Annotated in this window: 35 protein-coding genes (1 of these 35 only partly in view); 19 read left to right on the top strand and 16 right to left on the bottom strand. The window is 73.1% G+C overall.

The genetic code is table 11. From position 1 onward, the window contains the following. On the bottom strand, nucleotides 1-9,931 hold a 9,931-nt coding region (locus ACIBCA_RS29985; RefSeq protein WP_396286154.1), incomplete at its 3' end, for an SDR family NAD(P)-dependent oxidoreductase. 28 nt (nucleotides 9,932-9,959) lie between these two features. Beyond that, nucleotides 9,960-16,385 (bottom strand): SDR family NAD(P)-dependent oxidoreductase, encoded by a 6,426-nt coding sequence (locus ACIBCA_RS29980; protein ID WP_396286153.1) that lies wholly within the window; start codon nucleotides 16,383-16,385, stop codon nucleotides 9,960-9,962. Between the two features lie 228 nt (nucleotides 16,386-16,613). Between ACIBCA_RS29980 and ACIBCA_RS29975 the strand changes: the two genes are divergently transcribed. Continuing rightward, the gene (locus ACIBCA_RS29975; protein ID WP_396286152.1) at nucleotides 16,614-17,384 is read left to right on the top strand and encodes a thioesterase II family protein; all 771 of its coding nucleotides are present in this window, start codon (nucleotides 16,614-16,616) and stop codon (nucleotides 17,382-17,384) included. Between the two features lie 140 nt (nucleotides 17,385-17,524). Here the strand turns inward: ACIBCA_RS29975 and ACIBCA_RS29970 are convergent, their stop codons facing one another. From ACIBCA_RS29970 to ACIBCA_RS29960, 3 genes are all read right to left on the bottom strand, one after another. Continuing rightward, complete coding sequence (locus tag ACIBCA_RS29970; RefSeq protein ID WP_396286151.1) at nucleotides 17,525-17,740, bottom strand: DUF5988 family protein; 216 nt, start codon at nucleotides 17,738-17,740, stop codon at nucleotides 17,525-17,527. Nucleotides 17,741-17,881: 141 nt separating this feature from the next. After that, nucleotides 17,882-19,048 (bottom strand): cytochrome P450, encoded by a 1,167-nt coding sequence (locus ACIBCA_RS29965; protein ID WP_396286150.1) that lies wholly within the window; start codon nucleotides 19,046-19,048, stop codon nucleotides 17,882-17,884. A gap of 90 nt (nucleotides 19,049-19,138) precedes the next feature. Next, nucleotides 19,139-19,279: a hypothetical protein gene (locus ACIBCA_RS29960; protein ID WP_396286149.1), complete on the bottom strand. Its 141-nt coding sequence runs from the start codon at nucleotides 19,277-19,279 to the stop codon at nucleotides 19,139-19,141. Nucleotides 19,280-19,315: 36 nt separating this feature from the next. Here ACIBCA_RS29960 and ACIBCA_RS29955 point away from each other — a divergent pair, with 36 nt between their 5' ends. Beyond that, entirely contained in the window at nucleotides 19,316-19,510 is a 195-nt protein-coding gene (locus ACIBCA_RS29955) for a hypothetical protein (protein WP_396286148.1), read from the top strand. 14 nt (nucleotides 19,511-19,524) lie between these two features. Here ACIBCA_RS29955 and ACIBCA_RS29950 read toward each other — a convergent pair whose 3' ends face one another. Then, nucleotides 19,525-21,081 carry an FAD-dependent monooxygenase gene (locus tag ACIBCA_RS29950; protein ID WP_396286147.1) on the bottom strand — a complete coding sequence of 519 codons (1,557 nt, stop codon included), beginning with the start codon at nucleotides 21,079-21,081 and terminating at the stop codon, nucleotides 19,525-19,527. 121 nt (nucleotides 21,082-21,202) lie between these two features. On the opposite strand from ACIBCA_RS29950, the gene ACIBCA_RS29945 reads away from it, so the two are divergent. Then, a complete protein-coding gene (locus ACIBCA_RS29945; RefSeq protein WP_396286146.1) occupies nucleotides 21,203-21,805 on the top strand; it encodes a TetR/AcrR family transcriptional regulator in 603 nt (200 codons plus the stop codon). A 34-nt stretch (nucleotides 21,806-21,839) separates the two neighbouring features. Here the strand turns inward: ACIBCA_RS29945 and ACIBCA_RS29940 are convergent, their stop codons facing one another. Together ACIBCA_RS29940 and ACIBCA_RS29935 are read right to left on the bottom strand one after the other, a co-directional pair. Continuing rightward, a complete protein-coding gene (locus tag ACIBCA_RS29940) occupies nucleotides 21,840-22,121 on the bottom strand; it encodes a metal-sensitive transcriptional regulator (protein ID WP_396286145.1) in 282 nt (93 codons plus the stop codon). A gap of 142 nt (nucleotides 22,122-22,263) precedes the next feature. Further along, complete coding sequence (locus ACIBCA_RS29935) at nucleotides 22,264-22,581, bottom strand: heavy-metal-associated domain-containing protein (protein WP_396286144.1); 318 nt, start codon at nucleotides 22,579-22,581, stop codon at nucleotides 22,264-22,266. Between the two features lie 198 nt (nucleotides 22,582-22,779). On the opposite strand from ACIBCA_RS29935, the gene ACIBCA_RS29930 reads away from it, so the two are divergent. Next, entirely contained in the window at nucleotides 22,780-23,238 is a 459-nt protein-coding gene (locus ACIBCA_RS29930; protein ID WP_396286143.1) for a hypothetical protein, read from the top strand. 91 nt (nucleotides 23,239-23,329) lie between these two features. After that, on the top strand, nucleotides 23,330-24,007 hold the full coding sequence (locus ACIBCA_RS29925; RefSeq protein WP_396286142.1) for an AAA family ATPase: 678 nt from the start codon (nucleotides 23,330-23,332) through the stop codon (nucleotides 24,005-24,007). Between the two features lie 95 nt (nucleotides 24,008-24,102). Here the strand turns inward: ACIBCA_RS29925 and ACIBCA_RS29920 are convergent, their stop codons facing one another. Continuing rightward, entirely contained in the window at nucleotides 24,103-24,444 is a 342-nt protein-coding gene (locus ACIBCA_RS29920) for a winged helix-turn-helix transcriptional regulator (RefSeq protein ID WP_396286166.1), read from the bottom strand. 67 nt (nucleotides 24,445-24,511) lie between these two features. Here ACIBCA_RS29920 and ACIBCA_RS29915 point away from each other — a divergent pair, with 67 nt between their 5' ends. Then, nucleotides 24,512-25,072 carry a carboxymuconolactone decarboxylase family protein gene (locus tag ACIBCA_RS29915; RefSeq protein WP_396286141.1) on the top strand — a complete coding sequence of 187 codons (561 nt, stop codon included), beginning with the start codon at nucleotides 24,512-24,514 and terminating at the stop codon, nucleotides 25,070-25,072. Nucleotides 25,073-25,156: 84 nt separating this feature from the next. Here the strand turns inward: ACIBCA_RS29915 and ACIBCA_RS29910 are convergent, their stop codons facing one another. Beyond that, nucleotides 25,157-26,101 (bottom strand): DUF4331 family protein, encoded by a 945-nt coding sequence (locus ACIBCA_RS29910; RefSeq protein WP_396286140.1) that lies wholly within the window; start codon nucleotides 26,099-26,101, stop codon nucleotides 25,157-25,159. A 107-nt stretch (nucleotides 26,102-26,208) separates the two neighbouring features. After that, nucleotides 26,209-27,288, bottom strand: a complete 1,080-nt coding sequence (locus ACIBCA_RS29905; protein WP_396286139.1) for a peptidoglycan-binding protein — start codon at nucleotides 27,286-27,288, stop codon at nucleotides 26,209-26,211. 258 nt (nucleotides 27,289-27,546) lie between these two features. Here ACIBCA_RS29905 and ACIBCA_RS29900 point away from each other — a divergent pair, with 258 nt between their 5' ends. Then, complete coding sequence (locus tag ACIBCA_RS29900; protein WP_396286138.1) at nucleotides 27,547-28,146, top strand: DinB family protein; 600 nt, start codon at nucleotides 27,547-27,549, stop codon at nucleotides 28,144-28,146. A 75-nt stretch (nucleotides 28,147-28,221) separates the two neighbouring features. On the opposite strand, the gene ACIBCA_RS29895 is transcribed toward ACIBCA_RS29900, so the two are convergent. After that, nucleotides 28,222-29,190 carry a hypothetical protein gene (locus ACIBCA_RS29895; protein WP_396286137.1) on the bottom strand — a complete coding sequence of 323 codons (969 nt, stop codon included), beginning with the start codon at nucleotides 29,188-29,190 and terminating at the stop codon, nucleotides 28,222-28,224. A gap of 65 nt (nucleotides 29,191-29,255) precedes the next feature. Then, nucleotides 29,256-29,537 carry a metal-sensitive transcriptional regulator gene (locus tag ACIBCA_RS29890; RefSeq protein WP_396286136.1) on the bottom strand — a complete coding sequence of 94 codons (282 nt, stop codon included), beginning with the start codon at nucleotides 29,535-29,537 and terminating at the stop codon, nucleotides 29,256-29,258. Nucleotides 29,538-29,788: 251 nt separating this feature from the next. On the opposite strand from ACIBCA_RS29890, the gene ACIBCA_RS29885 reads away from it, so the two are divergent. Next, a complete protein-coding gene (locus tag ACIBCA_RS29885) occupies nucleotides 29,789-32,038 on the top strand; it encodes a heavy metal translocating P-type ATPase (protein WP_396286135.1) in 2,250 nt (749 codons plus the stop codon). 57 nt (nucleotides 32,039-32,095) lie between these two features. Here ACIBCA_RS29885 and ACIBCA_RS29880 read toward each other — a convergent pair whose 3' ends face one another. Further along, nucleotides 32,096-32,614, bottom strand: a complete 519-nt coding sequence (locus ACIBCA_RS29880) for an ArsR/SmtB family transcription factor (RefSeq protein WP_396286134.1) — start codon at nucleotides 32,612-32,614, stop codon at nucleotides 32,096-32,098. 57 nt (nucleotides 32,615-32,671) lie between these two features. Here ACIBCA_RS29880 and ACIBCA_RS29875 point away from each other — a divergent pair, with 57 nt between their 5' ends. Next, on the top strand, nucleotides 32,672-33,592 hold the full coding sequence (locus ACIBCA_RS29875; protein ID WP_396286133.1) for a S41 family peptidase: 921 nt from the start codon (nucleotides 32,672-32,674) through the stop codon (nucleotides 33,590-33,592). A gap of 113 nt (nucleotides 33,593-33,705) precedes the next feature. On the opposite strand, the gene ACIBCA_RS29870 is transcribed toward ACIBCA_RS29875, so the two are convergent. Continuing rightward, the gene (locus ACIBCA_RS29870; RefSeq protein WP_396286132.1) at nucleotides 33,706-35,517 is read right to left on the bottom strand and encodes a hypothetical protein; all 1,812 of its coding nucleotides are present in this window, start codon (nucleotides 35,515-35,517) and stop codon (nucleotides 33,706-33,708) included. 212 nt (nucleotides 35,518-35,729) lie between these two features. Between ACIBCA_RS29870 and ACIBCA_RS29865 the strand changes: the two genes are divergently transcribed. The 7 genes from ACIBCA_RS29865 (at nucleotide 35,730) to ACIBCA_RS29835 (ending at nucleotide 46,177) form a co-directional block, all read left to right on the top strand. After that, nucleotides 35,730-39,911: a hypothetical protein gene (locus ACIBCA_RS29865; RefSeq protein ID WP_396286131.1), complete on the top strand. Its 4,182-nt coding sequence runs from the start codon at nucleotides 35,730-35,732 to the stop codon at nucleotides 39,909-39,911. 101 nt (nucleotides 39,912-40,012) lie between these two features. Further along, a complete protein-coding gene (locus tag ACIBCA_RS29860; RefSeq protein WP_396286130.1) occupies nucleotides 40,013-40,438 on the top strand; it encodes a hypothetical protein in 426 nt (141 codons plus the stop codon). Next, nucleotides 40,435-41,151 carry a nucleotide exchange factor GrpE gene (locus ACIBCA_RS29855; RefSeq protein ID WP_396286129.1) on the top strand — a complete coding sequence of 239 codons (717 nt, stop codon included), beginning with the start codon at nucleotides 40,435-40,437 and terminating at the stop codon, nucleotides 41,149-41,151. The genes ACIBCA_RS29860 and ACIBCA_RS29855 overlap by 4 nt, the downstream gene beginning before the upstream one ends. Before the next feature lie 30 nt (nucleotides 41,152-41,181). Next, nucleotides 41,182-43,755 (top strand): Hsp70 family protein, encoded by a 2,574-nt coding sequence (locus ACIBCA_RS29850; protein WP_396286128.1) that lies wholly within the window; start codon nucleotides 41,182-41,184, stop codon nucleotides 43,753-43,755. Then, entirely contained in the window at nucleotides 43,752-44,042 is a 291-nt protein-coding gene (locus ACIBCA_RS29845) for a hypothetical protein (RefSeq protein ID WP_396286127.1), read from the top strand. The genes ACIBCA_RS29850 and ACIBCA_RS29845 overlap by 4 nt, the downstream gene beginning before the upstream one ends. Before the next feature lie 135 nt (nucleotides 44,043-44,177). Then, nucleotides 44,178-44,414 carry a chaplin gene (locus ACIBCA_RS29840; RefSeq protein WP_396286126.1) on the top strand — a complete coding sequence of 79 codons (237 nt, stop codon included), beginning with the start codon at nucleotides 44,178-44,180 and terminating at the stop codon, nucleotides 44,412-44,414. Between the two features lie 149 nt (nucleotides 44,415-44,563). Beyond that, a complete protein-coding gene (locus ACIBCA_RS29835; protein ID WP_396286125.1) occupies nucleotides 44,564-46,177 on the top strand; it encodes an AMP-binding protein in 1,614 nt (537 codons plus the stop codon). A 63-nt stretch (nucleotides 46,178-46,240) separates the two neighbouring features. Here the strand turns inward: ACIBCA_RS29835 and ACIBCA_RS29830 are convergent, their stop codons facing one another. Next, complete coding sequence (locus ACIBCA_RS29830; protein WP_396286124.1) at nucleotides 46,241-46,645, bottom strand: YccF domain-containing protein; 405 nt, start codon at nucleotides 46,643-46,645, stop codon at nucleotides 46,241-46,243. A gap of 199 nt (nucleotides 46,646-46,844) precedes the next feature. Here ACIBCA_RS29830 and ACIBCA_RS29825 point away from each other — a divergent pair, with 199 nt between their 5' ends. The 3 genes from ACIBCA_RS29825 to ACIBCA_RS29815 all read left to right on the top strand — a co-directional run. Further along, nucleotides 46,845-47,885, top strand: a complete 1,041-nt coding sequence (locus ACIBCA_RS29825) for a VanZ family protein (protein WP_396286123.1) — start codon at nucleotides 46,845-46,847, stop codon at nucleotides 47,883-47,885. Nucleotides 47,886-48,003: 118 nt separating this feature from the next. Then, a complete protein-coding gene (locus ACIBCA_RS29820; RefSeq protein WP_396286122.1) occupies nucleotides 48,004-48,504 on the top strand; it encodes a hypothetical protein in 501 nt (166 codons plus the stop codon). A gap of 92 nt (nucleotides 48,505-48,596) precedes the next feature. Further along, on the top strand, nucleotides 48,597-49,230 hold the 5' portion of the coding sequence (locus ACIBCA_RS29815) for a multicopper oxidase family protein (RefSeq protein WP_396286121.1). Its footprint extends 956 nt past the window's final position; only the first 634 of its 1,590 coding nucleotides appear in the window; it begins with the start codon at nucleotides 48,597-48,599; its stop codon lies beyond the right edge, outside the window.

Here is a 49,230-nt window from a genome sequence, read left to right as displayed (position 1 = left end):
TGGTGGGGAGGGTGAGGGTGACGGTGTCGGGGAGGGGGTCTTGGGTGAGGAGGGTGTCGAGGGTGGGGTGGTCGGGGTCGAGGGCCCAAGTGGTGTGGGTGGGCTGGTGGTTGGTGTCGGGAGTGGCGGTGGGCCAGGTGAGGTGGAAGACGGACGAGACGGCCCGAGGCTGTACGGGCTGCGTACTCAGGGCACCCGTGAACAGCCGGAGCGCGATCTCCTCGACGGACAGCACGGGCTGACCGGCCGGGTCGTACGCGGTGAGCCGGTAGGCCCGCGCATCGGTGGGCGTGAGCCGGACGCGCAGGGTGTCGGCATCGGTCGCGTACAGGCGCACACCGCTCCAGGAGAAGGGCAGCGCGATCCCCTCGTCGTCGGCTCCGTTGCGCTGGGTGCCCAGTACGAGCGAGTGCATCGCCGAATCCAGCAGGGCGGGGTGGACGGTGTGGCCGGTGGTGGTGGTGTCGGGGTCGAGGGTGACCTCGGCGTAGAGGGTGCCGTCGGCGTTCCAGGCGCGGGTGAGGTTCTGGAAGGCGGGGCCGTAGTCGTAGCCGTGGTCGGCGAGTTGCTCGTACGCATCGCTGAGGTCGATGGCGGTGGCGTTCGTGGGGGGCCACTGGGTGAGGTCGGGCTCGGGGGTGGCCTCGGTGGTGTCGGTGGTGAGGGTGCCGGTGGCGTGGAGGGTCCAGGGCTGGTCGGGGTCGTCGCTCTGGGGGCGTGCGTGGATGTCGATGCGGTGGTCGGGGTGGACGGTCAGTTGGAGGTGGGCGGGGCGGTCGAGGGTGAGGGGTGCGTGGAGGGTGAGTTCTTCGACGGTGGTGTGGCCGGTGGCCTGGGCGGCGTGGAGGGCCAGGTCGAGGAAGGCGGTGCCGGGGAGGAGGGGGTTGTGGTGGACGGCGTGGTCGGTGAGCCAGGGGTGGTGGTGGGTGCTGAGGTTGGTGGTGGCGAGCCAGGTGCCGTCGGGGAGTTGGGTGGTGGTGGCGAGGAGGGGGTGGGTGGCGCCGTGCAGTCCGAGGCCGGTGGCGTCGGTGGGCGCGGTGCTGGTGGTGAGCCAGTAGTGCTGGTGCTGGAAGGCGTACGTGGGCAGGTCCGGGTCGGTGCCAGGTTGGTGGTGCCAGGTGATGGGGTGGCCGTGGGTGTGGGCGGTGGCGAGGGCGGTGGCGAACTGGGTCCATCCTCCGTGGTGACGGCGCAGGGTGCCGATCGCGGTGCCGATGTCCTGGCCGGTGTCGTGCAGGGTGTGGTTGATGCTCGGGGTGAGGACGGGGTGGGGGCTGGCTTCGATGTAGAGGTGGTGTCCCGTGCTGATGAGGTGCGTGAGGGTCGGATGGAAGAGGACGGGGTTGGTGAGGTTGTCGTACCAGTACTCGGCGGTCAGCGTGGTGGTGTCGATCGGTTCGCCGGTGAGGGTGGAGTGGAACGGGATGCTGGCGGTGGCGGGGTTGATGCTCTCCAGCGCGGTGAGGATCTCTTCGCGCAGGGCGGTCATGTGCGGCGTGTGCGAGGCGTAGTCCACGGGGATCGCTTTCGCGTCGACGCCGGTGCTCTGGAGGTGGGCGACGAGGTCGTGGACGGCCTGGGTGTCACCGGCGACGACGGTGGTCGCGGGCCCGTTGAGCGCGGCGACGTGGACACCTTCGTGCTGGGCGAGGAGTTCACGCACCGCGTCGGCGGGCATCGGCAGTGAGGCCATCGTGCCGGTGCCGGCGAGGCGGGTCAGAGCCCGGCTGCGTAGGGCGACGACGCGGGCGGAGTCCTCGAGGGTGAGGGCTCCGGCGATGTGGGCGGCGGCGATCTCGCCCTGGGAGTGGCCGATGACCGCATCGGGCTGGACGCCGTGGTGCTGCCACAAAGTGGCGAGGGAGATCATGACGGCCCACAGCGCGGGCTGGACGACGTCCACGCGATCGAGGCCGGGTGCGTCGTCACGGCCGTGGAGGACGTCGATCAGGTTCCACCCGGTGTGCGGGTGCAGGGCCTCGGCGCACGCGTCGAGCTTCTCCGCGAACGCGGGAGACTGGGCGTAGAGGTCGGTGGCCATGTTCTCCCACTGCGAGCCCTGCCCGGGGAAGACGAACACCGTCTTCGGTTTCCCGCCCGCGACGGCGGTGATCACGCCGGGGTTCGGCCGGTCGTGCGCGAGGTCGTCCAGTGCTTCGGCGAGGTCTTCGGCGCTTTCGGCGACGACGGCGGCCCGGTGCTCGAAGGCGGCCCGCCCGATGGCCAACACCCGCGCCACATCGGCGGGTTCGGCCTGCGGATGCTCACCCAGCCACGCGTGCAGCCGTCCGGCCTGCTCGTGTAGCGCGGCTTCGCTCTTCGCGGACAGCAGCCACGGCCAGGGCCCCGCAGCAGGAGCCACGACCTGCTCGTCAGACTCGGGGGCTTGTTCCAGGATGACGTGCGCGTTGGTGCCGCTGATGCCGAAGGAGGAGACGCCGGCCCGGCGGGGGTGGTCGGTCTCGGGCCATGCCATCGCTTCCGTGAGCAGGCTGACGGCGCCGCTCTCCCAGTCCACGTGCGGGGTGGGTGCGTCCACGTGCAGGGTCTTGGGCAGCACGCCGTGGCGCATGGCCTGCACCATCTTGATCACGCCCGCCACACCGGCCGCGGCCTGCGTGTGCCCGATGTTCGACTTGATCGAGCCGAGGTAGAGCGGCTGCTCGGCCGGCCGGTCCTGCCCGTACGTCGCCAGCAGCGCCTGCGCCTCGATCGGGTCACCCAGCGTCGTGCCCGTGCCGTGCGCCTCCACCACATCGACCTGGTCGGTCGTCAGGTCGGCCGCCGCGAGGGCCTGCCGGATCACCCGTTCCTGCGAGGGGCCGTTCGGCGCGGTGATCCCGTTGCTGGCGCCGTCCTGGTTGACGCCGGTGGCCCGGATCACGGCCAGCACCCGGTGGCCGTTGCGCTGCGCGTCCGAGAGGCGTTCCAGCAGCACCAGGCCGACGCCTTCGGAGAAGCCGGTGCCGTCGGAGGCGGCCGCGAACGCCCGGCAGCGGCCGTCGACGGCCAGGCCGCGCTGGCGGCTGAACTCGGTGTAGGCCGTGGGCGTCGCCATGACCGTGACGCCGCCGGCCAGCGCGAGCGTGCACTCCCCGGTGCGCAGGGACTGGGCGGCCAGGTGCATGGCGACCAGGGAGGAGGAGCAGGCGGTGTCGATCGTCACCGCCGGGCCCTCCAGGCCCAGCGTGTACGAGACCCGGCCCGAGGCCACGCTGTTGCTGATGCCGGTCGACAGGTATCCCTGGAACTCGTCGGGGGTCTGGTTGAGCATGTGAGCCCCGTAGTGGCTCGCCAGCACGCCGGCGTAGATTCCGGTGGCGGTGTTGCGCAGGCTGGTGGGGTCGATGTGCGCGTGCTCGAAGGTCTCCCAGGCGGTTTCGAGCAGCAGGCGCTGCTGCGGGTCGGTGGCGAGGGCCTCGCGCGGGCTGATCCCGAAGAACGCCGGGTCGAAGTCGCCCGCGTCGTGCAGGAATCCGCCGTGGCGCGCGTAGCTGGTTCCCGGGTTCTCCGGGTCCGGGTCGTAGAGACCTTCGAGGTCCCAGCCGCGGTCGGTGGGGAAGCCGGTGATGGCGTCGGTGTCGGTGGCGACGAGGTTCCAGAGGTCGTCGGGGCCGTGGACGTCGCCGGGGTAGCGGCAGGCCATGCCGATGATGGCGATGGGTTCGTCGGTGGTGGCGGTGGTCCGGGGGGTGGTGTCGCGTCGATGTGCCGCGGTGCCCTCGGGGTTGAGTCGGGTGAGGAGGTGGGTGGCGAGGGCGGTGGGGGTGGGGTGGTCGAAGATCAGGGTCGGGGGGAGCCGGAGGCCGGTGGCGGTGGTGAGCCGGTTGCGCAGTTCGACGGCGGTGAGCGAGTCGAAGCCGAGGTTCTTGAACGCGGTGGTGGTGCTGACGGTGGTCGGGCTGCTGTGGCCGAGGATGGCGGCGGCCTGGGCGCGGACGAGGGTCAGCAGGTGTTCGTGCTGCTCGTCGGGGGTGAGGGTGGCGAGGTGGTCGGCGAGGGCGGTGCTGTTGCCGGTGATCGCGTTGCTGCGGGCGGCGGTGCGGGTGGTGCGGGCCCCGGGCAGGTCCCGCAGGAGCGCGGGTCGCTGGGCGGGGTCGGCGGGCGGCGTCAGGGGGGTGAGGAGCAGATGTGGCTGGTCGACGCACAGGGCGGTGTCGAGCAGGGCGAGGGCGTCCTCGGTGGTGAGTGCGGTGATGCCGCCGCGGGCCATGCGGGCGTGCTGGGCGGTGTCGAGGTGGCCGGTCATGGCGCTGGCCTGCTGCCAGAGCCCCCAGGCGAGCGAGGTGGCGGGCAGGCCGAGGGCGCGGCGGTGGTGGGCGAGGGCGTCGAGGAAGGTGTTGGCGGCGGCGTAGTTGGCCTGGCCGGGGTTGCCGAGCGTCGCGGCGGCCGAGGAGAAGAGGACGAAGGCGTCCAACTCGAGGTGGGCGGTGGCCTGGTGGAGGTTCCAGGCGGCGTTGACCTTGGGGGCGAAGACGGTGGTGATGCTGTTGGGCGTGAGGTTCTCGACCAGCCCGTCGTGGAGGACGCCGGCGGCGTGGATGACGGTGGTGAGGGGGTGTTCGGCGGGGATGGCAGCGATGAGAGCGTCGACGGCGGAGCGTTCGGCGGTGTCGCAGGCGGTGATGGTGATCTGGGCGCCGAGTTCGGTGAGTTCGGCCTGGAGGGTGTCGGCGCCGGGGGCGTTCGGTCCGCTGCGGCTGGTCAACAGCAGGTGGCGGACGCCGTGTTCGGTGACCAGGTGCCGGGCGACCAGTGCGCCCAGCGTGCCGGTGCCACCGGTGATCAGCACCGTGCCCTCACCGCCCAGCGGGCGGGGGACTGTCAGGGTGAGCTTGCCGGTGTGGCGGGCCTGGCTCAGGTGGCGGAGGGCCTGCGGGGCCTGGGAGAGCGGCCAGTCGGTGTGCGGGAGCGGTTGCAGCGTCCCCGCCTCGAACAGCGCGACCAGCTCGGTGAACATCTCCTGGATCCGGGCCGGCGCGGCCGTCATCAGGTCGAACGCCTGGTAGCGGACCCCGGGGTGGTCGGCGGCGACCTGTTCGGCGTCGCGGATGTCGGTCTTGCCCATCTCGATGAACCGGCCGCCGGGGCCGAGCAGTCGCAGCGAGGCGTCGGTGAACTCGTTGGCGAGGGAGTTCAGCACGATGTCCAGCCCGCCGTCCCCGGCCAGCGCGCGGAACCGCTCCTCGAACTCCAGGGTCCGGGAGTTGGCGATGTGCGCGTCGTCCAGGCCGAGCGCCCGCAGGGTGTCCCACTTGCCGGGGCTGGCGGTGGCGAAGACCTCGACCCCGAGGTGCAGGGCCAGCCGGACGGCGGCCGTACCGACGCCGCCGGTCGCCGTGTGGATCAACACCTTGTCACCGGACCGGAGTTGGGCGAGCTCGGCCAGCCCGTAGTAGGCGGTCAGGAACGCCACCGGGACGGTCGCGGCGTCGTTGAACGACCAGTCGGCGGGCTTGTGCGCCAGATGGTGCTGATCGGCGACGGTCACCGGTCCGAAGGCGTCCGGGAACAGGCCCATCACCTGGTCGCCGGCGGCGAACCGGCTGACACCGGCTCCGACCTCGACCACCACGCCGGAACCCTCGAGCCCCAGGCCGTTCTGGCCTTCACGCAGGGCGAGGGTGACGAAGACGTCGCGGAAGTTCACCCCCGCACTGCGGACCGCCACGCGCACCTCGTCCGCACCGAGCGGCCGGTCGGCCTCGGGGTGGGCCTGGAGGGCGAGGTGGTCGAAGGTGCCCGTGCCCGTGGTGGTCATCCGCCAACTGGCCGTGTCGGGGGGTGGGATGAGGAGGCCGTTGGGAGTGTTGGTGGTGACGGGTGTGAGTCGGGGGGTGTGGAGAGTGCCTTCGCGCAGGGCGAGTTGGGGTTCGCCGGTGGCCCGGGCGTGGGTCAGGGCGGTGGCGAGCGCGGCGCTGCTGTCGGGGTGGTCGTCGAGGTCCAGGAGGGTGATGCGGTCGGGGTTTTCGGTCTGGGTGGAGCCGATCAGGCCCCAGATCGCGGTGTGGGCGAGGTTGGGGGTGGTGCTGTACGTCGCGTTGGTGGTGATGAGGGCGAGGTGGGTGTGGTCGAGGCGGGGTTCGGCGAGCCAGGTCTGGAGGAGCTGGAGAGTCGTGGTGGTGAGGCGCGCGGTGTCGTCGGGGGTGGGTTGGGTGGTGGGGAGGGTGAGGGTGACGGTGTCGGGGAGGGGGTCTTGGGTGAGGAGGGTGTCGAGGGTGGGGGCGTCGGGGTCGAGGGCCCAAGTGGTGTGGGTGGATTGGTGGTTGGTGTCGGGTGTGGTGGTGGGCCAGGTGAGGTGGAAGAGGGAGTTGGTGGGGTGGCGGTGGGTGGTTAGTGAGGTGGTGGCGAGGGTGCGGAGGGTGAGTTCGTCGGCGGTGAGGACGGGTTGGCCGGTGGGGTCGGTGGCGAGGACGCGATAGGTGTCGGTGCCGGTGGGCGTGAGCTGGACGCGCAGGGTGTTGGCGTCGGTGGCGTGCAGGTGTACGCCGCTCCAGGAGAAGGGGAGGGCGATGCCTTCGCCGGTGTCGGCGCGGTCGGGGCTCAGTGCGAGGGAGTGGAGGGCGGCGTCGAGGAGGGCGGGGTGGAGGGTGTGGCCGGTGGTGGTGGTGTCGGGGTCGAGGGTGACCTCGGCGTAGAGGGAGCTGTCCGCGTGCCAGGCGTGGGTCAGGTTCTGGAAGGCCGGGCCGTAGTGGTAACCGCGAGCGGCGAGTTGCTCGTAGAGGTCGGCCGTCGGCAGAGCGGTGGCCTGCTCGGGACGCCACGGACTGGACGCGGGCTCGGGGGTGGCCTCGGTGGTGTCGGTGGTGAGGGTGCCGGTGGCGTGGAGGGTCCAGGGCTGGTCCGGGTCGTCGCTTTGGGGCCGGGCGTGGATGTCGAGGCGCTGATCGGGATGGACGGTGACCTGGAGGTGGACCGGGCGGTCGAGCGGCAGCGGGGCGTGGAGGGTGAGTTCCTCGACGGTGGTGTGGCCGGTGGCCTGGGCGGCGTGGAGGGCGAGGTCGAGGAAGGCGGTGCCGGGCAGGAGGGGGTTGTGCTGGACGGCGTGGTCGGCGAGCCAGGGGTGGTGGTGGGTGCTGAGGTTGGAGGTGGCGAGCCAACTGCCGTCGGGGAGTTGGGTGGTGGTGGCGAGGAGGGGGTGGGTGGCGGTGTGCAGTCCGAGGCCGGTGGCGTCGGTGGGTGCGGTGCTGGTGGTGAGCCAGTAGTGCTGGTGCTGGAAGGCGTAGGTGGGCAGCTCGGGATGGGTGGACGGGTCGGGGTGGTGCCAGGTGACGTGGTGGCCGTGGGTGTGGGCGGTGGCGAGGGCGGTGGCGAACTGGGTCCATCCTCCGTGGTGACGGCGCAGGGTCCCGATCGCGGTGCCGATGTCCTGGCCGGTGTCGTGCAGGGTGTGGTTGATGCTGGGCGTGAGGACGGGGTGGGGGCTGGCTTCGATGTAGAGGTGGTGTCCCGTGCTGATGAGGTGCGTGAGGGTCGGGTGGAAGAGGACGGGGTTGGTGAGGTTGTCGTACCAGTACTCGGCCGTCAGCGTGGTGGTGTCGACGGGCTCGCCGGTCAGGGTGGAGTGGAACGGGATGGCGGCGGCGCTTGGCGTGATGCCGTCCAGCGCGGCGAGGATCTCCTCGCGCAGCGCGGTCATGTGCGGCGTGTGTGAGGCGTAGTCGACGGGGATCGCTTTCGCGTCGACGCCGGTGCTCTGGAGGTGGGCGACGAGGTCGTGGACGGCCTGGGTGTCACCGGCGACGACGGTGGTCGCGGGCCCGTTGAGCGCGGCGACGTGGACACCTTCGTGCTGGGCGAGGAGTTCACGCACCGCGTCGGCGGGCATCGGCAGTGAGGCCATCGTGCCGGTGCCGGCGAGGCGGGTCAGAGCCCGGCTGCGTAGGGCGACGACGCGGGCGGAGTCCTCGAGGGTGAGGGCTCCGGCGATGTGGGCGGCGGCGATCTCGCCCTGGGAGTGGCCGATGACCGCATCGGGCTGGACGCCGTGGTGCTGCCACAAAGTGGCGAGGGAGATCATGACGGCCCACAGCGCGGGCTGGACGACGTCCACGCGATCGAGGCCGGGTGCGTCGTCACGGCCGTGCAGGACGTCGATCAGGTTCCAGCCGGTGTGCGGGTGCAGAGCCTCGGCGCACGCGTCCAACTTCTCGGCGAACGCGGACGATTGGGCGTAGAGGTCGGTGGCCATGTTCAGCCACTGCGAGCCCTGCCCGGGGAACACGAACACCGTCTTCGGCTTCCCGCCCGCGACGGCGGTGATCACGCCGGGGTTCGGCCGGTCATGCGCGAGGTCCTCCAGCGCACCGGCCAGCTCCTCCCGGCTCTCCGCCACGACGGCAGCCCGGTGCTCGAAGGCGGCCCGCCCGGTGGCCAACACCCGTGCGACGTCCGCAGATTGGGCCTGCGGATGCTCACCCAGCCACGCGTGCAGCCGCCCGGCCTGCTCGCGCAGCGCGGCCTCGCTCTTCGCGGACAACAACCACGGCCAAGGCCCCTGAAGAGGGCTGTCGGACTCGTCGGCGGGGGCGGGTGCCTCGGTTTCCGGGGCCTGCTCCAGGATGACGTGGGCATTGGTGCCGCTGATACCGAAGGAGGAGACACCCGCCCGCCGAGGGTGGTCGGTCTCCGGCCAGGTCACCGCCTCGGTCAGCAGGCTGACAGCACCGGCCGCCCAGTCCACGTGCGGCGTCGGAGCGTCCACGTGCAGGGTCTTGGGCAGCACGCCCTGCCGTATCGCCTGCACCATCTTGATCACGCCCGCCACACCGGCCGCCGCCTGCGTGTGTCCGATGTTCGACTTGATCGAGCCGAGGTAGAGCGGCTGCTCGGCCGGCCGGTCCTGCCCGTACGTCGCCAGCAGCGCCTGCGCCTCGATCGGGTCACCCAGTGTCGTGCCCGTTCCGTGCGCCTCGACGGCGTCGACCTGATCGGGCGTCAGTCGTGCGTTGGCGAGGGCCTGCCGGATGACGCGTTCCTGCGAGGGGCCGTTCGGTGCGGTGAGGCCGTTGCTGGCGCCGTCCTGGTTGACGCCGGTGCCTCGGATCACGGCCAGCACCCGGTGGCCGTTGCGCTGGGCGTCCGAGAGGCGTTCCAGCAGCACCAGGCCGACGCCTTCGGAGAAGCCGGTGCCGTCGGAGGCGGCCGCGAACGCCTTGCAGCGGCCGTCGGCGGCCAGGCCGCGCTGGCGGCTGAACTCGGTGTAGGCGGTGGGTGTGGCCAGCACGGTCACGCCGCCGGCCAGGGCGAGCGTGCACTCGCCGGAGCGCAGGGCCTGGGCGGCGAGGTGCATGGCGACCAGCGAGGAGGAGCAGGCGGTGTCGATCGTGACCGCCGGGCCCTCCAGGCCCAGGGAGTAGGCGACGCGGCCCGAGATCAGCGAGGAGAGGGTGCCGGTGCCGATGTAACCCTCGACGTCCTCGGAGGTGTTGGCGAGGAGGTGCGCGTAGTCGTGGTCGTCGCTGCCCGCGTAGATGCCGGTGGCGGTGTTGCGCAGGCTGGTGGGGTCGATGTGCGCGTGCTCGAAGGTCTCCCAGGCGACTTCGAGCAGCAGGCGCTGCTGCGGGTCGGTGGCGAGGGCCTCGCGCGGGCTGATGTTGAAGAACGCCGGGTCGAAGTCGCCCGCGTCGTGCAGGAATCCGCCGTGGCGCGCGTAGCTGGTCCCCGGGGTCTCCGGGTCCGGGTCGTAGAGGCTCTCCAGGTCCCAGCCGCGGTCGGTCGGGAATTCCGAGATCGCGTCCCGGCCTTCCGCCACTGTTCGCCAGAGGTCCTGCGGCGAGCGTACGTCGCCCGGGTAGCGGCAGGCCATGCCCACGATGGCGATCGGTTCGTGCCGCTCGGACTCGACCTCGCGCAGGCGCTGGCGTGCCTTCCGCAGATCGGTGGTGGCGCGGCGCAGGTAATCCCGAAGCTTCTCTTCATTCGACGACATGATGGTTCAACACCCTCCTTCGATCGGGTCAGGAAATGCCGAGCTCGTTGTCGAGGACGTCGAACAGGTCGTCGTCCGTCGCCAGGCCGAGGTCTTCTTCGGGCGTGCTCTTCGTCGCGTCGCCCTGGAGGTCGTTCCATTTCCACAGCAGCGCTTCGAGGCGTGCGTGGATCGTTGACCGCTGGTCCTCGTCCGCGGTGAACGCGGTCAGGATCGAGTCGAGTTTCTCGATCTCGCGGAGCACGGTCCGGGAGGGGGTGGCGCCCTGCGGGTTGAGTCGGGTGAGGAGGTGGGTGGCGAGGGCGGTGGGGGTGGGGTGGTCGAAGATCAGGGTCGGGGGGAGCCGCAGGCCGCTGGCGGTGGTGAGCCGGTTGCGCAGTTCGACGGCGGTGAGCGAGTCGAAGCCGAGGTTCTTGAACGCGGTGGTGGTGCTGACGGTGGTGGGGTCGCTGTGGCCGAGGACGGCGGCGGCCTGGGCGCGGACGAGGGTCAGCAGGTGTTCGTGCTGCTCGTCGGGGGTGAGGGTGGTGAGGTGGTCCGCGAGGTCCTGACCGCCGCCGGTCGTGGCGGCCGTACGGGCGGCGGTGCGGGTGGTACGGGCTCCGGCGAGGTCGCGCGCCAGCGCGGGGCGCCGGGCGGGGTCGGCCGGCGGGGTGAACGGTGTCGGCAGGAGGTGCACCTGGTCGAGGTGGAGCGCGGTGTCGAGCAGGGCGAGGGCGTCCTCGGTGGCGAGGGGGGTGATGCCGTCGCGGGCCATGCGGGCGTGCTGGGCGGCGTCGAGGTGGCCGGTCATGGCGCTGGCCTGCTGCCAGAGCCCCCAGGCGAGCGAGGTCGCGGGCAGGCCGAGGGTGCGGCGGTGCTGGGCGAGGCCGTCGAGGTAGGCGTTGGCGGCGGCGTAGTTGGCCTGGCCGGGGTTGCCGAAGGTGGCGGCGGCGGAGGAGAAGAGGGCGAAGGCGTCCAACTCTAGGTGGGCGGTGGCCTGGTGGAGGTTCCAGGCGGCGTCGACCTTCGGACGGAACACGGAGGCCACCTGTTCCGGCCGCATCGTCTCGACCAGCCCGTCGTCGAGGACGCCGGCGGCGTGGATGACGGTGGTGAGGGGGTGTTCGGCGGGGACGGCGGCGATGAGGGCGTCGACGGCGGAGCGTTCGGCGGTGTCGCAGGCGGTGATGGTGACCTGGGCGCCGAGTTCGGTGAGTTCGGCCTGGAGGGTGTCGGCGCCGGTGGCGTTGGGTCCGCTGCGGCTGGTCAGGAGGAGGTGGCGGACGCCGTGTTCGGTGACCAGGTGTCGCGCGACGAGGCCGCCGAGGGTGCCGGTGCCACCGGTGATCAGCACCGTGCCCTCGCCGCCCAGCGGGCGGGGGATGGTCAGGGTGAGCTTGCCGGTGTGGCGGGCCTGGCTCAGGTGGCGGAGGGCCTGCGGGGCCTGGGAGAGCGGCCAGTCGGTGTGCGGGAGCGGCTGGAGCGTGCCGTCGGAGAAGAGGGCCGAGAGCTCGGCCAGCACGGTCCGCAGACGGTCGGGGCCCGCGTCGAGGACGTCGTACGCCTGGTAGAACAGGCCAGGGTGGTCGGCGGTGACCTGTTCGGCGTCGCGGATGTCGGTCTTGCCCATCTCGATGAACCGGCCGCCGGGGCCGAGCAGTCGCAGCGAGGCGTCGATGAACTCGTTGGCGAGGGAGTTCAGCACGACGTCCAGCCCGTCGTCCCCGAGGTGGGCGCGGAAGTGGTCCTCGAAGTCGAGCGAACGGGAGTTGGCGATGTGCGCGTCGTCCAGGCCGAGCGCCCGCAGGGTGTCCCACTTGCCGGGGCTGGCGGTGGCGAAGACCTCGACCCCGAGGTGCCGGGCCAGCTGGATCGTCGCCATGCCCACGCCGCCGGTCGCGGTGTGGATCAGCAGCCTCTCACCGGGCCGGATCCGCGCCAGGTCGACCAGCCCGTAGTAGGCGGTCAGGAACGCCACCGGGATCGTCGCGGCGTCGTTGAACGACCAGCCGTCCGGGATCCGGGTCAGCAGCCGGTGGTCCGTGATCGTGGCCGTCCCGATCCCGCCACCGGCGGCCAGACCCATCACCCGGTCGCCGACGGCCAGCCCGGTCACCCCCGGCCCGACCTCGGTCACCACGCCGGCCTGCTCGCCGCCGATCGGCGCCCGCTTCGGCACCATCCCCAGAGTCACCAGCACGTCACGGAAGTTGAGGCCGGCGGCCCGGACCGAGAGCCGTACCTCACCCTCGCCGAGCGGACGGGCCACCTCGGAGTCTGCCTGGATCGAGAGCTCGTCCAGCGTCCCCGCGTCCGAGGCGGCGAGCTTCCAGTCGACTGTGTCGGGGGGTGGGGTGAGGAGGCCGTTGGGGGTGTTGGTGGTGACGGGTGTGAGTCGGGGGGTGTGGAGGGTGCCTTGGCGGAGGGCGAGTTGGGGTTCGCGGGTGGTGATGGCGTGGGTGAGGGCGGTGGTGAGTGCGGCGCTGCTGTCGGGGTGGTCGTCGGTGTCGAGGAGGGTGATGCGGTCGGGGTTTTCGGTCTGGGTGGAGCGGATGAGTCCCCAGATCGCGGTGTGGGGGAGGTTGGGGGTGGTGGTGTGGGTGGCGTTGGTGGTGATGAGGGCGAGGTGGGTGTGGTCGAGGCGGGGTTCGGTGAGCCAGGTCTGGAGGAGTTGGAGGGTGGCGGTGGTGAGGTGTGTGGCGTGGTCGGGGGTGGGTTGGGTGGTGGGGAGGGTGAGGGTGACGGTGTCGGGGAGGGGGTCTTGGGCGAGGAGGGTGTCGAGGGTGGGGTGGTCGGGGTCCAGGGCCCAAGTGGTGTGGGTGGGTTGGTGGTTGGTGTCGGGGGTGGTGGTGGGCCAGGTGAGGTGGAAGAGGGAGTTGGTGGGGTGGCGGTGGGTGGTGGTGAGTGAGGTGGTGGTGAGGGTGCGGAGGGTGAGTTCGTCGGCGGTGAGGACGGGTTGGCCGGTGGGGTCGGTGGCGAGGATGCGGTAGGTGTCGGTGCCGGTGGGGGCGAGGTGGACGTGGAGGGTGTTGGCGTCGGTGGCGTGCAGGTGTACGCCGCTCCAGGAGAAGGGGAGGGCGATGCCTTCGCTGGTGTCGGCGCGGTCGGGGCTCAGAGCGAGGGGGTGGAGGGCGGCGTCGAGGAGGGCGGGGTGGAGGGTGTGGCCGGTGGTGGTGGTGTCGGGGTCGAGGGTGACTTCGGCGTAGAGGGTGCCGTCGGCGTTCCAGGCGCGGGTGAGGTTCTGGAAGGCGGGGCCGTAGTGGTAGCCGTGGTCGGCGAGTTGTTCGTAGGCGCCGGTGAGGTCGATGGCGGTGGCGTTCGTGGGGGGCCACTGGGCGGTGTCGGGCTCAGGGGCGGGCTCGGTGGTGAGGGTTCCGGTGGCGTGGAGGGTCCAGGGCTGGTCGGGGTCGTCGCTCTGCGGCCGGGCGTGGATGTCGATGCGGTGGTCGGGGTGGACGGTGACCTGGAGGTGGGCGGGGCGGTCGAGGGTGAGCGGTGCGTGGAGGGTGAGTTCCTCGACGGCGGTGTGGCCGGTGGCTTGGGCGGCGTGGAGGGCCAGGTCGAGGAAGGCGGTGCCGGGGAGGAGGGGGTTGTGGTGGACGGCGTGGTCGGTGAGCCAGGGGTGGTGGTGGGTGCTGAGGCTGGCGGTGGCGAGCCAACTGCCGTCGGGGAGTTGGGTGGTGGTGGCGAGGAGAGGGTGGGTGGCGCTGTGCAGGCCCAGGCCGGTGGCGTCGGTGGGTGCGGTGCTGGTGGTGAGCCAGTAGCGCCGGTGCTGGAACGCGTACGTGGGCAGGTCCGGGTCGGTGCCAGGTTGGTGGTGCCAAGTCGGGTTCTGGCCGTGGGTGTGGGCGGTGGCGAGGGCGGTGGCGAACTGGGTCCAATCGCCTTGCTGGCGACGCAAGGTGCCGATCGCGGTGCCGATGTCCTGGCCGGTGTCGTGCAGGGTGTGATTGATGCTCGGGGTGAGGACGGGGTGAGGGCTGGCTTCGATGTAGAGGTGGTGTCCCGTGCTGATGAGGTGCGTGAGGGTCGGGTGGAACAGCACCGGGTTGGTGAGGTTGTCGTACCAGTACTCCGCCGTCAGCGAAGTGGTGTCGACGGGCTCGCCGACCAGAGTGGAGTGGAACGGGATGGCGGCGGCGCTGGGCGTGATGCCGTCCAGCGCGGCGAGGATCTCCTCGCGCAGCGCGGTCATGTGCGGCGTGTGTGAGGCGTAGTCGACGGGGATCGTCTTGGCGTCCACGCCCGTGCTCTGGAGGTGGGCGACGAGGTCGTGGACGGGCTGGGTGTCACCGGCGACGACGGTGGTGGCGGGCCCGTTGAGCGCGGCGACGTGGACACCTTCGTGCTGGGCGAGGAGTTCGCGTACGGTGTCGGCGGGCATGGGGATCGAGGCCATGGTGCCGGTGCCGGCGAGGCGGGTCAGGGCGCGGCTGCGTAGGGCGACGACGCGGGCGGAGTCTTCGAGGGTGAGCGCTCCGGCGATGTGGGCGGCGGCGATCTCGCCCTGGGAGTGGCCGATGACGGCGTCGGGCTGGATGCCGTGGTGTTGCCACAGGGTGGCGAGGGAGACCATGACGCCCCACAGCGCGGGCTGGACGACATCAACCCGCTCCAGGCCGGGCGCGTCGTTACGGCCGTGGAGGACGTCGATCAGGTCCCACCCCGTGTGCGGGTGCAGGGCCTCGGCGCACGCATCCAACTTCTGGGCGAACGCGGACGATTGGGCGTAAAGCTCGGTGGCCATGTTCTCCCACTGCGAGCCCTGGCCGGGGAAGACGAACACCGTCTTCGGCTTCCCGCCCGCGACGGCGGTGATCACGCCGGGGTTCGGTCGGTCGTGCGCGAGGTCCTCCAGCGCACCGGCCAGCTCCTCCCGGCTCTCCGCCACGACGGCGGCGCGGTGCTCGAACGCGGCACGCCCGGTGGCCAACACCCGTGCCACGTCGGCGGATTCGGCCTGCGGATGCTCACCCAGCCACGCGTGCAGCCGTCCGGCCTGCTCGCGCAGCGCGGCCTCGCTCTTCGCGGACAGCAGCCACGGCCAGGGCCCCACAGCAGGAGCCACGACCTGCTCGTCGTCAGACTCGGGGGCCTGCTCCAGGATGACGTGCGCGTTGGTGCCGCTGATACCGAAGGAGGACACACCCGCCCGACGCGGGTGGTCGGTCTCCGGCCAGGGGGTGGTCTCCGTGAGCAGGCTGACGGCGCCGGCCTCCCAGTCCACGTGCGGGGTCGGTGCGTCGACGTGCAGGGTCTTGGGCAGCACGCCGTGCCGTATCGCCTGCACCATCTTGATCACGCCCGCCACACCGGCCGCGGCCTGCGTGTGTCCGATGTTCGACTTGATCGAGCCGAGGTAGAGCGGCTGTTCGGCCGGCCGGTCCTGCCCGTACGTCGCCAGCAGTGCCTGCGCCTCGATCGGGTCGCCCAGCGTCGTGCCCGTGCCGTGCGCCTCCACCACGTCGACCTGATCGTTCGTCAGGTCGGCCGCCGCGAGGGCCTGCCGGATCACCCGTTGCTGCGAGGGGCCGTTGGGGGCGGAGAGCTGGCTGGTGGTGCCGTCCTGGTTGACGCCGGTGCCCCGGATGACGGCCAGCACCCGGTGGCCGTTGCGCTGCGCGTCCGAGAGGCGTTCCAGCAGGACGAGCCCCGCGCCCTCGCCCCACCCGGTGCCGTCGGCGGCGGCGGCGAACGCCTTGCAGCGGCCGTCGGCGGCCAGGCCGCGTTGGCGGCTGAACTCGACGAAGGTGCTCGGTGTCGACATCACGGTGACGCCGCCGGCCAGGGCGAGCGTGCACTCCCCGTTGCGCAGGGCCTGGGCGGCGAGGTGCATGGCGACCAGTGAGGAGGAGCAGGCGGTGTCGATCGTCACCGCCGGGCCCTGGAACCCGAACGCGTGCGAGAGGCGGCCGGAGGCCACGCTGCCCGCGCTGCCCTGACCGAGGTAGCCCTCGAGCTCCTCGGGCTTCTTCTGCAGCCGGGAGCCGTAGTCGTTGTACATCACGCCGACGAAGACCCCGGTGCTGCTGCCGTGCTGGTCGTCCATCCGGAGTCCGGCGCGCTCGAACGCCTCCCAGGTGGTTTCCAGCAGCAGGCGCTGCTGCGGGTCGATGGTGACGGCTTCGCGCGGGCTGATGCCGAAGAACTCGGCGTCGAACAGGTCGGCGTCGTGCAGGAATCCGCCCTCGCGGGTGTAACTCCGGCCCGGGGTGTCGGGGTTCGGGTCGTAGAGCTGTTCGGTGTCCCAGTCGCGGTCCTCGGGGAAGCCGGTGACGGCGTCCCGGCCCTCGGTGACCAATTGCCACAGGTCCTCCGGCGAGCGCACCCCACCCGGCAGTCGGCAGGCCGTCCCGATGATCGCGATCGGTTCGTGCCGCTCGGACTCCACTTCGCGCAGGCGCTGGCGGGTCTGGTGGAGGTCCGCTGTCGCGCGCCGCAGATAATTCCGAAGCTTCTCTTCGTTCGACATGCGAATTCCGTCCAATGCGATGAGGATTTCGGTGCCGGTCGGGCAGTTGACAGGCAGGGTCCTCGCGCACTCTAGGGCGGGCCCCTAAGAGGGGGCTTTGATTGTTCTAAAGCGGGTTTTCTGCGGCGGTACGGAATCCGTTCTCCAATGGATTCGGGAAAAGAATTCCACGGGCCTCGGTAATAGTTGTTTTGGCGAGGTTTCAGCGCGGGCTGGGACAGTGTGGGCATGAATCCAGACAGGTGGAACTCGACCAGGGCCAGGCTGTGGCTGCGGAGCTTCGACGTCCAGGGCGGCGGCGTCCCGAGGCTGGTGTGCTTTCCGCACGCGGGGGGAAGCGCGGCCTTCTACGCCCCGCTGGCGGCCGCACTCGGGCCGGGCGTGCCGGTGCTCGCCGTGCAGTACCCGGGGCGGCAGGACCGGCGGCGGGAGCCGGGCATCGACAACGTGCCCGAGCTCGCGGACGCGATCCTCGACGTGCTGGCGGAGGAGCCCGAGGCGCCGGTGGCGCTGTTCGGGCACAGCCTGGGAGCCGTTCTCGCCTTCGAGGTGGCGGTGCGGATGGAGCGGCGGCTGGGCGTCTCGCCGACCACGCTGTTCGTCTCCGGCCGCCGGGCGCCGACCAGGCACCGGGTGGAGTCGGTGCACACCCGGGACGACGCGGGTCTCGTCGCGGAACTCCTCGCGCTGGGCGGCACCCCGGACCACATGTTGCGGGATCCTGACGTGTTGGAGATGATCCTGCCGATGGTGCGCAGCGACTACCGCGCCGTCGAGACCTACCGGGGCCGGCCGGGGGACGTGGTGGGCTGCCCGACGGTGGTCCTCTCCGGCAGTGACGACCCGGCGGGCACCCCGGAGGAGGTCGCCTCCTGGCAGCTCCACTGCCGGGGCCCGTACTCCCAACGGGCCTTCGTCGGCGGGCACTTCTTCCTCCAGGAGCACTGGCCGGCGGTCGCGGGACTGATCCGGTCCGAGCTCGCCGTCGTACGCCGCTGACACGTGCGCACCTGCACACCTGCACACCTGCACATCTGCGCGCCTGCACACCCTCGCGCCTGACATCTCCGTACGCCACCGGCCCGGCCGCACGCCGGGGTGCTCCCGTCCGGGCCGGGTGGTGACGGCGGGTCGCGGGGCTACTCGGCGATGTACGTGCGGTACGCCCAGGTGAAGACGTGCAGCTCGCCCTGCGTGGTCTCGACGGTCTCACCGGAGCGGGAGAAGTGCTCGTAGCGGTTCCCGAAGAGGATCGTGACGCGCGCGTCGAGGTCTTCGACGCGGATGACCCGTGCGGCGTCCACGAGCTCGCTCGGTCCGCCTGTGAGAAGGACGTTGGGCAGGTTCGCGCTCATCTCTCGGCCCTTTCCTCGGGGATCCAGGTGACGAGTTCCCATCGTGGCAGGGCGGTCTTAGGCGGACCTTGGGGGATGCTTGGCGGCTGTTCGGGACTCGGATCCCGTGGTCGGTGCGAGCACGCTCCCCCGCCGGCCTGGCTACCAGGCGGCCGGCAGGCTCGCGGGGCTGCGGGTGGTGGTGCCCAGGCGCCACGGTGTCGGTGCGTCCGGGGCGGTGGTGAGGCGCAGCGCGGGGAGCGCGGCGGCGAGGCGCTGTAGCGATTCGCGCATCTCCAGCCGGACCAGCCAGGCGCCCACGCAGTAGTGCGGCCCGGCGCTGAACGCCAGCGTGGGCGCGGTGAGGGGCAGGGCGAGGTCGGCGTCGAGGCCGTCCGGGTGGACGGCGGGGTCGCGGTTGGCGCTGCCGAGGCTGAGGGCGACGACGGCGCCGCCCGGGACGGTGACGCCGCCGAGGTCGAGGGGTGCGGTGGTGCGGCGGATGGTGTGTTCGTCGTCGCCGAGCGGGATGAAGTGGCAGAGGCGTTCGGTGGTGCGGTCGGCGGTGCCGGGGTCGGCCAGGCGTGGCCAGTGGTCGGCGCGTTCGCCGAGGAGGTAGAGCAGGGCGTTGCCGAGGGCGCCGGTGATGCTCTCGTTGCCGCTGGCGATGAGCCCGCAGACGAGGTGGACGAGCGACTCCTCCGGGATGCCCCCGTCCTCGTCGGCGGCCCGGACGAGCCGGCTGACCAGGTCCTCGCCGGGTTCGCGCCGCCGTCGCCCCATCAACTCGGCGGTGAAGGCGGAGAATTCGGCGATCCCGTCCGGGTCCGGCGCCGAGCCTTCGCCCTGCGCGAGGACGGCGTGCGCCCAGCGTCGCAGCCGCTCCTCCTCCACGAGCCCGTCCAGTCCGGTGAGCCGGTCGGTGACGGCGAAGGGCACCGGCCGGGTGAAGGCGGTGATCAGGTCGGCGGGCGGCCCGGCCGCGACCAGTGCGTCGACGGCCCGCTGGACGGCTTCGGCGACCCACGGCTGCCAGTCCGCGATGGCGCGCGGGGTGAAGGCCCGCTGGAAGGTGGCGCGCAGCCGCCGGTGGGCGGGCCCGTCCTGGTTGAACAGGGAGGCCGGGTTGCCGGAGACCTCGGCGGTGGGGCCGACCGTGCCGATCTGTTCGAGGTCGGCGCGGGTGAGACGCGGGTCGCCGAGGGCCTGTTTGACGTCGTGGTAGCGGGTGACCAGCCACGCGGGGGTGCCGTCCGGCAGGGTGGTCGGCCGGGGTGCCCGGGCGGGGGACACGGGCAGCCGGTGGAGGGGAGGGAGCGTCGCGGACATGGGTCCCTTCGGGTGGCGTTCCGCCGGTCGTCCGTCCACTGTTCCTCAACTGTCATATTGTCAGAGGGAATTGGGCCGACTCGTCCGATATCACCCGATGGTACCCGAACCGCTCGTCCCGGCGGCCCCACTCCCGGCCGGCAGGAACGGCCCCAGTGCGCCGAGTGCGGCCCCGACGCAGGCGTCGCGCAGTTCGGCCAGCTCCTCGGTGATGATCGTCTGGATCACCACGTCCCCGGCCAGCTGGCGATTGGCGGCGAGGACGGCGTGCCGGTTGGCGACGAAGTAGTCGAAGTGGGCGTCCAGGCCCTGGACGAGCTGCTCGGCGAGGCTGTCGCCGACGCCGACGCCGACGCCGACGCCGACGCCGACGCCGACGCCGACGCCGACGCCGACGCCGACGCCGACGCCGACGCGGACGCGGACGCGAACCGGCGGGCGGCCGCCGCCGCCACCCGCTGACCCCGCCCGGCGCGTCAGAGGCCGATGCCCGCCATCACCCCGGCCAGCGCCTCCGGCTGCGCCGCCACGGAGGCCGCCGAGCCGGTCAGCGCCACGTACCCGTCCGGCCGGACGAGGACGACCGCCGGGCCGCCGAGCCCGTACGCGCGCCCGGCGTGTCCGGACGGGTCCCGCAGGCCGGCCTGGCGCAGGCCGGGGCGCTCGGGGAGCCGGAGGTCGGCGTCGAAGGCGAGCAGGGTGGCGTGCGGGCCCCGGAGGAGGTCGAACAGGCGGGTCGGAGTGCCGGAGGCGGTGGTGACGGGCGCGTCAGGGGCGCGGTCGCCGGCGCGGATGCCCGTGCTGTCGTCCAGGTCCAGGCCGATCGGCCCACCCCGGTAGCCGATGGACAGGCCCGTGAAGTCGGCGCCGGAGGCGGTGCGGTTGCCGAACTGCCGGGCGAGGGCCTGGCCGCCGCCCTCGCTGAACAGCGCCCGGTGCTGGGCTGAGGTGGCGGCGAGCACGCCGGCGGCGACGGGCAGGCGCTCGGCCTGGTAGCTGTCGAGCAGCGCGTCGGGGGCGCCGCGGAGCACGGCGGCGAGCTTCCAGCCCAGGTTGGCGGCGTCCTGAACCCCGGTGTTGAGGCCCTGTCCGCCCGCCGCCGAGTGGCAGTGCGCGGCGTCCCCGGCGACGAAGACCCGCCCGGCCCGGTAGCGGTCGACCATCCGTACGGTCGGGCGCCAGACGCTGGACCAGCTCGGCTCGTGCAGCCGGACGCCGGGCAGGCCCGCGCGCTCGGCGAAGAGCCGCTCGAAGGTCGCCAGGTCGGGGGCGGGCGTGCGGCCCTGCTCGTCCGGGTCGACCCAGGCGTGGGCGGCCCAGAGGCCGTCGGCCCGCATGGGCACGAGGATGAAGGCGCCGGCGCCGAGCTTCTCGTCCGTCCAGACGTGCAGGAAGTCGGGGTCGAGGCCCTCCACGCGCAGGGAGGCGAGCAGGAAGCGCTCCTCGTCCCAGGACTCGCCGAGGAAGGTGAAGCCGGCCTGTCGGCGCACGGTGCTGCGGCCGCCGTCGCAGCCGACCAGGTAGCGGGCGCGCAGGGTGCGGCTCTCGCCGCCCTGGCGGACGGTGGCCTTCACGGCCTCCTCCTCCGCCGCCTCCTCCTCCTGGCTGAACTCGACCAGCTCGCAGTCGAGTTCGACCTTCACGCCGAACTCGGCGAGCCGCTCGCGCAGCACCGCCTCGGTGTGGTGCTGGGCGAGCATCAGCGCGTCGGTGTACGGGCGGTCCGGGGTGGGCCGGGTGGCGTCGGGCCTGGTCGCCTCGCCGATGACCCGCGCGCCCCGGTAGGTGCGCACCCGCAGGTCGGTCCGGCCGAGGGCGAGCATCCGCTCGACCACGCCGAGGTCCTCGAAGACCTCCAGGGAACGGGCGTTGATCCCCTTCGCCCGTTCGCCGCGGTCGCGGAACTCCGGCTCGCGCTCGATGATCCGGCACTCCACCCCGGCGCGGGCCAGCACGATCGCGAGCGCGAGGCCGACCGGCCCGGCGCCGACGACCAGGACGTCGGTGGTGTGCACGGGAATGGATGTGCGCATGACAGAGCCCCCTGACTCTCCGGCCGATAGATACGGCGCGTGTCTTGGCCTCGACTGTAGACTCCCGCCATCAAGACACGCAACGTGTCTCCGAGGTCGGGTGAGGACGGGTACGGACTTCATGGCGGACGACGGCGAACGGCCCCCGCGGCGGCACGGCGGCGAACTGGAACGCGCGATCCTCGACGCGGCCTGGGCCGAACTCGTCGACCTCGGCTACGACCGGATCACCATGGACGGCGTCGCCACCCGCGCCCGGACGAGCAAGCCGGTGCTCTACCGCCGCTGGCCGGGCCGCGCCGAACTGGTCCTCGCCGCCATGGCCCGCGACCTCCCGGACTCCGAAGAGCCGCCCGACACCGGCGAGTTGAGAGCGGACCTGCTGGCCTTCCTGCACGCCCTGCTGCACCGCTTCGACGGCCTGCCGGAAGGCGCCGTGCACGGTCTGCTGATCGACCTGCTGCGCGTGCCCGAGCTGCGGGTGCGCTTCCGCGGCGTCATCGGCGGCCAGGGGCCGGTGGACGGTCTGGCGGTGATGATGCGGCGCGCGGCCGAGCGCGGCGAGATCGACCCGGCCCGGCTCACCCCGCGCGTGATCGCGATGCCGCTGAGCCTGGTGCGCGACGAGTTCCTGCTCAGCGCGGTCGTACCGTCGGACGAGACGGTGGCACAGATCCTCGACGAGGTGGTGCTCCCGCTCCTGGGGGCGCCGGGGCGGGGATAGCATACCCCCGAGGGGTAGCGGGGGGCGGCTGGCCCTAGGAGCGGACGAGGCGGGCGATCGCCTGGTTGGCCTCGCGGATCTTGGCGCCGGCCTCCTGGCCGCCCTCGGCGATGGCGTCCCGGACGCAGCATTCGACGTGCTGGTCCAGGAGTCGGAGCGCGAAGGACTGCAGCGCACTGCTGGCGGCGGAGACCTGGGTGAGGACGTCGATGCAGTAGGCGTCCTGCTCCACCATGCGCTGCAGACCGCGGATCTGGCCCTCGATGCGACGCAGGCGCTTGAGGAGGTCGTCCTTGTGGGAGCTGTGGCCGACCATGGCCGTCTCCGGTTCCTGTGCGGTGGGGCGTGGCCTCACTCTACCGGGGGAGGGTATGGCGAAACGGCCGGTCCGGCCGGAGCCGACGGGCGCTCCGGCCGGACCGGCCGTGGTGGGTGGGTGCGTGCGCGTGCGCGGGCGCTCAGGCGCGGCCGACCAGGTCGTAGCCCGCCTCGTCGATCGCCGCGGCGACCTCGGCGTCCGCGAGCGGCGCGGCACTGTCGACCGTCACCCGGCCGGTGGCCAGGTCCACGGCGACCTCGCCGACGCCCGCGATCTTCTTCAGCTCGGCGGTCACCGCGGTGACGCAGTGGCCGCAGGTCATGCCCTGCACCTGGAACACCGCGCGCTCGGCGGCGGCGGTGGCGGCCGGAGCCGCGGCCGTGCCGCAGGAGCCGCCGCCGCAGCAGGAGCCCTCGGTGGCGGCGGGCTCGACGACGGTGATGGTGGTCTCGCTCATGGTGTGCTCCTCTGGCGGTCGGGGTGCGGGGCCTGCCGGGCGGGGTGGCCCCGGCGGCTGCTTCATGATGAACGTACCATACCCCCCTAGGGTATCAACAAGGCCCGGCACGGCTTCGGCCTCTTCTCCCACTTCTGCCTCGAAGTCGCCGGGCGACTGGCCTATGCTCCTCGACCGGACCTTCTGGGGGGAGTGGCCATGCGCGACATCGTGAAGCCCGCGCTCATCGCGGCCAGCGTCTGCGCGGGCCTGGCCGCAGGGGCCTCGCTCGCCGTATCGGCGGTGCGCAGCATCCGCGCCGACGGCCCGAGCGGGATGTACGAGACCCTCGGCCAGTGCGGCGGATACGTGGTGGTGGCGGTGCCCTTCGTCCTCCTCGCCCTGCTGCGGCAGAGATTCCTCGGACCGTCAGGGACGATGTCCCGCCGCCGGTGGCGCCACTTCCGCCTGGTGGCGGCGGTGGTCGTCATCGTGACGGAGGTGCCGATCTTCTGGTTCGTCACCCCGGGAATCGTCGGCCTCGGCGCCCCGCGCGGGGACACCTGGGCCGCTGTGCTCGGCTGCGTGGCAGGCATCCTCATCGTCGTCCCCACCGTGGCGGCCCTGACCTACCTGCTGCTGGACGCCGTCGTCGAGCGGCTGCGCGGCGACCGCTGACCGGCGCGGAGCGGCTGGAGCGGAGCGGACCGCCGAGACCTGGAGCCGAATTCGGGGGCGGCGCGTCGGCCGGACGTGACACGGTGGTCGCATGAACCCACCGGCCGACCGGCCCACCCCACCCCTCGGCGGTCAGGTGATCGTGCTGACGGGGCCACCCGGTGCCGGGAAGAGCACCGTGGCGGCACTGCTGGCCGATCGCCTGACGCCCAGCGTCCACCTGCACGCCGACGACTTCTGGAACTGCATCAAGCAGGGCTCGATCCCGCCCTACCTGCCCGAGGCCCACCAGCAGAACCAGGCGGTCCTCCAGGTCCTGGTCTCGACGGCCTTCGGCTACGCCGCCGCCGGCTACCAGGTCGTCTGCGACGGTGTCGTCGGCCCCTGGTTCATCGACCTGTTCCGTGCCGCGGCCGAGGAACGGGCCCTGCCGCTGAACTACGTCATCCTGCGCCCGGACCGCCGCACCACCCTCGAACGTGCCACCGCCCGCACCGGCGACGCCCTGACCGACCCCGGGCCGATCCAATCGATGTACGACCAGTTCGGCGGTCTCGGCGCCTACGAGGCGAACGTCCTGGACTCCAGCCACCTGACCGCCGAGGCGACCGCCGACCGCATCCTGCACGACCTCACGAGCGGCACCCACCTCCTCCCAGCGTCACCCGCCGATATCCGAGCTGCTGCGGACCCAGCGCTGTACGCGATCACCACCCGCGAGCCTGAGGGCGATCTCGGGCCTGTCCCCATGCCCGGGGTCGGCGAGTGAGCCCGAAGAGGGGACACCGAGCGGCACCGCGCGGCTGAGAATCCCTGCCGTCAGCACCGGTTCAAGGGTGACGATGCTGTGGGGGATTCCGATGGTCACTCGCCGTCGCCCGTCTCCTCTGCCCATCGTCGGCTCCAGTCGGCCAGTGGGCTGAGTGCCTCGATGAGGGCCTGGCCGAGGCGGGTGAGGTGATACGCGTCGTCGTGCAGGGTGAGCAGGCGGGCCTCGGTCAGTTCGTTGAGCCGGGTGCTGAGGACGCTGGAGGACATGCGCTCGCAGCGACGCTGCAGTTCGCGGAAGCCTGCCGGGGCCTGGCTCAGTTCCCACAGGATGCGCAGCGTCCATCGCCGCCCGAGCAGGTCGAGTGCGGCCATGACCGGGCGGCCCGATTCGGAACCTCGTACCGGTACGCCTGGTCGAGGTGTTCTGGTGTCCATGCCCACTCCTTGCGCTTCGGTTTCCAAAGCATCATAGTGGTGCGAAAATCGAAGCAGGAGGTGCAGCATGCCCCGTATCGAGCCGCTGAGCCCGCCGTACCCCGCGTCCGTCTCCCAGTCGCTCCGCCGATGGATGCCTCCCAACGTGCCGTACGAGCCGCTGGCGCTGTTCCGGGTGCTGCAGCGCAACCCGGAACTGGCCTCACGCATGCTCGCTGTGGGCGCCGGCCTGCTGGGGCACGGGCTTCTCCCCGCCGTCGATCGTGAGGTCGTCATCGCCCGGGTGACCGCGCGGGCCGGCTGCGCCTACGAATGGGGTGTCCATGCCGCGACCCTGGCCCGGCAGGCCGGACTCGGCCCGGAGCAGCTTCGGGCCACCACGGAGGCCGACGCCGCAGCCGGCGCCGTGTGGCCGCCGTGCCACGTGGCGCTGCTCGCCGCGGTCGACGAACTGCACGACACCGCGCAGCTCTCGCAGCCCGCCTGGGACGCCTTGCGCGCCCACTACGACGACGCCCAACTCCTGGAGTTCCTCGTGCTGGCCGGCTGGTACCGAACCATCGGCTACCTGGCCAACGGGCTGCTGCTGGAGGAGGAGATCTGGGGCGTCCCGTTCCCGGCACCGTGACCACGCCGGACGGCTGCTGATCGTGCCCGTACCGGTGGTGCGCCGCCCCGGTTCGGCCGGGCGACGCACCTCGGGGTGCGGGGCTCAGACGTGGGGTGGGCCGAGGTAGGGGAAGGTGGGGAGGAGGTCGGTGTGGGGGCCGATGTGGTCGGTGGGGACCTGGCCGTCGGTGAGCATGGAGAGGCGGGCGGAGGTGACGTCGTCGGTGAGGGTGCGGCCGTTGGGGTAGGCGGCGGGCTTGGTGCGGTCGTAGCGGAGGATGTCGGGCAGGACGGTGCGCAGGGCCTGTTCGGCGGACAGCTGGTCGTAGCCGCCGAAGTGTTCGAGGACGGCGGTCCACGGTTCGCGGTAGGTGGCCCAGTCGTCGGCGGGTTCGCCGGCGTTGTAGGCGTCCTTGACCTCCTCGGCGTTGAAGTAGGCGGTGAGGGAGGGGTGGGCGCCCCGGTCGACGGAGGTGAGCTGTCCGTTCCGGCGGAGGCTGACCCGGCCCCAGACGCCGATCTCGGGGTTCGGGCCGAGGTCGGCGTCGGGTACCTCCAGCACGATGGCGAGGACGTTCTTGTCGGCGCCCCAGTCGACGCCCGTCCACTGGAACTTGGCGACGATGCCGTCCAGGTCGGCGAAGAACGGGTCGCTGCGCAGGCCCGCGTAGAAGGTGTCGGAGTCCCCGGTCCCGGCGCCCGGCTGTACGGGAGCGTCCGTGATGATCTGCGGCCCGCCCGGCTCGTGGGAGCGGGCCTCCTCGCCGGTGGCGCGGAGGACGGTGGCGCTCTGGCGGCCGTCCTCGTCGGGGGCGGAGAAGACGAAGCTGTACGCGATGTCGGCCCGCTGGTCGCCGTCGGTGTCGACGTCGATGCGGTAGACGGCGTCGGGGTGGAACGCCTGGCCGGCGGTGGCGAGCGGGTGGACGTCGAGGATCAGGACGGTCCGGCCCCCGCCGGGGGCGGCGAAGGCGAACAGGTCCGTCATGTCGAGGCGGGCGTCGTCGAGGGGTGAGCGGAGGTTGGGTCCGCTGAGGTGGTGGGACATGTCAGCACCATCGGCAGCCGGGCGCCGGGGCATGAGCGTGCCGCGGCGCCCGGCCGGGTCTGCCGGGTCAGGCAGGTTAGTCAGGCCGGTCGGGCCGGTCGGGCCGGTCAGGCCGAGACGTGGTACCAGTAGCCGCCGGTGTGCAGGTCGACGTAGTGGACGTCGCTGCCCGTCTCCTTCGCCTCGTACATCATGTCCGCGCCGGTGCCGGGGTCGGTGCCCGCGTAGAGCACCACGTGGTGGGTGGTGTGCGCGTCCGTTCCGAAGTACTCGACGTCTCCGGGCCGGCGCTGGGACTCCGTGATCGGGGTGAGGTGCCGATCCAGGGTCTGCTGGCTGGTGTCGCCGCCGTTGGCGAGGTCGATGCCGGCGCCGAACCAGAAGGCCGCCCGGACCAGGCCCGAGCAGTCCACGCCGGCGGTGGTGTCGGCCGGGCAGGGCTGGATCGAGCCGGTGTAGCCGTCGCAGGTGCCGAGCGAGGGGCCGGGGCCCTCGCCGCGCATGGAGTGGCCGCCGCCCCACACGTAGGGGACGCCGAGGTAGGACTTCGCCGCGTTCAGGACCCGGGTGGGGTCGACGGGGCCGCTGGGCAGCGGGGCGGGGGTGGCGGTGTAGAGGGCGGTCTTGGTGGCGGTGCCGACGATCCCGTTGATGGTCAGGGCGTGCGACGCCTGGAAGTCGCGTACGGCGGTGTCGGTGGCGGGACCGAACTGTCCGTCCACGGTGAGGTGTCCGGCGTTGAACCTGTTCAGCAGGGTCTGCAGGGTGGAGACGCACGGGCCGGTGGCGCCGGTCCGCAGGTCGCCGCACTGGGTGCGCAGGTCCACGGTGCCGGAGGCCGCGGCTGCCGCGGTGTCGATCGCCGACTTGGTGGCCGGGCCGACGATGCCGTCGACGGCCAGGGAGTGCGAGGACTGGAAGTTGCGCACGGCCGTGCCGGTGGCCGGCCCGAACTGGCCGTCCACGGTGAGCGCCGCGCCCGTCAGGTTGAGCTCCAGCTGGAGCTGGGTGACGCAGCCGTCGGCCTCGCCCTGCTGCAGGTTGGCCGGGCAGGCCGGGGAGGTGAGGGGTATCGGGGTCGGCGCGGCCGTGGCGGCCGTGGCGGTGAACGCGCCGACGGCCGTCAGTGCGGCTGCCAGGGCGAGGCCCAGCGACAACCGGCGTCGGGCGGGGAGCAGGGTGCTCACAGGAAGGTCTCCGGATCCGTGGTGAGGCGTCAGGGCGGGGTGCTTCACCCGCTTGGCGCTTGATCATCTATTCGTCAGAACTGTGCCTCACTCCGGGGCGCCTCCGGTAGGTGTTTGACGTCTCATCAGTCACGGGGGACGCGTCCCACGGCGCTGAGCTGCGCTGTGGGACGCGTCCCCGACCGGATGTGAGACCGGAGCATCGGCAGGACGGGGTGCGGGCACGGGGTGTCCGTCGCTGGTGCGAGACTCGGCCCCATGAAGCCCAATGACCCCAAGGACGACCTGCACCGCTACCTCAAGGGGGCCCGCGAGGCCGTCGTCTGGAAGCTGGACGGCCTGTCCGAGTACGACGTCCGCCGCCCGCTGACGCCGACCGGCACCAACCTCCTCGGCCTCGTCAAGCACCTCGCCAGTGTCGAATTCGAGTACTTCGGCCCGACGTTCGGCCGCCCGCACGGCGAGGACCTCCCCTGGTTCGCGGACGGCGCCGAGCCCAACGCGGACATGTGGGCACCGGCCGACGAGTCGCGCGAGGAGGTTCTCGGCCTCTACCGCCGCGCCTGGGCGCACGCGGACGCGACGATCGAGGCGCTGCCCCTCGACGCGATGGGCAAGGTCGCGTGGTGGGGCGACGGGGACGTGACGCTCCAGCGGATCATGCTGCACATGACGACCGAGACGCACCGGCACGCCGGCCACGCGGACATCGTCCGCGAGCTGATCGACGGCAGGACCGGCCTGCGGGAGGACAACGGCAACATGGCCGGCGGCGACGCGGCCTGGTACCGGGAGTACTGGGACCGGCTGGAGGCGTCCGCCAAGGAGGCCCAGGCCCAGGCCACGGCCACGACCTAAGGCCGTGTCGTTCGGGGAGCGCCGCCCGGCCGTGGTGGGCCGGGCGGCGCGGTGTCGGTGCTGGTGGGTGCGGTGTCAGTGCTGGTGGGCGGCGTGCTCGGTGGCGCCGGGGGCGGGAGCGGGGGTGGTCGCGGCGGGGGCTGCGGCGGTCGGGGTGGGGAGGGTGAAGGCGGCGGTGCGGACGGTGTCGCCGTGCTTGAAGTCGAGGAAGAGGCGGTAGGTGCCCGCGCTGGGGGCGGTGGCGTGGAAGGTGATGGCGGGGCCGGGGGTGGTGCTCTCCGGGTGGACGTGGAGGTAGGCGAGGTCGCCGGCGCGCAGGGCGACGAGGTGGCCGTAGGCGCCGAGGTAGGGCTGGAGGTCGGTGACCGGGTGGCCGTCCCTGCTGACGCTGAGGGTGAGTGCGCCGCCGGCGCCGGGGGTGAGGTCGCCCTCCAGGGTGACGGTGTAGCCGTCGACGGTGACGCTGCGGCCGGTCTCGGGCAGCGGGGCGGGGCGCAGGTCGCCGGCGGCGTGGAGGTCGGCGCCGAGGGTGAGGCCCTCGGTCTCGCCGGCCGGGAGGAAGTCGGCGAAGACCCGGTACTCGCCGGCGGCGGGCAGGGCGGTGGGGGCGCTCCAGGTGCCGTCGGCGGCGCGGGTGGGGTGGAGGTGCTGGAAGGTGGAGAGGTCGCGCGGGGCGACGATCAGGTGCAGTTCCTTCTCGTGCTGCGGGTGGTAGGCGGTGAGCGCCCGCCCGTCGGGGCCGAGGATGCGGAACCGTAGGTCGGTGCTCGCGCCGGCGGTGACGAAGGCGTTGTCGAGGGCGAGGGTGTAGCCGCGCTCGGAGATCTGGAGTCCGCCGGGGAGCTGTCCGGCGGCGGCGCCGTGGCCGGCGTGCTCCTCGTGCCCGCCGTCGTGGCCGGTGCCGTGACCACTGTCGTGCCCGCCGTCGTGGCCGGCCGGGGCGGGCTTGCCGCCGGGGCCGACGGCGTGGCCGACGCCGAGGGCGAGGCCGAAGGCGGCGGTGAGTCCGAGGGTGAAGGCGGTGACGCGCAGGGCGGTCTTCATGGCGTGGGCTCCTCGATCTAAGGGCGAAGTACGGGGGAGGGGTATCTGGGAGGCGGGGGCGGGCGTCAGGCGCGCATCAGGCGGGCGATGGCCTGGGAGGCTTCGGCGACCTTCTCGTCCGCCTCGCCGCCACCGTTGGCGATGGCGTCCTGGACGCAGTGCGAGAGGTGGCCGTCGAGCAGGCTGAGGGCCACGGACTGGAGGGCCTTCGTGGCGGCCGACACCTGCGTGAGGATGTCGATGCAGTAGGTGTCGGCGTCGACCATGCGCTGGAGGCCGCGGATCTGGCCCTCCACGCGGCGCAGCCTGCGGAGGAGCTGGTCCTTGTCGTCGTGGTAGCCGGCCATGCGGTCCTCCTCGGTGGTCCGGGTCGTTCCTGCGGGGCGATACGGGCGATACGGCCTCGGTTCGATGTCTTGAGTGAATACCCCTCGGGGGTATCAAGTCAAGCGGTTCCCGCCCACGAAAAATACCACCAGGGGGTATCAGCGAAGCCTTGCGCCCGATACCCCTCAGGGGTATAAATGACCTCGACGCCCCCGATACCCCTTCCAGGTATCGGGGAACGGAACGACGACGAGAACGAGGAGCGACGACGATGACCACGCAGGCACCCGCCTCCACGGAGGTGGAGCTCTCGATCGGCGGAATGACGTGCGCCTCGTGCGCCGCCCGCATCGAGAAGAAGCTGAACCGCATGGACGGGGTCTCCGCGACCGTCAACTACGCCACCGAGAAGGCCAAGGTCAGCTTCGACGGGGAGGTCGAGGTCGCCGACCTGATCGCCACCGTCGAAGCCACCGGCTACACCGCCGCCCTCCCCAGGCCCCCGGCCGCCGCCGCCCAGGCCCCCGGAGCCGAGCAGGCCGAACCCGCCGACGAACTCGCCCCGCTGCGCCAGCGCCTGTACACCGCCCTCGCCCTCGCCGTCCCGGTCATCGCCATGGCGATGGTCCCGGCCCTGCAGTTCGACAACTGGCAGTGGCTCTCGCTGACCCTCGCCGCCCCCGTCGTCACCTACGCCGCCTGGCCGTTCCACCGTGCCGCCTGGACCAACGCCAGGCACGGCGCCGCGACCATGGACACCCTGGTCTCCCTCGGCACCGGCGCCGCGTTCCTCTGGTCCCTGTGGGCGCTGTTCCTCGGCGACGCCGGGATGCCCGGCATGCGGCACGGCTTCGAGTTCACCATCGCCCGCAGCGACGGCTCGTCCGACATCTACCTGGAGGCCGCGGCCGGCGTCACCGCGTTCATCCTGGCCGGCCGCTACTTCGAGGCGAAGTCCAAGCGCACCGCCGGAGCCGCCCTCAAGGCGCTGCTGGAACTGGGCGCCAAGGACGTGACGGTGCTGCGCGGCGGAGCTGAGGTGCTCGTGCCGATCGCCGAACTCGCCGTCGGGGACCGCTTCCTGGTCCGCCCCGGGGAGAAGATCGCCACCGACGGCACGGTGGTCGAGGGCGCCTCGGCCGTGGACGCCTCGATGCTGACCGGCGAGTCCGTCCCCGTCGAGGTCGGGGTCGGCGACTCCGTCACCGGCGCCACCGTCAACGCGGGCGGCCGCCTGGTCGTCGAGGCGACCCGGGTCGGCGCCGACACCCAGCTGGCCCGGATGGCCCGGCTGGTCGAGGACGCCCAGAACGGCAAGGCGGCGGCCCAGCGCCTCGCCGACAAGATCTCCGCCGTCTTCGTCCCGGTCGTGATCACCCTCGCCGTCGCCACCCTCGGCTACTGGCTCGGTACGGGCGAGGGCTGGACGGCCGCCTTCACCGCCGCCGTCGCCGTGCTGATCATCGCCTGCCCCTGCGCCCTGGGCCTGGCCACCCCGACCGCGCTGATGGTCGGCACCGGACGCGGAGCCCAGCTCGGCATCCTCATCAAGGGCCCCGAAGTCCTCGAGTCCACCCGCAAGGTCGACACCATCGTCCTCGACAAGACCGGCACCGTCACCACCGGCCAGATGACCCTGCTCGCCGTCCACACCGCCGAGGGCGTCACCGAAGCCGAGGCCCTGCGCCTGGCCGGCGCCCTGGAGCACGCCTCCGAACACCCGATCGCCCGGGCCATCGCCACCGCCGCCGCCAAGGCCGGCGAACTGCCCGCCGTCGAGGGCTTCGAGAACGTCCCGGGCCTGGGGGTCCAGGGCGTCGTGGACGGCCACGCCGTGGTCGCCGGCCGCGAGGCCCTGCTCACCGAGTGGTCGCAGCACCTGCCGCAGGCCCTCGCGGAGGCCAAGGCCGCCGCCGAGGCTGCCGGGCGCACGGCGATCGCGGTCGGCTGGGACGGCGAGGCCCGGGCCGTCCTCGAGGTCGCCGACGCCGTCAAGCCCACCAGCGCCGAGGCCATCGCCGAACTGCGCCGCCTTGGCCTGACCCCGGTGCTGCTCACCGGCGACAACCGGGCGGTCGCCGAGGCCGTCGCCGCCGAGGTCGGCATCGCGCCGGAGCACGTGTTCGCCGAGGTCATGCCTCAGGACAAGGTCGACACCGTCAAGCGCCTCCAGGCCGAGGGCCGGGTCGTCGCCATGGTCGGCGACGGCGTCAACGACGCGGCCGCCCTCGCCCAGGCCGACCTCGGGCTCGCCATGGGCACCGGGACGGACGCGGCCATCGAGGCCGGCGACCTCACCCTCGTCCGCGGCGACCTGCGCACCGCCGCCGACGCCATCCGGCTCTCCCGCAGGACGCTCGGCACCATCAAGAGCAACCTGTTCTGGGCCTTCGGCTACAACGTCGCGGCCCTGCCGCTGGCGGCGGCCGGCCTGCTCAACCCGATGATCGCGGGAGGCGCGATGGCCTTCTCCTCGGTCTTCGTCGTCGGCAACAGCCTGCGGCTGCGCCGCTTCCGCTGAGCGAGCGGCCGCCACGGCTGCGGCGCCCCGGGACCCCTGTGCGGGGGTTCCGGGGCCTCATCGCGTTCTGTCGGGCCCCGCCTGCTGGTAGAGCGTCACCAGGAGGCCGTGGACCGGCTCGCCCTCCCCGTCCTCCTCCGTCTCGTCGACCAGCGCGGCCAGCGCCTCGCCGAGGCGCGCCGCCTTGGCCGGGGTGAGGCGGATGTGGCGCAGCGTCAGGAGGTGGTCGGCGGGGGAGCGGTCCAGCTCCTGGGCGACGGCGCCGAACAGCGCGGCCGTGCCCTCGGCGCTCGGCTCGTCGACCTGGAGCCGCTCGGCGGTGCGGCGGTAGTACTTCTCGGTGCCGCCGCGTACGGTCCGGGTGCCCGCGTGCTGGATCAGCCCCGCCTCGTGCAGCACCCCGAGGTGGTGGGAGACGCTGCCCTTGTTGGCCCCCAGCTGCGCGGCGAGGCGGCTGATCGTCGAGGGCCGGGCGCTCAGCGCCCAGAGCAGGCGCTGGCGCATGGGGTGGGCGAGTGCGGTGTGCTGGGCGGGGGTGCTGATCTGCTGGACGTTCTCGTCTGGTGGGTGGCTCACCCGATCAAGCGTTAAGTATGTTTGACGCTTTGGCAAGCCGCTGGTCTACTCCCTCCCATGACTTCCACGACCTCCACCACTTCCGCCACGTCCACCGCTCTCGACTCCGGCGCTGTCGTCGAGTCGATCGCCGACCTGGTCCGCGAGAACTACGTCTTCCCCGACATCGCCCGCGACCTGGCGGACCTGCTGCGCCGCCGCGCCGCCGAGGGCGCCTACCGGGCCGAGACCGCCGAGGAGTTGGCCGAGGCGGTCACCGCCGACCTGCGGTCCGTCAACGGCGACCAGCACCTGGCCGTCCACCACCACGAGGAGCCGGTGCCGGCCGAGCGGGGCGCGGCGGTGCTCGCCGCGATGCGCCGGGACTTCGACTCCACCCTGGGCGGTGTGCCGCGGGTGGAACTGCTCGAGGGCGGCGTCGCGGTGCTGGAGATCGGGCCCAAGATGTTCCCGCTGGACTGGGCCGCTCAGCCGCTGACCGCCGCCCTCTCCCTGGTGGCCCCCGCCAGTGCCCTCATCCTGGACCTGCGTCGCAACACCGGTGGCGACCCGGACACGGTCGCCTTCGTCTGCGGCTACCTGCTCGAGCGCCGGACGCACCTCATCACCATGCTCTCGAAGCAGGGCACGGTGGCCGAGCAGTCCTGGTCGGCCGCGCACGTCCCGGGCGCCCGCTTCGGCGGCAGCAAGCCGCTGTACGTCCTGACGAGCGCCGCCACCTTCTCCGCGGGCGAGGAGCTCGCCTACGACCTGCAGCAGCTCGGGCGCGCCGCCGTCGTCGGCGAGGCCACCCGCGGCGGCGCCCACCCGCGCAACGGCTGGACGGTGCACCCGCACCTGGAGCTCAGCGTGCCGGTCGCCCGCGGGGTCAGCCCTGTCTCGGGTACCAACTGGGAGGGCACCGGTGTCCTGCCCGACGTGCCCTGCGAGGCCGGGGTGGCGCTCGAGCGTGCGCTGGCCCTGGCACTACAGAAGTAGTGCCACTATAGAAGTAGTGCCACTGCGGAAGTAGTCGCGGCCGGGGGCGCAGCGCGACTACGGATGTAGTGTGACTACGGATGTAGTGCCACTGCGGATGTAGTTCCCGCCCCCTACTCCAGCCCCACCGCCTGCCACCGGTACGCCGCGTCCTCCTGCCACACCTGCAGCTCGCCCTCCACGACCGCCGCCAGGCACAGCCGCCAGTCGTCGCCCATCGCCAGCGCCACCCGCGTCGCCGGGCGCAGCGTCGGCCGCCACCAGCGGGCCCTGCGCGAGGCGCCGCCGGCGGGCAGCCGCAGCCGTACGCCGCCCTCGCCGGCCAGGGCCACGGTCGGGCCGCCCCGGTGGCCCTCCATCGCGAGGTCCAGGGCCGGCTCCCCGTCCCCGATCTCCACACCCCGCAGGTCGCCGTCCGCGCCCGGCGTGCCCGGCGTGCCCACGCGGTGCAGCTGCACCGATCCGTCCGTACGCAGGGTGGCCGCCTGGGGCCCGGCGGAGGTGCGGGCCAGCGCCCCCGCGCGCAGGGTGCCCGGCGGGCCGAGCGGGGTGGGCGGCCCGCCCTCGCCGGGGCGCCAGCCGTACACCCGCTCCCGGTGCTCGACCAGGACGAGCCAGGCGCCGGGCCGCTCCTCGGCCGCCGCGAGGACGCGGTCGGCGGGGCAGCCGGGGTGCTCCTGGCCGGTGAGGGTGAGGCCGGGCGCCCAGCGGTAGGAGCGCAGGGCGCCGCCCGCCGCCGTCCAGGCGGTCAGCTCCCCGGCGGAGTCGACGGCGCCGGCCAGTCCGGCCACCCCGCGCGCCGCCTCCCACCAGCCGGCCGCCGTCCCGACCCACAGGGTGCCGGCCGGGTCCTCGGCGCAGACGACCAGTTCCCCCGGCCGCCCGGCCAGGCCCGCCACCAGCTCCCGTACGGATCCCGGCCCCTGGCCCGCCGGCGCGCGAAGCCCCGTACGGCCGGGGCCGGCCAGCGCGGTGCCGGTGCCCTGCGCGCCGCCGGTGACCACGAGCGGACGGCCGGAGCGGTCGGGCAGCACGGCCAGGCCCGCCGTACGGGCCACCGGCCGGTGGGCGCGCAGCAGTTCGCGCCCGCGCGCCGCCCACGGGCCGAGCGGGGCGGGCCGGCGCTGCGGCTCGCGGGCCAGCGGCTCGCACGCCCACCGCGCCAGGTCCTCGGCGTAGCCCGCCGCCAGGAGTTCGGCGCGGGCCTGCTCCACGGCGAGACGGTGGTCGAGGCGGCCGTGGTCGGGTAGCAGCAGGGTGCGGGCGAGGGTGCCGACGGCGAACAGGTCCTTGGCGGTGGTGGGGAAGCCGCCGACCTGCTCGGCCTCGGGCGGCACGTGGCCGGGGGTGAACACCGCGACGGTCAGGGCGTGGTCGAGCGGGGCGAGGAAGGTCAGGTCGATCAGCTTGACCTGCCCCTGCCCGTCGACGAGCACGTTGGCGGGGGAGATGTCCCGGTGCACCCAGCGCTTGCGGTGCAGCTCGTCGACGATCCGGCACAGTCGGGCCAGCACCTCGGCGGCCGCCGTCGGCCCGCCGCGCTGGGTGCGCGCCCAGGTGTGCAGCGGCACGCCCTCCACCCACGGTGAGATCTGGTACCCCAGCAGGCCGCCCGTGGGCGCGGCGCCGGGCCGGTGCGGCGCCGGTCCGAGCAGGAAGCTCGGCACCACCAGGTCGGTGATGCCCAGCCGGTGCGCGTTGTGCGACACGTCGTCCCAACGCCCCAGCCAGCGGCGGACCTCGGACGGATCCCGCTCCAGCATGATCTTCGCCGCGACGAGCTCCTTGAGCCCGCTGTGGCCCGTACGCACCGCCCGCCACACCTCGGCCTCGCCGCCCCGGTGGTGGAACTCCAGCAGCTCGTACTGTTCGGGGTCGAACTCCGGGCCGAACCGCAGCCCGGCCACCCAACGCGAACCGGACACACGACCCCCGACGCCTCTTCACCATTGACGATGTGCCGCTGGTGCTGACCAGGATAGTGCGCGATCCTGCCCGCCCGTCGGACGGAGGGCCTATTCTGATGGCGCCCGAGCAACATCACGAGGCAACATCACGAACAGACGTCAACCCATGGTCCGCGGGGGCCTGTTGATCATGGGGTGGGGTGACTTCCGAGAGCAGTGGGGGGCGGTACATGGCGCAGCTCGCGGTTGTGGCGATCGTGCTGATGGCACTGGCCGGTGCGGCGGCCTTCGTCCTCCTCCGCCGGAGGCGGGCGCTCGACGCCCAGGCGGTGGCGAAGGAACTCGCGGCCGCCGCGGCACAGTTGGCCGCCGGCAACGCGCCCCGGGCACGGCGGCGCTACGCCCGCCTCGCGGCCCGGCTCGCCCAGGCACCCGAAGCCCTGCGCCCGCAGCGCGGGCTCGCCCTGCTCGGACAGGCCGAGGCGACCGCCCCCAGCGGCGACCAGCAGGCCGAACTCGCCCTCCACCGCGAGGCGTTCCCCCTGCTCACCGACCCCGCCGGGCTGATGCCCCGCCGGGCGCTGCGCCACCTCGCCGAGGAGGGCACGGCGGGCGGCCACCTCGCCCCCGTGCTCGCCTTCCTGCGGGCCACCGCCGCCGGCGCCGAACCGGGCGAGGAGGCCGAGGGCGCGGCCCGCGTCCGCGCCTGGCTTCAACAGCGCTGCCGCGAGGGCGACCCCGAACAGCGCGAGGACGCCACCGGCCGCGCCCTCGACGCCCTGCCCGGCCAGGACTGGCCCGTCCTCGCCCGCGCCGCCCACCTGCGCGGCGCCGGCCGCGCCGCCGAGGCCGAGCAACTGCTCGCCGCCACCGCCCCCGGCGGAAGCGGCGAACTCTGGTTCCGCTGGGGCGCCGACCTGTACGCCCTGCACCGCGACGAGGCCGCCGTCACCGCCTTCGATGAGGCCCTGCGGCGCGGCCCCGGCGAGCCCTCCCCCTGGGGGCGCGGCCCCGCGCTGCGCACGGACAGCCTGCTGTTCCGGGGCCTGGCCCGGCAGCGGATCGGCACCACCGACACCGCCTGGGCCGACCTCGCGGCGGCCGCCGCCGAGGACCCGAACGACCCCCGGCCCCGCTACGCCCTCGGCCGCCTCGCCCTGCTGCTCGGCGCCGACGACCAGGCCCGCAACGAGTTCACCGCCGCCCTCGCCCTCCAACCCGCCTTCGCCCCGGCCCGGTTCGGCCTCGCCCTCGTCCACGAGCGCGCCGACCGCCCCGCCGAGGCGTCCGCCGACTACCGCGCCGGCCTCACCCACTCCCCCGACTGGCGCCCCGCCCGCGTCCGCCTCGGCGCCGCCCTCCTCGCGGCCGGACAGGGCGCCGAGGCCGAACCGCTGCTGCGCACCGAGGCCGACAGCGACCCCGGCTCCCGCTGGGCCCGCATCGCCGCCTACCACCACGGCCTCGCCCGCGCCCGCCAGGGCGACCCGGCCGGCGCCCTCGCCCGCTGGCAGCCCCTGGACGACGAGGACCTGCGCCTCCACCGCGCCCGGGCCCGCGACCGCCTCGCCCGCACCCGCCTCGCCGCCGACCCGGCCGCCGCCCGCACCCTGTGGCAGCAGGCCGCCACCGAGGACCCGGCCGCCCCCGGCCACCGCGTCAACCTGCGCGAGGCCGCCCTGCGCGAGGCCGCCCACCTGATCGTCACCGGCCGCGACCACCCCGAGCCCCGCGAACGGGCGGCCGCCGCCCTCGCCCTCGCCGACACCCTGCCCGGCGCCCACACCCACCGCCAGGCCCGGCTGCGCGCCGCCCTCGCCCTGGCCGGTGGCGACGCCCGGCCCGTCGCCGCATTGCTGGACGCCGCCACGGGCCTGCGCGACCGCTACCACCTGGCCGCCGCCGCCCTGCTCAACGGCAGCCCCGTGCAGACCGTCTCCCTCCTCGCCCCGCTCACCCCCGCCCCCGACGGCGACCCAGCCCTCGCCCGGCTGCGGGCCCTGCTCGCCGAACGGGCCGGCAACTGGAGCGGCGCCCTGGACTGGTACCGGCACTTCCTCACCGCCACCGGCGGCCCCGGTCCCGCCCCGGCCACCGGCGCTGCCCCGGCCACCGGCGCCGCCGCCTGCGGAGGCTGCGGCCGCGAAGCCGGCACCACCCCCCTGTACGCCCCCGCCGGCTCCGCCGCACCCCGCTGCCTCCTCTGCGCCGCCCCCGCGCTGCGCGCCGTCCTCGACTGCGCCCGCCGCGCCGGCGCCCCCGAACAGGCCGAACCCGTCCTCGCCGCCTGGGCCCGGGCCCTGGCCGACAGCCCCCTCGCCGGCACCTCTCCGACCGGCACCTCATCGGCCGACACCTCTCCGACCGACAGCTCCCCGGCCGCGCCCGTACGCACCGACCTCGCCCTGCTGCGCGCCGAACTCGGCCGCCTGGACGAGGCGTTGGCCGACCTGCCCGAACAGGCCGGCGCCGCCCGCGCCGCCGTCCTCGTCCGCCGGGCCGGGGCCGCCCTCGCCGAGAACCGCCCCGGACGGGCCGCCGCCGACCTGCGTCAGGCCCTCCTCCTCGCCCCCGGCCACCCCCAGGCGGCCGCCACCCTGGGCCTGCTCGCCGAACACGAGGCCCACCAGCACGCCACCGAGGGCCGCCACCGCGAAGCCTTCGACGCCTACCGCGCCCTCCTCCTGCGCGACCCGGCCCACCCCCGCCTGCTGCACGCCACGGGCCTGGCCGGCTACCGGCTCTCCACCACGACCGGCACGAGCGGCACGGACGAGACCTGGGCCTGGACCCTCGGCTGCCTGGCCGCCGCCCTCCACCAGGCCGACCTGTGGACGGAGTCCGCCCGCACCACCGGCCGCACCCCCGACCCCCAGCGCCTCGCCGCCGCCCGCACCGCCCTCACCGAGCGCCTGCGCGACGACCTGCGCGCCCTCGACCGCACCGCCGGGCGCAGCGGCGACGAGACCACCGCGTGGACGCTGCTCCTCGGCATGGAGGCCTACAGCGCCGACGTCTTCGCCCGGTGGGACGTACGCATCGCCGTGCCAGGACGCCCCGCCCGCGCCCTCGCCATCGGCCCCACCCTGGAGGGCCTGCTGCGCCGCGAGAGCGAACTCGCCGACTGGGGCGCCTGGTTCGCCCAGGCCGTGCGGACCTTCCGCCGCCCCGAAGCCCCCGACACACCGGCCCTGACCCGCGCCCTCGCCCTGTTCGACGACCTCGGCCCGCAGCGCTACCTGCTCCTCCAGGGCCGCCAGGCCGCCGCCGTCACCGCCCTGGACGCCGTCCCCGAGAACCGCCGCGGCCAGGCCTGGCACGCCCTGCTCGGCGAGTGCCTCCTCGGCCAGGCCCGCGCCCACCACCGCAACCAGGACTGGACCGAGGCCCTGGACTGCCTCACCCGCGCCGCCGCGCTGTCCGGAACCACCCCGTCCGGACCTGCCCCGTCCGGATTCACCCTGCCCGCCGACACCGCCGCCATCGCCGCCGAGTGCGGCGTCCGCGCCGCCCGGGCGCTGCTCAAGAGCACCGTCGACGATCAGGAGGCAGCCGCCGAACTCCTCGAGAAGGCCCACGCGTTGGCCCCCGAGGACCCCGAGGTGCGCGGAGACCTCGGCGCCACCTACGCCCAGTGGGCGCGGAAGATCAACAACGAGGACAAGGACTACCCGCGCGCCATCGGCCTGCTCCGCAAGAGCATGGAGCTCAGCCCCGGCGACCTCACCGCCCAGCACTTCCTCGAAGCCGCCCTCAACAACCGGGCCGGCCAACTCAGCCGCCCCGACGCCCCCGAGGCGGAGCTCGAGGAGGCCGCCGAGTGCTGGCGCGAACTCATCACCCTCAACCCCGACCCCGACCACCGCGTGGGCCTCGCCTTCGTCCTGCGCATCCTCGCCCGCACCGCCGCCTTCACCGGCGACCGCACCCGCGCACTCGCCCGGATGGCCGAATCCCTGCGCGCCGACCCCGAATGGGAGGGCGACGTCACCCGCGAGGCCGCGCGCCGCATCTCCGTCATGCTCGCCAACCACGTCCTCGACGCCATGCAGGAAGACTCCTTCACCCTCCAGGCCGCCATGCTCCAGATGGCCAGGTCCTACGACGACTCACCCGACGTACGCCGCCTGATGGTCAGCGTCTGGCGCGGCGAGGCCATCGGTCACTACGAGGCGCGCCGCTACAACGAGGCGATCCGGCTGCTGGAGGAGGCCCTCGAACTCGCCCACAGTCCGGAGGACACGGAGAAGCTCCACAAGGAACTCGCCGTCGTCTTCAGCTCCCTGGCCGTCCAGGCCGCCAACCTCCGCAGCCTCATGGTGGCCAGGCACGCCGCCCAGCAGGCCGTGGAGCACAATCCGGCCGACTTCGAGCTGCGCGCCCTCCAGGCCCGGATCAACTCCCTGCGCTGACGGCAACCGCCCGGGCACCCGCCGTCGTCGTACTCCCTGCGCCCAACTCAACCGTCGCCGTCCGTCGTTGCTTCGACCCGTGAGGAGAGAGACCGCCCGTCATGCCACTGTACGAACCGTCGCCGTACGAGATCCTGGGCATCCCGCTCACGGCCGGCGTACGCGAGATCAACCTCGCCGTCGGCCCGGCGATCAAGGCGGCCCGCCACACCCGGCAGCAGATCCAGGAAGCCGCCGCGCTGCTGCGCAACCCCGACAAGCGGCTCGAAGTCGACCTGCAGCAGCCCCTGCCGCCGGAACCCGTCGACCAGGCCGCCGAGTTGCTCGCACCCGCGCTCGCCGAGCCACTGCTGACCGTCGAACGCCCCGCCCAGCCGCCGGCCCCCGCGCTGCTCGCGCTCCACCGAGCCGAACTCGCCGCCGACTTCGCCGAACCCGCCCCCGCCGGCGCCGAACCCGAACCACCCGTCCCCGCCCGCTACGCGGCCGACCTGTCCGTCCTGCCGCAGATCGAGGTACCGGAATGACCGAGGCACCACCGACAGACGCCCTGCTCGAAGGCCGGGAGCCGCTGGAGATCCCGCCCGGGATCGAGGGCGTCGACCTGGCCGAGCACTTCTCCCGGCTCCTGCTGCGCGCCTCGCTGCTGGACGGCAAGGTGAAGCGGGCCGAGCGCGAGGCCAGGGAGGAGCAGCGCGAACTGCTGGGCGTGCTCGTGGAGGTGGACGACGCGCTCGCCGCCCTCTCCCTCGACCGCGAACTGGTCGCGCTCGGGCGCGGGGACGGCATCGAGGCCACCCGGCGGCGGCTGCTGGGGCGGCTCGCCAAGGCCGAGGTGCGGCCGATGCGGCTGGAGGGCATGGCGGCGGACCCGCGGGTGACGGAGATCGTCGGCACGGAGGTGCGGCCCGGGGTCGAGCCGGAGACGGTGGTGCGGACGGTCGTCACCGGGTTCTTCTGGAAGGACGAGGTGCTGCGCCGGGCCCAGGTGGTGGTGGCGGCTCCGGAGACCGAAGTCGAGGCAGAGACAGAGGCCGAAGCCGTCGTGGAACACGAGCCTGTCGTGGAGGTCGAGCCCGAGGTCGAGCCCGAGCCCGAGGTCGAGCCCGAGCCCGAGGTCGAGCCCGCGCCCGAGCCCGTACCGACCGACCCCGAACCCGAGCCGCCCGCCGACCCCGTGCGGCCGAAGCGGGCCCAGCCCCGGGCCCGTTCCCGGGCGGAGCGCAAGCACAAGAAGTAGCCGGACCACGAGGGGCAAGAGGGGAACGACATGTACCGCACACTCGGCATCGACCTGGGCACCACCAACTCCGTGGTCGCGCACCTGCGCCGGGGTGAGCCGGAGATCATCTTCAACCGGCAGAACCAGGAGGCCACGCCCTCCGTGGTCGGCAGCGGCCGCAAGGGCGAGCTGCTGGTGGGCTCGACCGCGCGCAGCCGCATCGCCATCGACGGCGCCAACGTGATCCGCTCGGTGAAGCGCTTCATGGGCCGCAAGTTCAAGGACCCGCAGGTCCAGGCGGCCCTGAAGGAGGTCGACTACAAGGTCACCGCGGGCACCGACGGCGACGTCAACGTCTGGTTCGACGGCCGCTCGTACACCCCGATCGAGATCTCCGCGATCATCCTGCGCCGCCTCAAGGAGGACGCCGAGCAGCGCCTCGGCGAGCCGTTCCACCGGGCCGTGATCACCGTGCCCGCCTACTTCGGCGAGCGGCAGGTCGCGGCCACCCAGGAGGCGGGCCGGATGGCGGGCCTGCACGTGCTGCGGGTGATCAACGAGCCGACGGCGGCCGCCCTCGCGTACGGGATCACCAGCGACACGGGCGACGAGGGCCGGACCGTACTGGTCTACGACCTCGGCGGCGGCACCTTCGACATCTCCATCCTGCTGCTGGTGCCCGGTTCGGTGTCGGTGCTCGGCATCGAGGGCGACAACCTGCTCGGCGGGGACGACTTCGACCGCGCGATCACCACGGCCCTGCTGGAGGACATCCGCGAGGAGTACGGCTCCGACTACCAGCCGGACCTGCGGGACCGCCCGAAGATCGCCTCCACCGCCGAGACCGTCAAGATCGAGCTGTCCAACCAGGAGTCCTCCGAGGTGATCCTGCCGGGCCTCGGCGCCGGGCAGCTGGTGCTGGAGACGGAGTTCGAGCGGGCCCGGTTCGAGGAGCTGATCGAGGCGCAGATCGAGCGCACCATCGAGCTCACCCACAAGGCGATCATGCAGGCCAACCTGACGGTGGGCGACGTCGACGAGGTGGTGCTGGTCGGCGGCTCGACCGCGATCCCGCTGGTGGCCCGGCGCCTGGGCGAGGTGTTCGGCCCACGCCGCATCCGGCGCGGCGTCAACCCGATGCAGTGCGTGGCGCTGGGCGCGGCCGTGCAGTCCGCGCTGGTCGGGGAGGTCGAGTGCCCCGAGTGCCGGGCGCCCGGGGACCTCTCCGCCTCCAACTGCGCCAACTGCGCCACCTCCCTGCTCGGCGGCGCCCGCGTCTCCTGCGGCGGCTGCCACCTCCCCGTCGACGCCGAGGCTTCCTCCTGCCCCAAGTGCGGCCAGGAGCTGGGCGGTTCGGGCGGTGGCGGCGCGGGCATCCCGAAGCAGGCGCAGCCCACCGCCGTGGTGCACGGCGACCTCTGCCCGCGCTGCGGCACGCCCTCCGCCCCCGGCGTCACCGCCTGCGAGCTCTGCGGCGAGCCGCTCAACTCGGCCGCCCCCGGCAACACCCGGGTGGCCTCCTCCACCGCCGCCGAGGACGTGGGCCTGCGCTGCGCCAACTGCTCGACCGTCAACCCACCGGGCAGCGAAGTGTGCACGGGATGCGGCGAGTTGATGCAGGTCACCAACCCGTTCGACATCACCCCGAAGAACCTCGGCATCGAGCTGAACGACGGCCGGCTCGCCGTGATCATCCCCAAGAACACCAGCTACCCGACGAGTTCGCCCGTCAGCCGGGAGTTCGTGGTATCCGGCAGCGGCCGCCAGCGGCTCGAAGTCGCCGTCTACGAGGGCGAGTACGAGATCGCCCAGCAGAACGAACTGATCGGCCACCTGACCCTGCGCCTGCCCGAGAGCCTCGGCGGCCGCATCCCCGTGGACGTCTCCTTCGGCCTCGACCGGGATCGCACCATCACCCTGTCGGTGCGCATCCAGGGCGGTTCGGAGAAGACCGTCAAGCTCGAACGCGCCAGCCTAGACCCGGAGTTGAAGGTCCAGGTGGAGGAGCAGCAGCGGCAGATCGAGTCCTTCACCGACAAGTGGGGCAGCGAGCTGACCGAGGCCGAGAAGCGCGAGGCGCAGCGGCTGATGGACACCCTGGACGACCTGGCGGCCGGCCAGTCCCGCGGCCAGTCGGTGGACGAGGCGCTGGAGCGGGCGCAGCGCCAGCTCAAGGCTCAGCGCTGGGTGCGCGGTTCGGAGGCGTACCTGAGCCTGTTCATCCACTACTGCGAGAAGCACCTCGACCCGAGCGACCTGGACCGGCTGCGGTCGGTGGCCGCCGACCTGCGGCTGCGCCGCGAGGCCGCCGACTGGGAGGGCGCGATGCGCGCGGCCCAGCGGGCGGACGAGCTGTGCGACTCGCTGGGGCACACCTTCCGGATGCTGACCATGTGCAACGTCTACGTGACGCAGAACATGGTCTCCCCGGCCCTGGCCCAGCGGATCATGGCGCACCTGCGCGGCCTGGACGACGCGGTGGAGGCCCCGAACATGGAGGAGGTCAACCGGCACATGTCGGCGCTGCTGGAGCTGTACGCGCAGGCGCAGCGGGAACTGGGCGCGGAGCCGGCGGCGGAGTCGCTCGGCCCGGTCCGTCCGGAGGAGGCGGGGCCGCGATGAGCGAGGTCGTCGGGCAGATCGGGCCGGTCGGGCAGATCGGGCCGGTGGAGGTGTCCTGCCCGGGCTGCCGGGTGCCACTGGCCCCGCCGTCGCTGCGCTGCCCCTCCTGCGGGGAGGACCTGACGGCGCTGGTGCGGCTGCGTTACTCCGGCCGGATGGACTACAACGCGGCCCTGGAGGCGCTGCGGGCGGGGGAGCCCGCGGAGGCGAGGGTGCTGCTGCGCCGGGCGCTGGCGGCCGAGCCGGGGCTCGTCCCCGCGCGGTCGCTGCTGGCGGCGCTCGGCTGAGGACGGGCGGACGCCGGGTGCGGCGACACGCCCGCTGTTCGCCCAATCCCGGCGTGGCGCGCGGGCCGTCCGTTGTGATCGGGGGCGAGTGTGATCGTCACACGGATTCTCGCCACCCTCACAAGGAGTGACGCAATGCGTATTCGCACCACCCTCGCCGCCACCGCGCTCGCGGCGGTGGCCGTCCTCGCCGGGGCCGGCACCGCCGCCGCCGACGCGACCGCCAACGGCATCGCCTTCGGCTCGCCCGGTGTGCTGTCCGGCAACCAGATTCAGATCCCGATCCACATCCCGGTCAACATCTGCGGGAACACCGTCAACGTGATCGGCGCCCTGAACCCGGCGTTCGGCAACACCTGCATCAACGCCTGACCCGCGCGCCGGGGCCGTCCGTCGAACCAGGCGGGCGGCCCCGGCGCCGTGTCCGCACCCCTGTTCGGGGGTGGCGGCGGGCGGTCCGGAACGCGACCATGGTCACTCCGTCCCCGCGCCGCCGAAGGAGCCCCACCACAGTGCCGACCATGCGCAGCTACTCCTCCGGAGTCTCGGACGTCCCCCTGCTCGGCGACACCATCGGGGAGAACCTCGACCGGGCGGTGCGCGCCTTCCCCGGGCGCGACGCGCTGATCGACCGCCCCACCGGCCGCCGCTGGACGTACGCCGAGCTCGGCGCCGAGGTGGACGTCCTGGCGCTCGGACTGCTGGAGCTGGGCATCGCCAAGGGCGACCGCGTCGGCATCTGGGCCCCCAACTGCGCCGAGTGGACGCTCACCCAGTACGCCACCGCCAAGATCGGCGCGATCCTGGTGAACGTCAACCCGGCCTACCGCTCGCACGAGTTGGAGTACGTGCTGCGGCAGTCCGGCATCCGGCTGCTGGTCGCCGCCGAGCGCTTCAAGACCTCCGACTACGCGGCGATGATCGAGGAAGTCCGGCCCCGCTGCCCCGCGTTGGAACACGTGCTGCTGATCGGCCACCCCGGGTGGGAGGCGCTGGGCGTCGCCGGACGCCTGGCCGACCCGGACCGACTCGCCGAGCGGGAGGCCGAGTTGGCCCCCGACGACCCGATCAACATCCAGTACACCTCCGGCACCACCGGCTTCCCCAAGGGCGCGACCCTCTCGCACCACAACATCCTCAACAACGGCTACTTCGTCGGCGAACTCCTCGGCTACACCGAGGAGGACCGCATCTGCGTCCCCGTGCCCTTCTACCACTGCTTCGGCATGGTGATGGGCAACCTCGCCGCCACCTCCCACGGCGCCTGCACCGTCATCCCCGCCCCCGCCTTCGAACCCGGCGCCACCCTCGCCGCCGTCGCCGCCGAACGCTGCACCTCGCTGTACGGCGTGCCGACCATGTTCATCGCCGAACTCGCCGACCCCGACTTCGAGCGCCACGACCTCACCAGCCTGCGCACCGGCATCATGGCCGGCTCGCCGTGCCCGACCGAGGTGATGAAGGAGGTCATCGAGCGGATGGGCATGAGCGAGGTGTCCATCTGCTACGGCATGACCGAGACCTCACCCGTCTCCACCCAGACCCGCACCGACGACCCCGTGGAGCGCCGCGTCTCCACCGTCGGCCGCGTCGGCCCGCACCTGGAGGTCAAGGTCGTCGACCCGGCCACCGGCCGCACCGTCCCGCGCGGCGAGCCCGGCGAACTCTGCACCCGCGGCTACTCCGTCATGCTCGGCTACTGGGGCGAACCCGAGCGCACCGCCGAAGCCGTCGACGCCGCGCGCTGGATGCACACCGGCGACCTCGCCGTCATGGACGAGGACGGCTACCTCGCCATCACCGGCCGCATCAAGGACATGGTCATCCGCGGCGGCGAGAACCTCTACCCCCGCGAGATCGAGGAGTTCCTCCACGCCCACCCCGACATCCTCGACGTCCAGGTGATCGGCGTCCCCGACCCCAAGTACGGCGAGGAACTGATGGCCTGGATCCGGATGCGCGAGGGCGCCGCCCCCCTCACCGCCGAGGACGTGCGCGCCTACTGCACCGGCCGGCTCGCCCACTTCAAGATCCCGCGCTACGTCCACGTCGTCGACGAGTTCCCGATGACCGTCACCGGCAAGATCCGCAAGGTCGAGATGCGCGAGGAGTCCGCCCGCCTGCTGGGCCTCTGACCTCGCCCACACGCGAACGGCCGGCGAGGGCTCCCGCCCTCGCCGGCCGTCGTCTCTCGTCTCCTAGTAGCGCGCGCCCCAGGCCTGGTCGGTGTCGACGATCTCCTTGCCGAGCGGCGCCAGGGAGAGCGGCACCATCTTGAGGTTGGCCCACCCGAAGGGGATGCCGATGATCGAGAGGAACAGCGGGATGCTGGTGAGGATGTGCCCCAGCGCCAGCCACCAGCCGGCGAACACGAACCAGATCACGTTCCCGACGCACGATCCGGCGCCGGCGTCGCGCCGCTCCACCGTGGTCCGCCCGAACGGCCACAGTATGAACCCGGCGATCCGGAACGAGGCGATGCCGAACGGGATCGTCACGATCAGTACGCAGCAGATGAGCCCGGCGAGTACGTAGGCCAGGGCCATCCAGATGCCGCAGAAGATCAGCCAGATGATGTTGAGGATGAACTGGAGCGGCTTCATGGTCCGTACCTTCTCATGCTTCCCGAGGTCACTGCTACGACCGTGACATGCCCGCCGGCGCCCTCCGCCACGCCCCTAGGGGACGGATCCCCGGGGAGAATCGGGGGTAGGGCGGGGGCCGCGGTTTGGAACGGGTCGTGTGCGTCTGTTTGACTGTCGGCCTGTTCCGTGCCGTCAACTCTTCTGACTGGAAGCCCAGATGATAGAAGCCGCGCTCGACGGCACGCCCCTGCTGTTCCCGGTCTTCGGCGTCCTCGCGGTGCTCCTCGGGGCCGGCGCCTGGTGGTGGGCCCGGCGCGGCGGGCGGCCGGTGGCCGTGGCGGTGCTGTGGGGGGTGAGCCTGGCCGGGGAGGTGGCGGTGACGCTCACGCCCGTGCGGTCCGGCTACGCCGGGACGCCGTACTGCGCGATCGGCCCGTCCGTCTGGTCCGACCTGACGGGCCGGCAGGGGCTGATGAACATCGCGCTGTTCGTGCCGGCCGCGTTCCTGACCGTCCTGCTCCTGCGGCGGCCGCTGGCCGGGCTGGCGGGTCTGGTGGTGCTGTCGGGCGTCACCGAGGTCGCGCAGACGCTGCTGGGCACGGGGCGGGCCTGCGACGCCGCCGACTTCCTCGACAACGCGGCCGGGGCGCTGACCGGCACCCTGCTCGGGGTGGGGTGGCTGCTGCTGCGCGGCCACCGCCCCGGGAGGACGCTGCGGGACCTGCGGCACGGGCTGCTGATCGGCGGCCTCGGGCTGGCGGCGGTCGGTCTCGTCCTGGGCCTGGGTATCCGCATCGACCGGGAGAACCCGGGATTCCATACGCCTCCGGCCGACGACATCGTGCGGGCCCAGGAGGTCGCGAACGGACTGTTCGGCCCGAACACCTGGGTGAGCGAGACGAGCACTGGCCCCGAGGCGGACGGCGCACCGCCGGTCATGTCCGTCACCACCGACCGCGGCACCTTCCGCCTCGACGCGTCCACCGGGGACCTGCTCTCCGCCGCGGCGGACGGCGCTGTGGCGGGGTTCGTCCTCCGGCCGGAGCAGGTCGTCGCTGTGGGTGCGGACTTCGCCCAGGTCTGGTTCGGCGACCGCGTCACGGGCCTCACCCCGACCGTCACCCCCGTGCCCGCCAACGAGACCGCCCGCACTCTCACCTACCACCGGCCTGCGGGTGAGGGCCGGCCGCCGCTGAACCTCACGGTCACCGTCTCCGGCACCGGCCACCTGCTCTCGGCCGACGCCCGCGCCCGGTGACACTCCGCGCCCCACCCGCCGTCTCCGTGTCACGCGGGCGGTGACCCCGGGTGGGGGAGGGGCGTGAGGCGGGATACCCTGCGGGGGTACGTGACCGGTGGGGCGAGGAGGTGGGTCGATGGGGCGGGAGTCCCGGTTGGTCGGCCCGCGGATGCCCTGGGTGCCGCGGCTGCTGCTGTTGGCCGCGCTGGTGCTGGGCATCGCGACGATGCACACCCTCGGCCACCCCTCCGCCGCGCACGGCGGCCACGGCGAGCCGATGGCGCCCGTGGCGCAGCTCGCCGGCGCGCACGACCGGTCGCAGGTGCCGGACAGCGGCTCCGCTCGCTTGCCGGCCGGCCTGCACGACGGGCAGCCGGTCTCCGCCGTGGAGCCCGCAGCCGTCGCGGCCGATGTGCGGCCCGCCGTGCCCGCCCACGGCATGGACCCCATGGCCGTCTGCCTCGCCGTCCTCGTCGGGTGGACCCTTGTGCTCCTCGCCGCCGCCTCCCTGCTGCTGCGCCGCAGCGGTGACGCGGCCGCCGCCGTACGGGCCCGGGTGCTGCGGGCCGTGCGGGCGCTGCCGCCGCCAGGGGGCGGGCGGACACTGCTCAACCGGTTGTCGGTGCTGCGTCAGTAGGCGTGCGCCCGGCCGCTTCGCGCCCCCAGGTGCGGAGCGGCAGATGCGCCCTGCTCGTTCACACCACCACACCGCACGAGGTGCACTCCGTCATGCGTACTCCCAGCCGTCGTACCGTCCTCGGCGCGGCGCTCGCCGCCGCGTCCACCGGGCTGCTCGCCGCCTGTTCCTCCGACCCGATGTCGGGCATGAACCACGGCGGGAGCGGCACCAGCAGTCCCGCCGGGTTCCTCGCGCCGAACGGTCCCGAGGTGGCCGCCGCCGAGGCCCGCCGCAATCCCGGGCCGGAGCGCAGGGTCGCGCTCACCGCCACCGAGTCCACCGTCGACCTGGGCGGGCGCAGCGTCCGCACCTGGACGTACGGGGACCGCCTGCCCGGGCAGGAGGTGCGGGCCAAGGCGGGTGAGAAGCTCGCGCTGACCCTGGCCAACCACCTGCCGCAGCCGACCTCCCTGCACTGGCACGGTCTCGCGCTGCGCAACGACATGGACGGCGTCCCGGGGGTCACCCAGGAGCCGGTCAGGCCGGGGGCCTCCTTCGAGTACGGCTTCGCGCTCACCCGGCCGGGCACGTACTGGTTCCACCCGCACTCCGGCGCCCAGCAGGACCGGGGGCTGTACGCGCCGCTGATCGTGGAGGACCCGAAGGAGCCGCTGGCCTACGACAGGGAGTGGGTCGTCGTCCTGGACGACTGGGTGGACGGCGTGGACGGCAGCACCCCGGACG

It is taken from the genome of Kitasatospora sp. NPDC051170 (assembly GCF_044455705.1).
Classification (GTDB): Bacteria; Actinomycetota; Actinomycetes; order Streptomycetales; family Streptomycetaceae; genus Kitasatospora.
This window is presented reverse-complemented; position numbering and strand designations above follow the sequence as displayed.

Bases quoted from the DNA above. Each gene is read 5' to 3' on its own strand.
- ACIBCA_RS29840 (WP_396286126.1), top strand. From the start codon at position 44,178: ATGCGTATTCGCACCACCCTCGCCGCCACCGCGCTCGCGGCGGTGGCC.
- ACIBCA_RS29860 (WP_396286130.1), top strand. From the start codon at position 40,013: ATGCCACTGTACGAACCGTCGCCGTACGAGATCCTGGGCATCCCGCTC.
- ACIBCA_RS29835 (WP_396286125.1), top strand. From the start codon at position 44,564: ATGCGCAGCTACTCCTCCGGAGTCTCGGACGTCCCCCTGCTCGGCGAC.
- ACIBCA_RS29930 (WP_396286143.1), top strand. From the start codon at position 22,780: ATGCGCGACATCGTGAAGCCCGCGCTCATCGCGGCCAGCGTCTGCGCG.
- ACIBCA_RS29820 (WP_396286122.1), top strand. From the start codon at position 48,004: ATGGGGCGGGAGTCCCGGTTGGTCGGCCCGCGGATGCCCTGGGTGCCG.
- ACIBCA_RS29910 (WP_396286140.1), bottom strand. From the start codon at position 26,101: ATGTCCCACCACCTCAGCGGACCCAACCTCCGCTCACCCCTCGACGAC.
- ACIBCA_RS29855 (WP_396286129.1), top strand. From the start codon at position 40,435: ATGACCGAGGCACCACCGACAGACGCCCTGCTCGAAGGCCGGGAGCCG.
- ACIBCA_RS29900 (WP_396286138.1), top strand. From the start codon at position 27,547: ATGAAGCCCAATGACCCCAAGGACGACCTGCACCGCTACCTCAAGGGG.
- ACIBCA_RS29950 (WP_396286147.1), bottom strand. From the start codon at position 21,081: ATGCGCACATCCATTCCCGTGCACACCACCGACGTCCTGGTCGTCGGC.
- ACIBCA_RS29970 (WP_396286151.1), bottom strand. From the start codon at position 17,740: ATGAGCGCGAACCTGCCCAACGTCCTTCTCACAGGCGGACCGAGCGAG.
- ACIBCA_RS29935 (WP_396286144.1), bottom strand. From the start codon at position 22,581: ATGAGCGAGACCACCATCACCGTCGTCGAGCCCGCCGCCACCGAGGGC.
- ACIBCA_RS29895 (WP_396286137.1), bottom strand. From the start codon at position 29,190: ATGAAGACCGCCCTGCGCGTCACCGCCTTCACCCTCGGACTCACCGCC.
- ACIBCA_RS29890 (WP_396286136.1), bottom strand. From the start codon at position 29,537: ATGGCCGGCTACCACGACGACAAGGACCAGCTCCTCCGCAGGCTGCGC.
- ACIBCA_RS29915 (WP_396286141.1), top strand. From the start codon at position 24,512: ATGCCCCGTATCGAGCCGCTGAGCCCGCCGTACCCCGCGTCCGTCTCC.
- ACIBCA_RS29875 (WP_396286133.1), top strand. From the start codon at position 32,672: ATGACTTCCACGACCTCCACCACTTCCGCCACGTCCACCGCTCTCGAC.
- ACIBCA_RS29845 (WP_396286127.1), top strand. From the start codon at position 43,752: ATGAGCGAGGTCGTCGGGCAGATCGGGCCGGTCGGGCAGATCGGGCCG.
- ACIBCA_RS29830 (WP_396286124.1), bottom strand. From the start codon at position 46,645: ATGAAGCCGCTCCAGTTCATCCTCAACATCATCTGGCTGATCTTCTGC.
- ACIBCA_RS29965 (WP_396286150.1), bottom strand. From the start codon at position 19,048: ATGTCCGCGACGCTCCCTCCCCTCCACCGGCTGCCCGTGTCCCCCGCC.
- ACIBCA_RS29825 (WP_396286123.1), top strand. From the start codon at position 46,845: ATGATAGAAGCCGCGCTCGACGGCACGCCCCTGCTGTTCCCGGTCTTC.
- ACIBCA_RS29975 (WP_396286152.1), top strand. From the start codon at position 16,614: ATGAATCCAGACAGGTGGAACTCGACCAGGGCCAGGCTGTGGCTGCGG.
- ACIBCA_RS29850 (WP_396286128.1), top strand. From the start codon at position 41,182: ATGTACCGCACACTCGGCATCGACCTGGGCACCACCAACTCCGTGGTC.
- ACIBCA_RS29945 (WP_396286146.1), top strand. From the start codon at position 21,203: ATGGCGGACGACGGCGAACGGCCCCCGCGGCGGCACGGCGGCGAACTG.
- ACIBCA_RS29980 (WP_396286153.1), bottom strand. From the start codon at position 16,385: ATGTCGAACGAAGAGAAGCTTCGGAATTATCTGCGGCGCGCGACAGCG.
- ACIBCA_RS29925 (WP_396286142.1), top strand. From the start codon at position 23,330: ATGAACCCACCGGCCGACCGGCCCACCCCACCCCTCGGCGGTCAGGTG.
- ACIBCA_RS29885 (WP_396286135.1), top strand. From the start codon at position 29,789: ATGACCACGCAGGCACCCGCCTCCACGGAGGTGGAGCTCTCGATCGGC.
- ACIBCA_RS29920 (WP_396286166.1), bottom strand. From the start codon at position 24,444: ATGGACACCAGAACACCTCGACCAGGCGTACCGGTACGAGGTTCCGAA.
- ACIBCA_RS29865 (WP_396286131.1), top strand. From the start codon at position 35,730: ATGGCGCAGCTCGCGGTTGTGGCGATCGTGCTGATGGCACTGGCCGGT.
- ACIBCA_RS29940 (WP_396286145.1), bottom strand. From the start codon at position 22,121: ATGGTCGGCCACAGCTCCCACAAGGACGACCTCCTCAAGCGCCTGCGT.